The organism is Paenibacillus sp. P13VS (assembly GCF_015143645.1).
GTDB lineage: Bacteria > Bacillota > Bacilli > Paenibacillales > Paenibacillaceae > Paenibacillus > Paenibacillus xylanilyticus_A.
The window spans coordinates 576716-634386 of the sequence record NZ_WYEV01000004.1; the positions used below are offsets into that span (position 1 = coordinate 576716).

At 49.2% G+C, this 57671-nt stretch carries 47 protein-coding genes (2 of these 47 running past the window's edge); 10 read left to right on the forward strand and 37 right to left on the reverse strand.

The window, feature by feature from the left end; genetic code table 11:
• Nucleotides 1–399: the start of an ATP-binding protein gene (locus GUA98_RS12420; RefSeq protein ID WP_227779594.1), read on the reverse strand. 1164 nt of this gene lie to the left of the window's left edge; 399 of the gene's 1563 nt are visible here — the first part of the coding sequence; its start codon is at nt 397–399; its stop codon lies off the left edge, out of view.
• A gap of 265 nt (nt 400–664) precedes the next feature.
• Between GUA98_RS12420 and GUA98_RS12425 the strand changes: the two genes are divergently transcribed.
• Nucleotides 665–1000 carry a hypothetical protein gene (locus tag GUA98_RS12425; protein WP_193723193.1) on the forward strand — a complete coding sequence of 112 codons (336 nt, stop codon included), beginning with the start codon at nt 665–667 and terminating at the stop codon, nt 998–1000.
• A 60-nt stretch (nt 1001–1060) separates the two neighbouring features.
• Here GUA98_RS12425 and mglC read toward each other — a convergent pair whose 3' ends face one another.
• The 7 genes from mglC to GUA98_RS12460 form a co-directional block, all read right to left on the reverse strand.
• Nucleotides 1061–2080, reverse strand: coding sequence for a galactose/methyl galactoside ABC transporter permease MglC (gene mglC, locus GUA98_RS12430; RefSeq protein ID WP_193723194.1), 1020 nt, complete (start codon nt 2078–2080; stop codon nt 1061–1063).
• Between the two features lie 14 nt (nt 2081–2094).
• Nucleotides 2095–3600: a sugar ABC transporter ATP-binding protein gene (locus tag GUA98_RS12435; RefSeq protein ID WP_193723195.1), complete on the reverse strand. Its 1506-nt coding sequence runs from the start codon at nt 3598–3600 to the stop codon at nt 2095–2097.
• A gap of 73 nt (nt 3601–3673) precedes the next feature.
• Nucleotides 3674–4735 carry a galactose ABC transporter substrate-binding protein gene (locus GUA98_RS12440; protein WP_110755948.1) on the reverse strand — a complete coding sequence of 354 codons (1062 nt, stop codon included), beginning with the start codon at nt 4733–4735 and terminating at the stop codon, nt 3674–3676.
• Nucleotides 4736–4869: 134 nt separating this feature from the next.
• Nucleotides 4870–6027 carry a substrate-binding domain-containing protein gene (locus GUA98_RS12445; protein WP_193723196.1) on the reverse strand — a complete coding sequence of 386 codons (1158 nt, stop codon included), beginning with the start codon at nt 6025–6027 and terminating at the stop codon, nt 4870–4872.
• On the reverse strand, nt 6014–7831 hold the full coding sequence (locus GUA98_RS12450; protein WP_193723197.1) for a sensor histidine kinase: 1818 nt from the start codon (nt 7829–7831) through the stop codon (nt 6014–6016). Before GUA98_RS12450 ends, GUA98_RS12445 begins: the two co-directional genes overlap by 14 nt.
• The gene (locus GUA98_RS12455; RefSeq protein ID WP_193723198.1) at nt 7828–9552 is read right to left on the reverse strand and encodes a response regulator; all 1725 of its coding nucleotides are present in this window, start codon (nt 9550–9552) and stop codon (nt 7828–7830) included. Before GUA98_RS12455 ends, GUA98_RS12450 begins: the two co-directional genes overlap by 4 nt.
• 303 nt (nt 9553–9855) lie before the next feature.
• Nucleotides 9856–10773 (reverse strand): tyrosine-type recombinase/integrase, encoded by a 918-nt coding sequence (locus tag GUA98_RS12460; protein ID WP_193723199.1) that lies wholly within the window; start codon nt 10771–10773, stop codon nt 9856–9858.
• Nucleotides 10774–10942: 169 nt separating this feature from the next.
• Here GUA98_RS12460 and GUA98_RS12465 point away from each other — a divergent pair, with 169 nt between their 5' ends.
• Nucleotides 10943–11143 (forward strand): cold-shock protein, encoded by a 201-nt coding sequence (locus tag GUA98_RS12465; protein WP_095288763.1) that lies wholly within the window; start codon nt 10943–10945, stop codon nt 11141–11143.
• Between the two features lie 110 nt (nt 11144–11253).
• A complete protein-coding gene (locus GUA98_RS12470; protein ID WP_193723200.1) occupies nt 11254–11526 on the forward strand; it encodes an HU family DNA-binding protein in 273 nt (90 codons plus the stop codon).
• Between the two features lie 270 nt (nt 11527–11796).
• On the opposite strand, the gene GUA98_RS12475 is transcribed toward GUA98_RS12470, so the two are convergent.
• From GUA98_RS12475 to GUA98_RS12500, 6 genes are all read right to left on the reverse strand, one after another.
• Nucleotides 11797–12597 carry an ABC transporter ATP-binding protein gene (locus tag GUA98_RS12475; RefSeq protein WP_193723201.1) on the reverse strand — a complete coding sequence of 267 codons (801 nt, stop codon included), beginning with the start codon at nt 12595–12597 and terminating at the stop codon, nt 11797–11799.
• A 22-nt stretch (nt 12598–12619) separates the two neighbouring features.
• The gene (locus GUA98_RS12480) at nt 12620–13636 is read right to left on the reverse strand and encodes an ABC transporter ATP-binding protein (RefSeq protein ID WP_193723202.1); all 1017 of its coding nucleotides are present in this window, start codon (nt 13634–13636) and stop codon (nt 12620–12622) included.
• A 4-nt stretch (nt 13637–13640) separates the two neighbouring features.
• The gene (locus tag GUA98_RS12485) at nt 13641–14477 is read right to left on the reverse strand and encodes an ABC transporter permease (RefSeq protein ID WP_095288760.1); all 837 of its coding nucleotides are present in this window, start codon (nt 14475–14477) and stop codon (nt 13641–13643) included.
• A 1-nt stretch (nt 14478) separates the two neighbouring features.
• The gene (locus GUA98_RS12490; protein WP_095288759.1) at nt 14479–15489 is read right to left on the reverse strand and encodes an ABC transporter permease; all 1011 of its coding nucleotides are present in this window, start codon (nt 15487–15489) and stop codon (nt 14479–14481) included.
• A 71-nt stretch (nt 15490–15560) separates the two neighbouring features.
• Nucleotides 15561–17372: an ABC transporter substrate-binding protein gene (locus tag GUA98_RS12495; protein WP_193723203.1), complete on the reverse strand. Its 1812-nt coding sequence runs from the start codon at nt 17370–17372 to the stop codon at nt 15561–15563.
• A gap of 190 nt (nt 17373–17562) precedes the next feature.
• Nucleotides 17563–19251 carry a methyl-accepting chemotaxis protein gene (locus GUA98_RS12500; protein ID WP_153977115.1) on the reverse strand — a complete coding sequence of 563 codons (1689 nt, stop codon included), beginning with the start codon at nt 19249–19251 and terminating at the stop codon, nt 17563–17565.
• A gap of 343 nt (nt 19252–19594) precedes the next feature.
• On the opposite strand from GUA98_RS12500, the gene GUA98_RS12505 reads away from it, so the two are divergent.
• Entirely contained in the window at nt 19595–20089 is a 495-nt protein-coding gene (locus GUA98_RS12505; protein WP_193723204.1) for a MarR family winged helix-turn-helix transcriptional regulator, read from the forward strand.
• Between the two features lie 30 nt (nt 20090–20119).
• Complete coding sequence (locus tag GUA98_RS12510; RefSeq protein WP_153977113.1) at nt 20120–21061, forward strand: NADP-dependent oxidoreductase; 942 nt, start codon at nt 20120–20122, stop codon at nt 21059–21061.
• Nucleotides 21062–21205: 144 nt separating this feature from the next.
• Here the strand turns inward: GUA98_RS12510 and GUA98_RS12515 are convergent, their stop codons facing one another.
• The 5 genes from GUA98_RS12515 to GUA98_RS12535 all read right to left on the reverse strand — a co-directional run bounded on the left by GUA98_RS12515 (nt 21206) and on the right by GUA98_RS12535 (nt 28210).
• A complete protein-coding gene (locus tag GUA98_RS12515) occupies nt 21206–23212 on the reverse strand; it encodes a CotH kinase family protein (protein WP_193723205.1) in 2007 nt (668 codons plus the stop codon).
• A gap of 123 nt (nt 23213–23335) precedes the next feature.
• A complete protein-coding gene (locus GUA98_RS30150) occupies nt 23336–25444 on the reverse strand; it encodes an RICIN domain-containing protein (RefSeq protein ID WP_193723206.1) in 2109 nt (702 codons plus the stop codon).
• Nucleotides 25445–25881: 437 nt separating this feature from the next.
• The gene (locus GUA98_RS12525; protein WP_193723207.1) at nt 25882–26637 is read right to left on the reverse strand and encodes an amino acid ABC transporter ATP-binding protein; all 756 of its coding nucleotides are present in this window, start codon (nt 26635–26637) and stop codon (nt 25882–25884) included.
• A gap of 33 nt (nt 26638–26670) precedes the next feature.
• The gene (locus GUA98_RS12530) at nt 26671–27330 is read right to left on the reverse strand and encodes an amino acid ABC transporter permease (RefSeq protein ID WP_095288749.1); all 660 of its coding nucleotides are present in this window, start codon (nt 27328–27330) and stop codon (nt 26671–26673) included.
• A 109-nt stretch (nt 27331–27439) separates the two neighbouring features.
• On the reverse strand, nt 27440–28210 hold the full coding sequence (locus GUA98_RS12535; RefSeq protein ID WP_193723208.1) for an amino acid ABC transporter substrate-binding protein: 771 nt from the start codon (nt 28208–28210) through the stop codon (nt 27440–27442).
• A 329-nt stretch (nt 28211–28539) separates the two neighbouring features.
• Here GUA98_RS12535 and GUA98_RS12540 point away from each other — a divergent pair, with 329 nt between their 5' ends.
• Nucleotides 28540–29055: a hypothetical protein gene (locus GUA98_RS12540; protein WP_227779595.1), complete on the forward strand. Its 516-nt coding sequence runs from the start codon at nt 28540–28542 to the stop codon at nt 29053–29055.
• An 84-nt stretch (nt 29056–29139) separates the two neighbouring features.
• Here GUA98_RS12540 and GUA98_RS12545 read toward each other — a convergent pair whose 3' ends face one another.
• Nucleotides 29140–30645, reverse strand: a complete 1506-nt coding sequence (locus GUA98_RS12545; protein WP_193723210.1) for an alpha-glucosidase/alpha-galactosidase — start codon at nt 30643–30645, stop codon at nt 29140–29142.
• A 189-nt stretch (nt 30646–30834) separates the two neighbouring features.
• Nucleotides 30835–31845: an AraC family transcriptional regulator gene (locus tag GUA98_RS12550; protein ID WP_193723211.1), complete on the reverse strand. Its 1011-nt coding sequence runs from the start codon at nt 31843–31845 to the stop codon at nt 30835–30837.
• 179 nt (nt 31846–32024) lie between these two features.
• Here GUA98_RS12550 and GUA98_RS12555 point away from each other — a divergent pair, with 179 nt between their 5' ends.
• Entirely contained in the window at nt 32025–32633 is a 609-nt protein-coding gene (locus GUA98_RS12555; protein WP_193723212.1) for a histidine phosphatase family protein, read from the forward strand.
• 209 nt (nt 32634–32842) lie between these two features.
• On the opposite strand, the gene GUA98_RS12560 is transcribed toward GUA98_RS12555, so the two are convergent.
• A complete protein-coding gene (locus GUA98_RS12560) occupies nt 32843–35185 on the reverse strand; it encodes a rhamnogalacturonan lyase (protein ID WP_193723429.1) in 2343 nt (780 codons plus the stop codon).
• A gap of 583 nt (nt 35186–35768) precedes the next feature.
• Between GUA98_RS12560 and GUA98_RS12565 the strand changes: the two genes are divergently transcribed.
• Both GUA98_RS12565 and GUA98_RS12570 read left to right on the forward strand, forming a co-directional pair.
• Complete coding sequence (locus tag GUA98_RS12565; protein WP_193723213.1) at nt 35769–36245, forward strand: RNA polymerase sigma factor; 477 nt, start codon at nt 35769–35771, stop codon at nt 36243–36245.
• A gap of 204 nt (nt 36246–36449) precedes the next feature.
• Entirely contained in the window at nt 36450–39254 is a 2805-nt protein-coding gene (locus GUA98_RS12570; RefSeq protein WP_415753020.1) for a chitinase N-terminal domain-containing protein, read from the forward strand.
• A gap of 100 nt (nt 39255–39354) precedes the next feature.
• On the opposite strand, the gene GUA98_RS12575 is transcribed toward GUA98_RS12570, so the two are convergent.
• From GUA98_RS12575 to GUA98_RS12595, 5 genes are all read right to left on the reverse strand, one after another.
• Nucleotides 39355–39771 (reverse strand): hypothetical protein, encoded by a 417-nt coding sequence (locus GUA98_RS12575; protein WP_193723214.1) that lies wholly within the window; start codon nt 39769–39771, stop codon nt 39355–39357.
• Nucleotides 39772–39941: 170 nt separating this feature from the next.
• On the reverse strand, nt 39942–40748 hold the full coding sequence (gene phnE / locus GUA98_RS12580) for a phosphonate ABC transporter, permease protein PhnE (RefSeq protein WP_095361135.1): 807 nt from the start codon (nt 40746–40748) through the stop codon (nt 39942–39944).
• A complete protein-coding gene (gene phnE / locus GUA98_RS12585; protein ID WP_153977101.1) occupies nt 40745–41599 on the reverse strand; it encodes a phosphonate ABC transporter, permease protein PhnE in 855 nt (284 codons plus the stop codon). Before phnE (GUA98_RS12585) ends, phnE (GUA98_RS12580) begins: the two co-directional genes overlap by 4 nt.
• Nucleotides 41596–42393 carry a phosphonate ABC transporter ATP-binding protein gene (gene phnC, locus GUA98_RS12590; RefSeq protein ID WP_153977100.1) on the reverse strand — a complete coding sequence of 266 codons (798 nt, stop codon included), beginning with the start codon at nt 42391–42393 and terminating at the stop codon, nt 41596–41598. Before phnC ends, phnE (GUA98_RS12585) begins: the two co-directional genes overlap by 4 nt.
• Before the next feature lie 176 nt (nt 42394–42569).
• Complete coding sequence (locus GUA98_RS12595; RefSeq protein WP_153977099.1) at nt 42570–43556, reverse strand: phosphate/phosphite/phosphonate ABC transporter substrate-binding protein; 987 nt, start codon at nt 43554–43556, stop codon at nt 42570–42572.
• A gap of 252 nt (nt 43557–43808) precedes the next feature.
• On the opposite strand from GUA98_RS12595, the gene GUA98_RS12600 reads away from it, so the two are divergent.
• Complete coding sequence (locus tag GUA98_RS12600; RefSeq protein ID WP_193723215.1) at nt 43809–45413, forward strand: bifunctional metallophosphatase/5'-nucleotidase; 1605 nt, start codon at nt 43809–43811, stop codon at nt 45411–45413.
• Between the two features lie 58 nt (nt 45414–45471).
• On the opposite strand, the gene GUA98_RS12605 is transcribed toward GUA98_RS12600, so the two are convergent.
• From GUA98_RS12605 to GUA98_RS12650, 10 genes are all read right to left on the reverse strand, one after another.
• A complete protein-coding gene (locus GUA98_RS12605; RefSeq protein ID WP_193723216.1) occupies nt 45472–45780 on the reverse strand; it encodes a hypothetical protein in 309 nt (102 codons plus the stop codon).
• A gap of 52 nt (nt 45781–45832) precedes the next feature.
• On the reverse strand, nt 45833–46147 hold the full coding sequence (locus GUA98_RS12610; RefSeq protein WP_193723217.1) for a hypothetical protein: 315 nt from the start codon (nt 46145–46147) through the stop codon (nt 45833–45835).
• 265 nt (nt 46148–46412) lie between these two features.
• Nucleotides 46413–48254 (reverse strand): ABC transporter ATP-binding protein, encoded by a 1842-nt coding sequence (locus GUA98_RS12615; RefSeq protein WP_193723218.1) that lies wholly within the window; start codon nt 48252–48254, stop codon nt 46413–46415.
• Nucleotides 48235–50007 (reverse strand): ABC transporter ATP-binding protein, encoded by a 1773-nt coding sequence (locus GUA98_RS12620; protein ID WP_193723219.1) that lies wholly within the window; start codon nt 50005–50007, stop codon nt 48235–48237. The genes GUA98_RS12615 and GUA98_RS12620 overlap by 20 nt, the downstream gene beginning before the upstream one ends.
• Before the next feature lie 261 nt (nt 50008–50268).
• Nucleotides 50269–51924, reverse strand: coding sequence for an extracellular solute-binding protein (locus GUA98_RS12625; RefSeq protein WP_162009895.1), 1656 nt, complete (start codon nt 51922–51924; stop codon nt 50269–50271).
• A 68-nt stretch (nt 51925–51992) separates the two neighbouring features.
• Nucleotides 51993–52862 carry a carbohydrate ABC transporter permease gene (locus GUA98_RS12630; protein WP_153977092.1) on the reverse strand — a complete coding sequence of 290 codons (870 nt, stop codon included), beginning with the start codon at nt 52860–52862 and terminating at the stop codon, nt 51993–51995.
• A 14-nt stretch (nt 52863–52876) separates the two neighbouring features.
• On the reverse strand, nt 52877–53794 hold the full coding sequence (locus tag GUA98_RS12635; protein ID WP_193723432.1) for an ABC transporter permease: 918 nt from the start codon (nt 53792–53794) through the stop codon (nt 52877–52879).
• A gap of 267 nt (nt 53795–54061) precedes the next feature.
• Nucleotides 54062–55126: a response regulator transcription factor gene (locus GUA98_RS12640; RefSeq protein WP_227779596.1), complete on the reverse strand. Its 1065-nt coding sequence runs from the start codon at nt 55124–55126 to the stop codon at nt 54062–54064.
• Between the two features lie 30 nt (nt 55127–55156).
• A complete protein-coding gene (locus GUA98_RS12645; protein WP_227779597.1) occupies nt 55157–56881 on the reverse strand; it encodes a sensor histidine kinase in 1725 nt (574 codons plus the stop codon).
• A 224-nt stretch (nt 56882–57105) separates the two neighbouring features.
• Nucleotides 57106–57671, reverse strand: the 3' portion of a protein-coding gene (locus GUA98_RS12650; protein ID WP_153977088.1) for a CotH kinase family protein. The gene runs 487 nt beyond the window's last position; the window shows 566 of its 1053 coding nt (coding positions 488–1053); the start codon falls outside the window, past its right edge — the gene reads right to left on this strand; it ends in the stop codon at nt 57106–57108.

The window sequence follows — 57671 nt, forward strand, 5'->3', positions numbered from 1 at the left end:
ATACATAAAGATGATAACTATTGCTGTGAGTAGATCGAAAAGGGAAACCGACAACGTGTAGGCATCTATCGTTACATAGGATAGCCGAATCACTGTATATTCCAGCACGAGCAGGAGAGAAATGGGCAGGGTCTGCTCCACACGCTGTTTGTTCTGAATCATTGTCATGATGAGCAGGTAATATAACATGTTACACCAGTTCAATTCACTGAAATAGTGAAATATGCCGAGAAATATCCACTGAACTTTTTGCAATACAGGATATCGTCTTTCTCCATAAATGCTGGCAATAAATAAGGCTCCGGCAAGGATCATCCATGTGAGGCTGGAAGTACGGCCCAGAAAATAAGAGGACAGGATTACAAGCAGGCAACCCACCGGGAAAATAACCCTTTTCATCGTGTACGTTAGCAAACAGCCTCGCCCCCTTTGACAATCTACTCACATCTAACACTTTATTTACATGCATTATATCGATTATGATTAGCTAATGTTGTCGATTAATGGAAGCTCTCCAAATTGGTAAGGATAGGGCTCAAGGATTATATACCATTTATTTAGCATCTTGAATAGCGATCCTGCACATAATCCATCCTTTTTCTGGTATGTTATAATACAATAATGGATTTATTTTCAATAAAATCGGAAGTTGCAGGTGATTCTCATGGTAGAACGTAGAAGACCATTCGGAATTGGCACATTTTCGCTGCTTATTGTGGCTTTGGGATTTGCATTTAATTATGCATGGGGACCTGAGGATTTTCGGTTCAGTTATTATCTATTTCATCAGATGAATTGGCCCATCTATAGCAAAGGAGACGAAGGATTTGTCATCCCAACTATAATAACTGCGATCTTCTGGATCCCTGCCATCATCATTGCAAGAAAACACAACGTACACTATGGTACAAAAACTGCTTCGATCCTGGCCGGAATGATGCTGCTCGTCTGTTTCATCGGCCCTTTGGTTACTGTAATCGAGTGGCTGATCCATTCTTAAACACAAAGCCAGCGCTCTGACGTTCCAGAGCGCTGGCTTTGTTCATTCCTCTCAACATATCTATTTCTTCGCCATATATTTGCGGATATCAAATGCAACAGCGGCAACAATAATTAATCCTTTAATAATCAGCTGCCAATAGGGACTTACACCGATAAAGGTAAGGCCGTAGTTGATAACCCCGAAAATGAGCACACCGGCCATAACGCCGGGCACTGTACCGATGCCTCCGGCTGTTGAAACGCCGCCAACGACACACGCCGCTATGGCATCCAGCTCATACATATTGCCGTAGTTATTCGTCGCTCCGCCTGTGCGCGCTGCCTCCAGCACCCCCCCCAGTCCATACAACGCTCCCGCAATGGCATACAGGGCAATCAAATTACGTGCGACGTGAATTCCCGACACATGCGCGGCCTGGATGTTGCCGCCGATGGCGTACATATTTTTACCGAGGCGGGTTTTGTTGAAAACGACCCAACAGATTAAGGCTACTGCAATCGCAATCAGTACAATATAAGGGATCGAGTAGCCACCACCCAGATCAATATAGCCTGATCCGATCACCGTGAAGTCCGGTCTAAGTCCTCCAATCGGCTGTGACTGGTTGGGCTCTGTATCAAAATAAATCGAGTTAAACCCATATACGGCCACCATCGTTCCCAGTGTGGCGATAAATGGAGGTACATGCAGCTTGGCGACTATAATTCCATTTACCAATCCGACAATCAGACCAGCTACAATTCCGATGAGAATGGGCAACCCCACCCATAAATGCGGCAGATCCGGGAAGAAGCGGTTGGCATATTCGTCAATTTGCAGCATGGACGCGGATACCACAGCCGTCAGACCTACCACCCGGCCAGCAGACAGATCGACCCCACCTGTGACGAGAATGAAGGCCGCCCCGAGTGCAATAATGGCCCGTGTGGAGGATTGCTGCAATATATCCCGTAGGGTAGAGAAAGCAAGGAAGTTCGGGTCCGCGATGGCAATGCCGATGACAAGCAGAATAAGTACGATAAAGATGGCGCGCTGCGTTACATACTGTTTCACCTGATTGATTACTTGCGTGTTCATCTGTTTCCTCCTGTCTAAGCCATCCGCTGCTGAGCGGCCAGCCTCATAATTTCCTGCTCTGTGGCGTCGGCTCCGTCTACAATGCCCGTCAGCCTTCCTTCACTCATCACCATGATCCGGTCCGACATCCCAAGCAGTTCAGGCATCTCCGAGCTGATCATGATAATGCTTTTGCCCTGACGAGCCAGTTCCGTAATAATGGTGTAGATTTCAAACTTGGCACCCACGTCAATTCCCCGCGTCGGTTCATCAAGCAGCAGAATTTCCGGGCTGGTCAATAACCAACGTGCCAGAAGCACTTTCTGCTGATTCCCTCCAGACAGGTTGCGAATCAGCGTGTTAACGGAAGGCGTTTTGGTTCTGAACTTCTGGGTTTGCTCCCTTGCCTCTTCGCGTCCCTTCTTTTCATCCAGCAGCCCAACCCGGTTTCGGTACCTGCCCAGACTCGCAATGATCGTATTTTCATACACGGATAACACGGGAAATATGCCCGTAACCCTACGCTCCTCGGTCAGCAGCGCCATATGATGACGTTTCGCCGCGGCGGGTGAGTTGATCTTCACTTTGCGTCCATGAATCGAAATTGTGCCTGAAGCGAGACCGCGCAGTCCGAACAAGGATTCGATCAGCTCCGTCCGCTGCGCTCCCACGAGTCCGCCAATACCAAGCACTTCGCCTTTTCGGAGCTCAAACGTAATATCCCTGAACGAGTGGGCCTGGCTGGATGTTAACCCTTCTGCCTTCAAAATCACTTCGCCAGGAACGTTGGTCCGTTCCGGAAAGCGTTCGTCCAGATCCCGTCCTACCATGCGGGTGATGATCAGGTCGGTAGTCAGATCAGCGGCATCCCAGGTACCGACAACAAAACCGTCACGCATAATGGTGACTTCGTCCGAAATCGTGAGGATTTCCTCCATTTTGTGCGAGATGTAGATAATCGACACGCCGCGGCTGCGAAGCTCGTTAATGATGGCGAATAGCTGCTCTACTTCCTTACCTGTCAGGGATGAGGTCGGCTCATCCATAACAATGACTTTCGATTGAAAAGAGACCGCTTTGGCGATTTCCATGGATTGTATTTTGGATACGGATAATGTTCCTGCCTGTGCCTTCGGGTCGATATCCAGATTCAGGTCTTTAAACAAGGCCAGGGTATCGGCATACATCTTCTTCTCGTCGACCAGCAGCCCTCTCATCGGGAAACGTCCCAGCCATATATTCTCCATCACGGGACGATGAGGCACCGGATTCAGCTCCTGATGGATCATGGATATGCCATGCTGCAGTGCTGCTTTGGAATTCGGAATATCGACCTCTTTTCCATCGATTCGAATCTTCCCTTCATCGGGTCGGTACATGCCGAACAAACATTTCATCAGTGTCGATTTCCCTGCTCCATTCTCTCCCATCAGGGCGTGGACCGATCCGGGCTTCACCTTCAGGGTGACCTGACTAAGTGCCTGCACACCCGGAAACCCCTTCGAAATTCCGTCCATCTCCAGCAGATAAGGTGATGCCATATTGGTTCCTCCCTTCCATATGCCCAGAAAAAAAGGACGCCACCGGTAAGACGGACGTCCCTCTCTGCTGCTGTTATTGGGCGTCGGCAATGTTGTCTTTCGTAATTTTCTTGTAGGCGATCCAGACATATTTGCCATCCGTAATGTCATACCCCGTATTTTCCTTCGTTGGCGTCTCACCCTTGGCGAGTACCGCAGCCAAAGCCACTGTTGCTGCGCCCTGGTTCTTCGCATCATTCAATACGGTGCCCAGCATCGTGCCGTCCTGAAGTGCCTGAATGGCAGGAGCGGTTGCATCCACACCTACGACAGGCATCGCCTTGCCGTCCTTAAAGTATCCTGCTGCCTTCAATGCCTCGATAGCACCGAGTGCCATGTCGTCATTGTTGGCAAGTACAGCTTCAATCTTGTCGCCGTGGGAAGCGAGGAATGCCTGCATTTTCTCCTGTCCTTTGACCCGATCCCACATCGCCGTGTCTTCCGCCAGTGCCTCTACTTCAATACCGGCATCCTGGATCGCCTGTACGGAGTATTTCGTCCGCAGCTCTGCATCCTGGTGACCCGGCTCGCCTTTCAGCATGACGTATTGCAGTTTGCCGTCCCCGTTTTTGTCCGCTTCGGGATGGGCTTTCCAGTAATCCACAATCAGCTGGCCGGAGATCGTACCCGACTCTTCCGCCTTGGCACCAACGTAATACACCTTATCCCATTTATTCATGTCTTCAGCAACCGGCTCACGGTTGAGGAACACGACAGGAATGCTTGCCGCCTTGGCCTTGTCAATGATGACACCTGCCGCCGTCCGGTCAACCGGATTCACAGCCATCGCGCTGTATTTCTTGGATACAAACAGGTCCACCTTCTCATTCTGGGTCGGCTGTGCGTTCTGGCTATCCACGATATCAAGTGTGGCTTTGCCTTCTGCTGCTGCCGTCATTGCATTCCGCACGCCCGTCATGAACGTATCATCGAATTTGTAGATCGCAACACCAATTTTCGGTGTCTCCGTTCCGCCTGCTGCCTGCTCCTCCGTACCGGTTCCCGTACTTCCACCCGCACTGTCTCCACCGCTGCTGCAGCCCGCAGCCGCAACCATGAATGCCGTAAGCAGCAGTGTCATCCACGTTTTCTTCATATCCTAATGACCTCCCCCAAGTTCATTCGGCTTCACCGATGTCTTTATTATGAAAGGGTTTACACGATTTTCGAATACAATATCTTCATCTGTTTTATCGAAATCTTCCTGTGTTCGGTTCGTGTCTTCGAGCTTCATTGAACAAACGGAAACAGCAGCTTCTGGTTATCCATCCAGAACATATTGTCCGTACTGACCAGCTTCGTTTCCAGCGTCACTCTGGTCTGCACCTGCTGATTATTCAGCCGTGCCACGGCCTGATTCAAACCAAGATACCCTGCGCTGAAGCCATTTTGCACAATAAGGTGCTGGAATACCCCTTCCTGCAGCTGCTCCAGCTGCTGCTGTTCACTCCCGAAGCCTACAATGTTGACCTGCTGCTCCAACTTGCGGCGATGCAGCTCATCCGCCGCTCCCAGAGACGCGGGCTCCTGGAGGGCAATGAAGCCGTCTACCTGCGACTCATCCAGCAGCTGCTTCGCTGCCTGCCAGCAAACTTCACGAGTGCTGCATACGGACTTGGGTTCAACCCGAATACCCGGATACTGGACCAGCGCTTCCATGACCCCCTGCTCCCGGTGGATCAGCCCTGGATTCACAGGATCGGGCCCCAACAAGGCTACACTGCCTCTGCCTCCCAGAAGTTCGGCCATTGCTTCACCTGCCTGCCGCCCAGCCTCCACATTATCCATGGATATGACACTCGTAATCCCTTCTACAGGAAACTCATCGTTGAGAACAATCACAGGAACACTAATATTGCTCTTATTCATCGTTTGGGCCTTCTGAATAATGTCACCAAGTACCTTCTCACTCAGTGGATCAACGAGCAGAGCGGAAGCGCCCTGCTGCAATGCCTGGGTCACTGCTCGGATCTGTGCCTCTTCGCGCTGACTGTAGGACGAAGCGCCCTGCCCGGACAACTCCTGCGGCTCTCTGACTCGGTGGATCGCCGAATCGGGATTGGATGGCGCATACGTTGCTGTCTCGGATGGAAAGGCCTCCACCGTCAGCAGTTCAGCTCCATGCTCCTTGGCTGCTGCTTCTGCCCCAAGCCTTATCGCCTCAGCAAGTTCACCTGTCCCAGCTGGGGTGATCAGAGCGACACGAGGTGGCGGTAGTACCGAATCGGCATTGGAGATGCCACATGCCGTACTCAGGAATAAACAGCAGCCCGCCGCAGCGATCCCCATACATCTGAGTGCACGAAGGATGGACGGACTGAATTTCTTGATGGAGTCTGCACTAATAATCCTGCTGATGATTGCTTTATCTTCCTTACCTTTTATCATAATAATCGCCATCCTCCCGTTCGCATTGAACCGGTATCCGAATCCAGACCGTCGTTCCTTCCTCCAGCTCACTCTCGAATTCAAGACCGCACCCTTCCCCGTAATAGAGCTGAATCCGGTCATGCACATTGCGTACGGCTACCCCTGATCCAGCACCACTCTTCACGATGGGACTGCCCTGAAGCAGTCCTGCCACCTGCTCCTCCGTCATGCCGACACCATTATCCGTGATGCGGAATACCAGCTGGCCGCTCTCCCGATAGACGCGGATCTCAATGCAGCCTTCATCCGTGTGATACTCAATCCCATGCACGATGGCATTCTCAATTAACGGCTGAAGAACCAGCTTCAGTGTCAGACATTCGAGTGTATCCTCATCTGCATCCAGGCTGAACCGGAATTTGCGCTTGAACCGCATCTGCTGAATGGTCAGGTAATGGTGCGCATGCTCCAGCTCTTCGCGGACAGTAATAATGGTTTTCCCTTGGCTGAGACTTATGCGAAATAGGCGTGAAAGCGATGTGATCATGGTGATCACTTCTTCATTGCGACTCATGCCCACCATGCGCACGACAGAGTTCAATGTATTGTAGAGAAAATGAGGATTAATCTGGGCCTGCAATGCTTCAAGTTCGAGACGCCGTTTCTGTTCCTGCTCATGGATGATCTCATTCATCAGGGTACGAATCTTGTACACCATCAGGTTAAACCGACGGGATAGCCGCTCCACTTCAAGCGGTCCCTGAACAGGCAGCTCAACATTGAAGTCCCCTCTCTCCACGGCTTTCATCTTCCGCTCCATCCGCCGAATTGGACGTGTCAGACTGGAAGAGAGCAGCATGGACACGAGAATAACGAGTATTAACACAACCAGCAGTACCCGAACAAGATAGCCATTGACCTCCTGCCGGGTTGTCATGATTTCATCCAGGTAGGCCACACCGACAATTTTCCATCCGATATTGGCTACAGACTTCACGGTATTCAGTCTTTTCTGTCCATCCGCCTCATCTTCATAACTGCCTGTCGCCACCAGGGCCTGTTCGATATTTTCGCTTTTGAGTCCCATGTACATCAGCTGCTGCTGCGGATGATAAACAATGTTGCCTGCGCTCTCGTCGATGATGTAGACATATCCCCGCTGCCCCAGACTGACCCGGCGGCTCAGTTCATCCATCTGTTTGAAATTGATATCCACCAGCAGAATGACCTGTCGATCCTGACCATTTTGCCGTACAGTAATGCCTTTGCTCATCGATACGACCCACTTATAGGGGCCTGAGTACATGTTCTGAATATGAGGCAGTGAAAAGCTAAGGTGGTCCGGCACTCTGAGCGCAGATTGAAACCACCCTTGCTGTGTCACATGGGCGCTTGATTTTAGCTCGGCGGAAGGTCTGTTCTTGAGCAGTTCGCCCTTGGAGTCGAGCAGTGTAATGGAGATAATGTCCTCCCGGCTGCTGAGCAGGGTATCCAGCTGTTTGTCCACCTGTTCTCCTTCCCAGGTTCCGTCCCGCAGCATATGCTCCTCGATGGCTCTGTACAGATGCGACATGCTCCGGACATAGTCCTCCAGGTTGTAGCTGACCTGATCGACGATCTGCCTCGTTGTCAGTTCAGCGCTTCGTTCGGCAGCCTGTGTGAATTTGTCATGCAGAAGCAGGGCCATGATGGTGAGCACAAGTACAATGAAGATGGAAAAGGACCACGTGATAATCGACCGAATACTGCTGACCTTCGAGGATCGAAGACGGAAACGCAGCCGGAGCCATACCAGGCCTATCCATCCGGCTAACGTTCTCATCGTTCTGCACCTTCACGCGTTGTCAGCGCGAACTGCTTGCGATATTCTTTGGGCGAGACGCCGATATGTTTCTTGAAGCAAAAACTGAAATAATTCGGTTCGGCGAAGCCTACCCGCTCCGCGATCTCAAACGACTTCAGCTCCGTGGAGCGAAGCAGTTCCTTGGCCGCCTCCATACGGATCTGCATCAAATATTGCAGGAAGGTAAGCTGCACTTCTTTTTTGAAAATGCCGCAAAAATAACCTGAACTGATATGCAAATATCCGCATACCTTCTGTATGGACAGATCGGGATCGGCGTAATGTTCCTTCGTAAACCGCAGCGCCTGCTCCACAATATCCTTGTATACATGCTGGCGCCCGCTGGCAATCCGGTGCTGTACGAGCACGCAGACCTCCCTCACTTTGTCCTGTGCTTCAGACAGTCCCGGCAATCGGAACATATCCGCATACAATTGGAAACCGGAACCGAAGATATCCTCCATGTCCTCACCCGATGCCTGCGCGGCCTTCCACACCGTCGTCAACACCTCAATCAGGTACAGCTGGATGTCCCCCCGACCATGCTCCACCGTAATTTCCCGGAAAATGATATCCAGTGCATCTTCAAGCTCCGTTCTGGTTCCTGCCTTGAGCGTACGGGTCAGCGTCTGCTGCTTCAGCTCGTCAAAACGCAGCTTGCCTGCAGTCTGCCGCTCCACGTCTGCAATATAGATCAGCGAATCGGTCCCCGGCACCAGTCTGTAGTCGAGCGCCAATAATGCATCCTCATAAGCGTGTTTCACATCCGAGAGGGTATCAACCATGGATCCAGAACCCACGGTGGCCGGGATGCGCAAGTAGTGATTAATGCTGCGGATGACATTTTCAAGGGCCTGCTGCTGACGTTTCTCCCCTTCGCCCTGTCCCCAGCGATCAATAAAAAGCAGAACAATGGCTTCCTGGTGCATAAAAGCATGTCCTGCTCCGTGTTCCTTCCATACCTCTTCGGCAATGTTAAGTGCAGCGAACTGCTTCAGTTCCGCATCCTCGGAGTGACGCAGTGATCCCCCGGAACCGTGGGTATTCTTATTCTCCGATACGTTGTCTGCCTTAACCGATGCCTGAGTATTCGCTCCCACTTGATGGCCATTCTTCTTCCCGTCACCCTCCATGTGCAGCGTCAGAACGGACACCCCATAATGCTCACCGTTGAGGTCCAGACCGCACTGTTTGGCTTTGTCGTGAATATACGCCGGCGATTTCTGCCGATGCAGCAGCGTAGCCATCAGATCAGCCTGCACCAGCGGCAAGCTTGTATAATAATGATCCCGCAGCTGCTGAACGTCTTCGCGTTCTGCCACCTCAGATGCCATCTGCGCTCGCAGACGTGTAAGCAGTTCGGTCAGATGCCCGGCTGAGAACGGCTTCAACAAATATTCATCCACACTCAGTGAGACCGCCTGCCTGGCATAATCGAATTCATCATACCCTGTCAAAATGACAACCTTCACTAGCGGGTTGCGTTCCCGCAGCCTTCGCGCAAGTTCCAGTCCATCCATAAACGGCATGCTGATGTCGGTTACCACGATATCGGGCTCAACTCTCTCGGCCATCTCCAGCGCTTCACGGCCATTCTCTGCCAAACCGACGATTCGCAGATCCAGGGCCTCCCAATCTACCTCTATGACTAATCCTTCGCGTACGTCTTCTTCATCATCCACCAGCAATACCCGGTACACGTCCGAATTCCTCCCCCAGCTCTTTAAAATAATGCAGGATGCCTCATGTATATGTCGTTTCGATCCAAGGTTGCCATCATACTATACAATATTATTTCATTTGTGTAACCGCTTACTTTTGGGAGGAGAAAATAGCATCAGAAACGATTAGATGAAGACGGAAATAGCAGATGGCTTGAAAGTGGTGCGCAGATCATCAATAAGCCCTGACCCGCTCAACAGCGGATCAGGGCTATCATTCGTATGAAGTCCAAATCAACACAATTTTAATTACGATTGCTTTGACTCTTAGTATCTTTTGAATCAATCCAAGTGATGAGTTTCCTTCTCCTGCTCCACGGGACTCGCATTTAACCCTTTTACATATATCATCGTTCGATCTGGATTCGTATGTCCCATCATTTCAGCCAGACGATGCAGTGGAACACGCTCAGCCATGGCATAGCCAAACCGATGACGCAGATCATGTGAACTTAGTCCTTCCAATCCGGCTGCGGTCATTACTTTTTTAATCAAATGGCGAAGCGCCCTTTCGGTCAAACGATCATTAGTCTTCTCCGAAGGGAACAGGTAAGGGCTACCTGGATTCAGACTTTCCATATACTTTCTCAACATCGTAACACACACCGTATTCAGCGGAATTCTTCGTTGTCCGTTTCGTTTATCGGCCCGCACCGTAAGCTGCCCGCTTCGCTTGCCCAGTTCGATATCGACTGGCTCCAGATTGCATACCTCCATCGTCCGCAGCCCCGTATGAAACATCAAGATCAAGATGGTCTGATCTCGCAGGGAATTCCCCTGTTCGACCGCAGAGAGGAAAGCTTCTTCTTCTCTGGCTGTCATTCGGCGAGGGCTCACCTTGTCTTCGGGGATAAACTTTAATGGTTTGGAAGGATCACTGCTAATTTTGGACTCTGCTGCAGCCCATTTGAATAAACGCTTCAGTGTAATCAGTCTGCGGTTAATCGTAGCTGGCTTCAGCTGCAAAACGTTCTGCGAATAGTCACGGTAGCTCATTAATGTGGACAGATCCATGTTATCAATCCGGATATCCTTTTCTCCAAATGCCGTATTTGCTTTGCACCATTCAAGAAAATGTTTCAGATCACTCGCATATTCCCTTAATGTTTTGGGAGTCAATTTAGCCTGAATGGTAAGCATATGTATGAATTCCTGAACAACCATTTCCCCACGCACCGGCACACCAGAAACCTTATCCATTAGAAAAAACCTCCAAATCTTGACTTATATTAGCGGACATGGTATTATCATATTAATCGATACATTAGCGGACATCAAGTCTGCGGTTTAAATACACCTGATTAGCGTTAATTTCTCATTAGCTCTTATCAAAATGGTCGTTTAAAAACTTATTTTTTGGAGGAATCACATGCAAACAGGTACAGTGAAATGGTTCAACGCGGACAAAGGGTTCGGTTTTATCGAAATTGAAGAAGGAAATGACGTTTTCGTTCATTTCAGCGCAATCCAAAGTGACGGTTTCAAAACATTGGATGAAGGACAACGCGTTCAATTCGAAGTAACCCAAGGTAACCGGGGACCACAAGCTGAGAACGTTACAGTCATCTAATTATATTCAAGCTGCCTTTACAGGCAGCTTTTTGTTTTTATACTCTTCCTTTTCTATTTGGATTAGCAGACTGACCCGAACGCCAAAATCATACAAAGCGAGGGATTATGATGGATAAGGAACAATTGATAGCCGAAGTAGCCAAAGCTGGCGGGTTCTCCAAAAAGAATGCAGACAAGGCCGTAACTGTCGTCCTTGATTCGATTCTAGAGGCCTTAAAAGATGGCCAAGACGTTCAGCTTGTCGGATTCGGAAAATTTGAGGTGCAAACGCGTGAAGCACGTATGGGCAAAAGTCGGAGAACCGGCAAGGAAATCCAGCTTCCGGCAGGGAAAGTTCCTGTATTTACAGCCGGATTAATGATGAAAAAAGCTTTAAATTAAAGCATACAACAGTACCGGAAAGAAGGTTTTTATTAAAACGAACAACAATAATTATAATGCTAATGCAACATTTTCTACGGTTGATGACATTCTTAACTATTATTCCGACAAGAAGACCAACCAGGATAACCCAAAGGATCACACCCATTCTACAGCCCCTTCAGGAGCGTCTGAACACACTTCATCATCACCCACTCGCTAACTGACCCTTTCATATTGGACAACAAAAAGCCCTGCTCCGCTTATAAACGTCCAGGGCTTGAGTTATGTTTATTCCAACACCCAGGGAGCATGTATCTTGGGGACATCATTAATCAACTGCCTTGTATAGGGATGCTCTGCTTGGTGAATGACCTCCTCAGCCTTTCCTGCCTCCACCATCCGCCCGTGCTCCATGATGCAGATCGTGTCGCTCACATAATAAGCGAGACCCACGTCATGGGTGATGAACACAATGGTCATCTTGTTCTCATCACGCAGCTTGAGCAGCATATCCAGAATAGTGGAGCGCGAACAGGCATCTACCATGGAGGTGGGCTCATCGGCGATCAGCACTTTTGGGTGCAGCATGAAAATTCTCGCAATCATTAACCGCTGCATCTGTCCACCGGACAGCTCGAACGGATATTTGTTGTACAACTCCTCAAACTTCAGGTTCACGAAGGAACAAGCTTCCTTCATTTTGATGTATGCCTCATCCTGGCTGAGCTTCAAACCTTGCAATTTAATGCAATCCACGAGCAGCTTCTCTACCCGGTGAAAAACATTAAACGAGGAGAACGGATCCTGGAAAATCGCCTGGATATCCTTCCAGTAGGCTTTGCGTTCACGGTATCGTCCGAGCTGTCTCGGTTTCCCGTTATATTCGATGGCGCCACTCGTTTCTTTCAGCAGGCCCATAATCATCTTCGCAAGTGTGGTCTTGCCACTGCCGCTCTCTCCTACAATCGAAATAATCTCGCCTTCGTGAAAATCAAAGCTGACATCGTCTACCGCCGCCTTTTTACGGTTGCCTGTACCGTATATCTTCGTCAGATGACGGCCGCTGATCAGTACCTTGCCCATCGCCATGCGGGTTCACTCCTTCCGGGAGTCATGAATCAAGCTGCTCCTCTTTCCTGATCTGCTCCAGGATTTCCGGTGTCAGCAGGCAGCGATAGATTCGTTCTTCGACTTGAATATTCTCAATCTTGCCCTGACGACATTCGTCTGTAACCAGCGTGCAGCGCTCTGCGAATCTACAGCCTTCAGGCACATGCTTCAGATTGGGCGGAGCGCCAGGTATCGCTGCAAGCTTATGTTCCTTCATCCCTTCTTCCGGCACAATGATGGACCCCATCAGCTTACGGGTGTATGGATGCAGTGGATTGAAGATCATCTGCTCCGCCGTTCCCCGTTCCACAATTTCGCCGGCATACATGACCATAATCTCATCCGTGACGTGATACAGAAGCGGCAGCTCATGGGTGATAAACACCAGGGACTTGATCACTTCGCGTTTCAGCAAATCCTTGAGTAGACGGATGACCGCCTTCTGTGATGTCACATCCAGAGCTGAAGTCGGTTCATCCGCAATGAGCACTTTGGGATTCAAGATGGTTGAGATGGCAATGACGGTTCGCTGCTTCATGCCACCGGACAATTCATTCGGATACATATCCAGCACATCTGGCGACAGATTCAGCGATTGGAAACGCTCGGCTGCCATCCTCCGCACTTCCTGACGCTTCATCTCCGGACGATGTTCCTTCATAATATCCTCGATGAAACGGATAATGCGCAGCGTTGGATTAAGTGCGTTCATAGCAGCTTGCGGAATATAGGCAATTTCCTTTCCGAGAATGCGGGAGCGCAGCTGCTCCTTGTTCAGCTGCATGATGTCCGTGCCATTGATCCGGATCGAACCACTGCCATAATGCAGGGGAGGGAAATAGAAGCCCATCAGGCTGAGTGCCAGTGTTGATTTGCCGCAGCCGGACTCCCCCGCAATGCCTAGCGTCTGCCCTTCTTTCAGTCCAAACTCCACCCCGTCCACCGCATAAACATTCTCTTTGAGCCGGGTACGGTAATAGGTTTTGAGGCCGCTGACCTGAAGTATAGGTTGGTCCATGGTCTTAGCTCCTTATTTTCGGATTAAAGATTTCGTCCATGCCTGTATTCATCAGATAGAGCGAGAACGTAATGACGGCAATGGCCATGGCCGCAGGAATGAATGCCCACCATGCTCCTGCTACCGGAGCTTCAAATACCAGTGCCCAGTTCATCAGAATGCCGAGTGATATCGTGTTATACGGACCGAGCCCCAGCATCGAGATGGAGGCTTCGGACAGAATGCCCGAGGCGGTCTGAAGCACAAAGGCCATGACCACATAAGACGCGATATACGGCAGAATCTCATGGATAATAATACGCGGCGTGCTGTGTCCCGAAATTTTTGCAATATGCACATGATCCCGGCTCCGCAGGGATGTTGTCTGTGCACGGACCGCCCTGGCTGTCCACGGCCAGCTCGTGATGCCAATAATGATGGCCGTTACAAGCGAACTGCGGGAATCGATACTGACCGAGATCAGAATCAAAATGATAAATGAGGGAATCACGATGAAAATATTCGTAACCGCTGTCAGGAAATTGTCCAGCATGCCTCCGATATATCCGGATACCAAGCCCATAATCAGACCTATGACCGTTGCAAAAACGCCCGCTATCAGCCCCACCCGTATGGATGTCTGGATACCATACATCAATTCCAGAAAGATATCACGCCCAAAGTTGTCTGATCCCAGCAGCAATCCATCCCCCGGAGGCTGGAACGCCATCGCTATCATCTCCAGCGGATCACTGCGATTTATGAGCGGATAGATGGTAACAAGCAGCAGCATGCCTACAAAAGTCACCGCACCGATCATAAACTTGGGTGACTTCAGCAAAATAGAGATCGAATGCTTCATGTCATTGTTCCTCCATTTGAGCAGCCTTAATGCGCGGATCAATGAAGCCATAGATTACATCAATCGTGAAATTGGCCAGCAGCACGGCAACGGCAATCAGCAGTGTACATCCTGAAATGAGCGGATAGTCAAGCTGACGTATGGCCGTGAACAGCCACGTACCTATGCCCGGATAACTGAACACAATTTCACAGATCAGTGATCCGCCAACCATGGTGCCAATGGAAAGCGCCAGTCCCGTGATCTGCGGCAGCATGGCGTTGCGGAACACATAACGGGCAATGCGGCCGTCCCGAATACCAAGCAGTTTGCTGTACAGCACATAGTCCGAATTCAGCTCATAGATGGACATCTCCCGCATGCCAATGGCCTGACCGCCAATGGTCACGAGCACAATGGACAGGAACGGCAAGGTATGGTGGCGTATGACCGACATGATAAAGTCGAAGCTTAGCTGGGGCACCATCTGGAAGTCGTATCCACCGGACAGCGGAAACCATTTCAGTGTTAAAGCAAAGACATACAGCATAATAATAGCCAGAGTGAAAAAAGGAATGGAATTGATAAACAGCGCTACAGGAAACAGCACTTTATCAAAAACACCTTTCCGGTATGCCGCGATGGCACCGAGCAAATTGCCGATCAACCAACCCACCAGGATAGCTGGGAGCTGAAGCCCCACCGTCCAAGGGACGGCGGAGGCCAGAATATCCGTTACAGGCTTCGGATATAATCCGAAGGACGTGCCGAGATTGCCTGTGAAGAGATTTTTCAGATAAATGCCAAACTGGGTCCACAGGGGCTGATCAATACCAAATTCAACGGTAAATGTCTCATACACCCGCTTGATGGAATCCGAATCAGTCATGCCTGCGGTCATTTTGGAAGCGATCATGCTCACCGGGTTGCCTTCAATCAGTCTTGGCAAAATAAAATTCAATCCGACGGCGATGATCAGGGTCAGGCCATACCAGAACACTTTTTTCGCTACATATCTGGCGTAGGCATTCATTGGATCCAGCACCCCCCGAATTTTACGGATAAGGCCATATTTGTACTAAGGTGAGAACCTTTTTGCATCTCCTAATTATGAATTTGGTAAAGTGCCTTGATGCCTGCGCCATCCATGGAAATCTGCGGCGGAATGTTGGTGCCGTCCCCTTCGGACGGGAAGCCTCTCCAGACAGACTCATTCACAGTATCAAACACCCACGGTCTGTACATTAGTGGGATGGACGGGATGTCTTTGAGCCAGATCGTATTCAGTTCGGTGTATAGGGATTTCAGTTTCGCCTCATCAGATACCGAAGGAATCTCTTCAATGATTGCGTCTGCACGGTCATTTTGGTAACGGCCCCAGTTCCAGAATGCCATCTCGCCGAGTGGAGCAACGCCTTTCGAATACATGATGGTCATGGCACGGTTCCACGGCTGGCTCGGACTCACACCGCCCGCTGGCGTGTTCATGATAATATCGAATTTGCCAGTCTGCAGGTCATTGGTCCATACCGGGGATTCCGGGAATTTGGTTCGAATCTCAATGCCGATTGCTTTGGCGCTCTGTGCAACAATCTCCAGCGCCGCATTCCAGTCAGACCAGCCGTACGGACACTCAATTTCAAACGGTCCGAGACGGGTACCATTCAGGACACGAATGCCATCCTTGCCTTTCGTAGCCCCAATCGAATCAAGCAGCGCATTGGCCCCTTCCACATCGGTGGTCCATTGCAGAGACTTAATTGCATTCTGATCAATATATTTGGACTCGGCATCCGAGTTCAAGGTCAGTGAAGGCTGCATCGGTGCAGAATAACCGCTCATTGCCAGTTCGGAGATCTTGTCATAGTTGATGCTCATGGCAATGGCCCGGCGGACATCCGCGTTATCCAGTCCGGCCTTGGAGAGATTGAAGAAGATGCTCGGCATGGAACCCGGGAGATAGTAAGGAGCATCTTTCAGATAGGTTTTGACCGGAGCGCCGCCTTCCCACATTTTCCACACCTGCGGGATAAACTGTTGGGAGACGTCCACTTGCCCACTCTTGAAAGCCAGATCCCCTGCTGCATTATCCTTGTAGATCACATGGGTGATATACTTCGGTGCCGGCAGCTTGCCGAACAGCTTCTGTCCCCAGTAGTTGTCGTCGCGAATGATGGTAATTTTCTGATCATTGTAGAAGTGCAGCTTGTAAGCTCCGGTGCCCACCGGATTATCGTTGATTTCTTTGCGGATCGCTGTCAGATCATTATTATTTTTCTTCTCAATCTCTTCCCAGATATGCTTCGGCAGCATCGGGATTAACTCAATGCTATCCAGGACGGTCAGTTTGTTGGGATTATCAGGGTTCAACTTGATTTCCACGGACTGGGCTCCGTCTGCTTTCACTTCCTGAATATAGGTCCAGAAACTGCTCCAGTTAATGTCGTATTTTTTGCCCAGTTCATAGGTGTACACCACATCATCTGCGGTAAAAGCCGTGCCGTCACTCCACTTCGCATCTGCGTTCAGCTCAATCCGCAGTGTCGTATCATCCGTCCATTCATATGACTTGCCGAGCAGCGGCTCAAGTGCTCCATCCAATTGGTTCACCATAAATAAGGTCTCATACACGAGTTCCCTGGAGTTCCCGTAATTCACAGGGAAGGCGGGATTGCCGCTGAGCAGATTGAAGTTGGTGGGAGGTCCCCACTGCAATCCATTGACATACAGCGTCTCGTTGCGCGGAGTCTCCTGATTGGTTTGTGGTGCCGGTTCATTTTGGGTCGTTGCAGCAGGTGGATCTACCGTTCCTTGCGGTTCACTTACCGACGGTGGCTGAACACTTTGGCATCCGGCCAATAGAGCAGCCGACAATAACAGGGCGATGAGCGGTTTTGCAGCACTCTTGACTCGCATCCTGAACCCCTCCGTGAATTCATATTGGTATTTGGAAGCGCTTACTTAACGATATTCTATGATATATATCACATGAAACATTCCTCCTCTTTCCTCAATGTCGAGACATTATTTTGGGCAGTCGTCCCAAAAAAGACGAAAACCAACTTCGGAATTGCGAAGTTGGTTTTTGCTAAGATGACCAAATTGGTTAGATCTTAAACGGGCTGAGCGATGTCTGAAGCTCCGAGGAAACATCGGACAGCACCGCCGCAGACGCCTTAATCTGTTCCACCGACTTGAGCTGTTCATGAACCGAACCGGCAGCCTGCTGTGAATTGGCACTGGCCGTCTGCGCATGGCGTGCAATCTCATGCACGGAAGCAACGATCTGTTCCACGCCGGCAGACATCTCCTCACTTGTCGCTGCCATGTCCTCAATTTCCGTTGCGATCCTTACGTTTGTATCCCGGATCAGGCTGAAGTTTTGTTCCGTTACACGAGTCAAGCGCAGCCCTTCCTGCACTTCATCCTTCACTCGAGACATGGCTGATAGGGACAGCAGCATGTCCTGCTCCATGGCTTTGACCAGTTCCTCAATGCGGCTCGAGGAGTCCCCGGCCTGTTCAGCCAATTTGCGAACCTCGGTAGACACAACGGCAAAGCCTCTGCCATGCTCCCCTGCTCTGGCTGCTTCAATGGATGCATTAAGAGCGAGCAGATTCGTTTGATTCGCAATCTCATGAATGGTGGTAACCATCTGGCTAATCTGTGCAGACTTCACTTCAAGCGTACGTATGACTTCATCCGTTGTAGTAACGGAAGATTCAATCGTCGACATTTGCTGAACCGTCAGCTGCACCGCTTCCCCTCCGGTTTCCGCTTGCTTCCGGGAGTACAGGGCAGATTCCGAGATGCTGGAGGCCTTGTCTGCCATCCGCTGCACTCCAATGGCCACCTCTTCCATGGCCTGCAGGTTCTCTTCGGTACTGATGGTCTGGCTCTCTGCCCCTCTAGCCACCTGTTCCACGGACAAAGCAATTTGTTCGGATTCTTGTGCTGTGCGTTCCGCAATGGTCAAGAGTATTCCGGTCGAATGTTTAGCTTTCTCCCCTGCTTGAAGACCACCCTGAATAATCAGCTGCAGGCTGCTTCTCATCTCGTTGTATCCGGCACCAAGCATGCCAATCTCGTCCTGGACGTGATCGACGACCGGCTCAGTGAAGTCCCCCGTGCCTGCACGCTTGATGGCCATAGACACCCGTTCGATCCTTAATTTCACTTTGCGGACATACAGGATAATGGCTGTAATTGCTACCCCCATCGCGAGCAAAAATACGATCAGAAATGTCTTCAGAAATGAAGAAATAATGACATCAATCAGCGATTGAGATGCCCCTACATAGAGTATTCCGATGATTTCCCCGGTTACATCCTTGATCGGCTGATATGCCGTCTGTACATTCTGTCCAACGACAACGGCCTCACCGTAGAATTTATCTCCCTGCTGCAACACAGCCTGGGCAACCTGTTCCGATACTTTTGTTCCGACAGCACGTTCTCCATCCATCATCACATTGGTTGCCACGCGCTCTTCCCCGCGAAAGATGGTAACGGTATCTCCCGATGCCTCACCGATCTCATCCACAAGTTCGAAGTTGCCCTCCATTGCGGTTTCGCCTTTGTAAAGCTCGCCATCCTTGATGGCCCAGTCGCCGGGGTGTTTGTATGTAATAATTCGATCCGCCATCTCCAAATCCCGCTTCGCCTTTTCCGTTGCAAATGTCGTAATCCCCTGTCTCATTTCCAGAATTACGCTTACCGCCACGGCTGAGGAAAATACGATAAATATGCTGATAACGATCAAACTGATTTTGGTACCGATGCTCATGCCTCGCATGTGTTGAGCCACCCATTTCCCTAAGTAATTGAGGTGATTCCGAACCGAATTTCGAATCGATTTCGATAATCACATATAGAGTTATCGGTAGGCACATTCACATTATTTATAAGTTTTCAGTGATATTTATCACAATTTTCAATGAAAAAAACCAAAACATTTCCGTGTTTTCCGTAATCATGTGCGAATGTCCTTCCGTTTGGAAATTCTGATGCCCCGCAAGTCCAACAAGATATGTCTGAATTTGTATAAGGATAAAAAAACCAAATAATATGTTGCCAGCCACATAAATTGATGATATATTTATGTTGCCGACAACATAAATGAGAAAGTTGAGGATACCATGACATCAAAAGATGCTTCGAATAAAGATCACCCTTTCCTTAGTTCAGCTAACGATGAATTCAGCGCTGAGCATTATCCGGTCAGCTTTGGTATTTTTGCTCTTGCACGCTCGCATAAAGGGCTGGCTGCTCAATTGATTCGGGATACAGGATTGTTTCCTGGTCAAGAAATCATGTTGATGCAGCTGTTCGCACAGGACCATCAATCCCAGAATTCGCTGGGTCGTACACTCCGTCTGGATCATTCAACCGTAGCCAAGTCCGTTCGCCGCCTGGAAAGTGCAGGTCTCGTTACTCGCAGTCGCTCCAAAGAAGATGGACGGGTCACCATTGTCTCCCTGACGGAAGCAGGACGCGCCCTGGAGGATCAAGTGAACTCTGCCTGGAGCCGGGTTGAGCAGATCGCTACCGCAGTCCTCTCAGATGAAGAAAAGAACTTACTGCTGTCTCTATCACAGAAAATTGCTTCACATATTGATTCATCCTTATCCTAAAAAATCCCCTAAACGATTGGAGCGAATAACATGTCTACATTCAAAATGAAAGCGATCCAAGTTCATCAATACGGTGGTCCGGAAACATTGCAATTTGAACAGGAAGTAACTCGGCCCGAACCTGCGGCGGGAGAAGTACTGGTACGTATTCAATATGCCGGAGCCATTCCGCTGGATTGGAAAATTCGTAATGGCTGGCTGCAGGACGTGTTTGTCAAAAGTCTGCCGTATACACCGGGCACAGCCATGGCAGGCATTGTTGAATCCGTAGGTGAGGGTGTCCAGGATTTCCAGCCAGGAGATCGTGTGTTTGGCAATGTGAAGGGAAGCTACGCAGAGTTCGGCATTGCTCCTGCTCAGGATCTGGTACATATGCCAGACGGACTAAGTTTCGAGGAAGCAGCAACCATTAAAGGTGGAGCCGAGGCTGCATGGAAGGCCTTGTTCACGGAAGGAGAGCTGGAATCCGGGCAAACTGTTCTGATCCATGCTGCTGCGGGCGGTGTCGGACAATATGCTGTACAGCTCGCCAAATGGAAAGGTGCCCATGTCATTGCTACGGCTTCTGGAAGCAATGTGGATTTTGTATCCTCCTTGGGTGCTGATCAGGTCATCGATTACAAAACAGCCGCGTTTGAAGAGCTGGTCCGCAACGTGGATCTCGTTGTAGAAACGGTTGGCGGAGATAATGAAGATCGTTCTTGGGGTGTACTGAAACGCGGTGGCAAGCTGGTTTCTTTAACTCAACTCCCCTCCCGCGACAAAGCAGAACAATACGGAGTAACAGCCAAGTTCAATTCAAAATTCCCGACTTCAGAGGATTTGACGATCATTGCCAAGCTTATGGCAGACGGTACCCTTCGTTCAGAAGTTGACTCCATTTTCCCTCTGCGTGACGCGGATCAGGCTCATGCCAAGAGTGAAGCCAGACGTGGCCGAGGACGCATTTTGCTGGATGTCCGCTCCATGTGATCATTGCTTCAGTGAGACTAGTTCTATCTGCCATTCCGTTTTGCAAACCGGTTAATCCCACAATAAAACAAAGAGGGATTCGATGTTATCATCGAACCCCTCTTTTCGTTCTCCATGGACTAAGGTCTATAAAGAAGATACTTTTTAGTTGGATGTAAGACTTACTTGTGCTGCCGTTTGATCCCAATCGACAGTCAGTCCCAATCCTTCAGAGATGAAGCGTACAGGAACCAGTGTACGGCTGTTAAGGATAATGGCTGGTGCATCGATATCAAGCGTCTCGCCATTCACCGTTGCGGTACTGCTTCCAATCTGGAGTACGAGTGTCTGGTCGTTCAGAACGGCAGTTACCGTCTTCGCCGTTTTGTCCCAAGTCACCTCGGCACCCAGCGCTTCAAGAATGGCATTGACAGGCACCATCACCCGGCCGCTCTGCTCCAGCGGATCCTGATCCGGGAACGAAATGGCTTGGCCATCCAAAGTAACGGTAATGGTTTGGTCTGTTGTTCCCGTTTCAGTAGAAGTTTCCGAGCTTGCATCTTCCGTAGTCTCTGGCAGCGGTGTCACTTCACGTCCGAGCTGCTCTTGCAAGTTTGCAAGTCGGTTCAGGGCAAACGTCGTCAGCGATCCTGCTGCCATGGAGCCCATACCTCCGCCACCGCCGAAGTTACCACCTGGACGTGTCTGCGTGTTTCCTGTGCTCCCTGCCGCATCTGTTGATTCTGTTCCGCTGGTGCCATCCGGCTGTGAAGGTGGGGTCGTTCCATCTGGAGGCGTCATGCCTTCAAAGCCTTCCGGAGGTGTCATTCCCTCCATGCCCTCTGGAGGCGTCATGCCTTCGAACCCTTCCGGTGGCGTTCCACCCATACCCCCTGCTGCATCCGCGTTAGCGGAGTAAGCGATATTGGAATCAAACTGTTCGGTTGTGTAGAATTTGGTTGGATCTGCTTCTACATAAGGACGGATGACATCAGCAAGCTCTGTAATACGGTCTTGGATGCCTTCCAGGTAATCCGTCAACTCGTTGACGTAGCTCAAGTATTTTTCCTTATACTCCGGCACGGCAAGCAGGTTGTTAATCATCGGTACATTTTCCATGCTTATGCCAAGTACAGGCTCGTCCACGGATACGTTCGTAGCATTGGTGTTGGTCGTCGTTGATCCGGTTGTTGTTCCACGTCCGCCTCCACCCGAATATCCATTGAAGGACATGTTGAAGTCCCAAGGCACAACTGTGAACTTGCCATCAGCATCGCTGTAGAGCATGTAGTTATGCCCTTTGTCACCGTTATAGCTGTCATAGTTGCCGAAGACCATGTTTCCCGCGATATACTGAAGTGCGGAGTCAACGTCAAGCACACTCTCAATATCGCCTTTTTCTCCTTCAGGCATGTCATTCAGCGTTTTGATAAAGTTTTTGAGTTTGGTTTTATTCTCGTCCGTACCCAAATCTTCTGTGAGTGTGCTGTAGTCGCCGTCCTCTTCATATTGAAGATAACTTCTCTCGTCGGTATCATAGAGAACACCGTCTTCGTAATCTTCACCGTAGTTCCGCTCCAGGTAGCTGTCATCCACCGCTTCAACACCTGTATAGAAACCAACCAATTCGCCGTTAACGTACAGGTTGACGTAGTTCGTCATCGGTACATCCATACCAATGCTGCGCAGCGCTTCATAGTGAAGAACTTCACGCATGTACGATGGATCCGCGTAGTTGTTGTTCAATACCATTTTATCGAGGCCAAGCAGGGTTTGCGTTTTATCGTATTTATCAAACTTCAGTCTGAAGCTGTAACGGTCCGAGTCTTCCATGGATGCCACGGACTTCAGTGTCAGATTGCCTTTGGTGGAAAAACCGACATTATCCAGCTTATTGCCATCCACTTCCACACTGACCTTCTTATAGTCCTTATCCAGCGGACTTTCAAGCATGCTCTCCCAGTCTGCATCATCAATCGTAACGTTGATATCAATGACATTATCTGTCTGGAATAATGATTCGTACGCTTGCGCAATGCCTGTGCTGGTCGTTGTCGCCGCTGTGTCCTCTGCGGCGTACGCCGCGTTAGGGCTAGCGATCAGGCCGAATGACGACGTCACCATCGTCACGGACAATGCCGTTACTGCAACTTTCTGTAGTAGATTATTCAAATGATAAATCCTCCTTCTTGGTTTCTGTTAAGCACCTGAGGCTTATAGGAACCATCGTAGAGGACAAACCTTTAATGAATCTTAAATGTGTCCGATGTTATATCTTCTTATGGGCGGGTGATCCTATTTGGACCCCCAGATCGATTGGTTATTGGACCCGATCAACGAGAAGGTCATAACTTCATTATGACTGGTTGACTCATTTTTCTGTTTGAAGAATATGCCCTTGTAGGTCACCCCGTTGATCACCATCGTGCAGTAATACGTACCGGCAGTATTGGACCACGTACCGGTTACTGCACCGGTTATCGTGCCATTGGAATTCAGCGTCACACTTTGGGTAGGCAGCATGCCCACACCGCTGATGGAAGCATCCAGCCCCATGTTGACGAACTGATACGTTCCCGCCATGTCGCTTGCGCTATAACCCGTGGACGAGATGCTGCTACCCAAAAATTCGTATACGGCCGTCACCGGCCATTTGTCAGCGTTCAGGAATTGCTGATGCGCACGAACCTCATGATACTCGGTTCCATTATTAAATCGGGTGTGATAGATCAAATACCTTGCACCATCCGTATCTAGAAAAGCGGAGTTATGCCCGCCTGATTTGTAACCGAGCGGTATGCCGGAGAATGCATAGTTACCAAACAGCTTGATGCCACGTGTCGACTGATCGACTGAAGCGGAGGCATATACGGCCTGATTACCCGCAGCGTCGGTATAAGTTCCATCAATAGTGGTAGAACGGTACAAGCGGATATGGTAACCACCTTCATTAGCCAGTCCACCGTAGGTTACATACAGGTAGTAATAGCCTGCATCCTTGTCATAAACGATATAGGGAGCTTCTCCTGATTTGCCGTAACCTCCGGCTATGCGCTTGCCGAAATAACGGTCGGTATTGCCGTTATCCGATCCCGGATAGATGGGCTGTCCGGTATCCGGATTAATTTGCAGAATATAAATTCCTCCTGACCAGGACCCGTAGCTCATCCACAGCTTTCCGGAGCTGTCGTAAGTTAAGGTAGGGTCGATGGCATTCGGAAACAGGGTATTGTTAAAGCCGCCATTGCTCAAGAACCAACCGCTCCGCGTGCCGGACAGACTGCCTTTGTCGATCAGCTCAGGAATGTTGGTATGCTGATACCATGTGTTTACGGTTTTGGTTCCAAGTGAGGACGTGGTCGTAATTGGATTGCTCCCATTTGTGAATCCAGAGTAGATAATCGTATCAATGTATTCGTACGGCCCCTTCACGGATTTGGATACACCGAATCCGATAGCTGAGCGAATATAGGTGGAAGAAGTGGAGTAGTACAGCATGTAGGCTCCCTTGGAACCATCCGCCCATGTATATGAAGCATTGTAGATTGGCGATGCCGGCGCCCATACCGCATGACCACCAGAGCTGTCCTGGTCATTATATCCAGCCCATGCATAGGAAACAGCCAAGGCGGATGTCAAGGCAGCTCCCGAGCTGCGGGAGGCATTACCGGTACCGCCTGCCTTGACCAGCTCCCATTTCTGCATCTCTCCACCCCAGTAGTTCCACTGCTGTATATTGGCCCCAGCCGTTGTGCTGCCACCCGCCACATCCAGTGCACTAGTATAGCCGGATGCCTTGGTTAAGAAAGCAACAGAACCATCAGCATTTTGCTGAATCCGGAACAACTGCATCGTACCGCCCCAATAGGTCCACTGCTCAATGAGAGCTCCATCGGCAGCCGAGCCGCTATTGACGTCGACGGCACTTTTATAGGCTGAGTTGGCGGTAAGGAGATAGTAATCCCCGTTGCCGTAATGCATAATTCTGAACTTTTGCGCGTCAGAGCCGTTATAGGACCACTGCCGTATGCTTGTCCCATCTGCAGACGAGCCATCGGCGACATCCAGGTAAAGGCTGCTATTTTTATTTTTGATGTAATAATACCCTTCGAAGGTGGATGGTGCGTACAAGGTACTGTTGGCATACCCCTGCGTTCCCTCGTAAGACCAGTTTCGGAGATCCGTGCTGCTGGCTTGAGCCAGATGAGATCCGTAAATGTAGTACTTGTTCGTGGACGAATCATAATAAATGGAAGGGTCATGTACAGACACCCGGGTTGTATTCGAAGTTGTTGATGAACTTGCTGCTCCCATTGCGTTCCCACTGCCCATGCTGACAGCCAAAAGCACAAATACGAGCATCATCGTGGTCAGCTTATTCCATAGCTTGTATACAGGTTGCATGAATGAATCAATCTCCCTTCATAATAGGTTGCTTATATGGCGAAATAACAATATGTTTCTCTGATCACCAGGTAGTAAAGCGCTTTCATATTTATGATAAAAAATACATTCTCTCTCTTTTGCCATCCAACTTTAAATAGAACGTACTTTTGTTACTTTATGAATGGATATATTAACCTCCTCTCATAATGATATTCCGTATAGCGATTCTGGATTCGAACACTATACTCCACCTCATAATAAATGCATATCCTTGTCGAAGTAAGGGGATTGATGTCGTTATGTAAAATAAATATATATATTAATAAATTTGCAATTATATAACGATTGAATATCCTCTTACTACTGGTGGGAGTGGTTGTTCGACGGGTATATCTCATAAAATGAACTTAAAAAAAGTGTTGCTCCATGTATAATGGAGCAACACTTTTTTTGATTTAAGAATCTATTTCCACCCGCTGAAGAAAGGTGCGAGTGCGATTCAGCTTGGGGTTGCCGAAGATTTGCTCCGGCGGGCCTTCTTCGGCAATTTCGCCATTGTCCATGAAGAAAACCCGGTCCGCAACATCACGGGCGAAGCTCATCTCATGGGTAACGATCATCATCGTCATATTCTCCTGTGCGAGGTCTTTAATGACTCGCAGCACTTCTCCAGTCAACTCGGGATCGAGTGCTGACGTCGGCTCATCAAACAGCAGAATGTCCGGCTGCATCATCAATGCACGAGCAATGGCTACGCGCTGTTTCTGTCCACCGGACAGATTGGCCGGATAGGCATCCGCCTTGTCAGACAGCCCAACTTTCCCGAGCAATTCCAGGCTTCGCTGCCGAATAATAGCATTGCTTTCCTTTTTCAACGTCTTCGGTGCGAGTTCCAGATTGGCTTGTACAGTCAGATGCGGGAACAGATTAAAATGCTGAAACACCATCCCCATCCGATCCGTGATTTTGCGAATTTCCGCAGTCCCTGCATAACGGCCATTATCAACCAGTGTCTGATCCTGAATGCGAATCGTTCCACCGGAGATATCCTCCAGATGAATCAAGCTGCGCAGCATCGTACTCTTGCCCGAGCCTGATGGGCCAATCACGGCAATGACTTCACCCGGTGTCACATTAAAGGTTACCTGCTTCAGTACATCAAGTGTGCCGAATGATTTTCTTAACTGATTTACTTTTATAATATGTGTCATATGCAGACAGTCCTTTGATTAATCAGATTTAATTTATTCAAATGAAAACCGCTTCTCCAGCGCTTTGAACAGCAGTGTGAGCACCAATGTCATGAGCAGATACATGATCGCTGCAACGAAAAATGGGATGAGCTGCAAATCCCGGTTGACCGCGGCTTGGGCGTAATACAGCAATTCAGGAACCGCAACCGCATAGAGCAGAGCCGTATCCTTAATCAAAGTAATGGACTCATTCGCTGTTGCAGGCAGTACAACCCGAATCATCTGTGGAATGATGACTTTGGTCATCGTCTGCCACTTGGTTAAGCCAAGAACCTGTGCAGCTTCATGCTGCCCTTTGTCGATGGAGAGCAACCCCCCTCTGAAAATTTCGGCAAAGTACGCCGCATAGTTCAGAATAAATGCAATCGCCGCAGCAACGAAACGATCAAACACCAGGTAATCGCCAATGACAGGAAGCAGCGGAAGACCGAAACAGAAGAATAATACCTGCAGAAGCAGTGGTGTTCCCCGCATGACATAGACGTACGTATGTGCGATCCATGCCAGTGGTTTAATTTGGCTTCTCATCGCCAGGGTGACCACGAATCCAAGCGGTATGGACAGCACGATGGCGAGCAAGAACATAAAGATCGTTGTCTGGGCTCCCTCAAGCATAGGTTTCAAAATAGTAGATATATAATCCCAACTCATGATTTTTTGTCTCCTCTAATCTGTTAACCCCGCACTCCAATGGAGTCGATGCTCCAAGAGGAATACGGGGTCATATTGGTTTCTGATCGTATGTCAGGCGCTAACCTGTCTATTTCAATACCTTGTCTTCACCCAACCACTTGGTTGAGATCTGGGCAGCCGTTCCGTCTGCATTCAGTTCATCCAGTGCTTTTTGCAGCTGATTGAGCAGTTCCTCGTTACCTTTTTTGATACCAATACCATATTGCTCCGGTGCAAGGGATTCATCGAGCAATTTGAACGTACCCTCTTCCTTCGACATGTAGTATCTTGCCACCACTTCATCAATGATAACGGCATCCAGACGTTTCGTCTTCAGATCCGTCAGTGCAAGAACATTATCCTTGAATTCGGAAGCTTTCACTTTGTCCTTCAGTGGACTGGCTGCGAGTGCATCTGCCGCTGAAGACAGCGCCTGCAATCCCACATTTTTGCCATCCAGCTCATCCAGCTTCGTAATTGGGGAATCGGCCAGTGTAATCGCAACCTGACTGTTTTCCAAATACGGCTTCGTGAACAGCACTTTCTCCTTGCGTTCGTCCGTAATCGTGTACCCGTTCCAGATCATGTCAATCCGGCCGCTGTTCAGCTCCGATTCTTTGGAAGACCAGTCGATCGGCTGAAAGGTCACTTCTTTACCCATTTTCTCCGCTGCAGCTCTGGCATAATCAATGTCGAAGCCTACAATTTCATTTTGTTCATCCCGGAATCCCATTGGTGCGAATTTGTCATCGATCCCCACAACAATAGAGTTGTCGTCCTTGCTTCCCGAGCTCGAACAACCTGCCACAACGATCATGCATATGCTGATGAATAATAGGAATATCGCTTTTTTTCTCATCTCTAGAACCCCTCCATGTCTATAACCAAAACCCAAACGCTTTAGTTCGTTACCACGTTATCAGAGCCTTATAATAACATAGCATGGGAGAAGAGTCGAGTGTCTTGCCTATTTCCTACGTTTTCATGCAGCTCAATTGTCAACAATTTGTGAAAATGTTTCTTGTACTTTGGCTGGTTTCTCCAGTTTCGAGCGTACCATAGAATCCCATTGAACAGGGTCCTGAAGTGCCTTCAACTCCGTGCCCGCCCATTGCTGAGCAACATTCCTCTGCTGTTTTTCGTATGGAATATATTGGGGAGGTGTTTGAGATTAATTTCATACATTCAGTGAGAGTTTGGACTACCCTTATACTGCTTGGATCTGTGTTCCTATTGTCCGGATGCAATACCAACCAATACAACATGAACAACGTGGAAAATCCTCCTTCAGGAACGAGCCAGCGCAATAACTTGCCAACGGAACTTCCTACACCCATTATCCAATCCGTCAGCGGCACCCCCATCCCTGCTGTACAGGGAAGTTATTGCTGGGAGGGCTTGTGTGTCGACTACGCAGGAGACCTGGAGCTGCTGGAAGGAATAACTCCTGTTACTTTACTTGTGGGAGAGGATGTATCCATTCATATGGGGACTGACATTGCCCCGGATGAATTTACTCTAGTCGAATATGTGGATGGAAAGGCGCATCGTGTCTCATTGACAGCGGGATCATTCCAGCTGGCACAGAAAACGGGCATTCACTATTATGGAGCATTTGCCCGCTGGTCCTCTCCTAAAGACTCCAATGTCTCCCTAGGAGATACTTCATTTGCTTTTGCCGTTCATCTCGTGGAGAAAAAATAAAAAAACAAGCCCCTTCCAACACATTGGAGGGGGCTTTGTCATGGTTAACGTTCAGGTTATTTTCTGACCAGATGAATCTTACGATTATTGCTGCACTTTCTCGCGGTCTTTCCCCTTATCGGACTCACCCGCATTTTTGTTCGCTGCATCACGATCCTGCTGCATCTCTTCAATCGTTTTCACCTTGAGACGTGCTGCACCTTCATATTCCTTCGTAGGAATAAGATTACCGGCAGCAAGTCTGGCTTCTGCGGATGCAATGGCTTCACCATATTGAGGCAGCCACTTCGCCTGAGCAACCAGCATTTCGTCAACCATCTGCCAAATTTCTTTTGGATTACATACGGCACCGACAAGCGGATCCATCATGAATGCTTGACGAAGCAGCTTGTCGTCTCCGTGTACAGCCGCTTCAACCGCAAGCCGCTGCACCGAAATACTCACATTACATACCGCAGCCGGACCCAGTGGCAGGTCACCGACATGCGGCATCGAGATCCCGTTGCGATCCACATATCCTGGTGCTTCAATGATTGCATCATTCGGCAGGTTGGAGATCACGCCGTTATTCACTGTATTAAAGTGTCCGCGATATACGCGTCCCGTTTCCAGACTTTCTATAATGTATGAACCATGTTCTCCGCCACGTTTTTCCGGAACAAATTGCATCGGTTCATCCTTCATCCAATTGGGAAAATCGGTCTCGAACCAATTTCTGCCCTCTGTACAAACGCGTAAATACCCGCCCGTCTCTCCGTTAATCCAGTTGCCCAGATCAATCCAGTCCTGAATCTCTTCTGCACGTTTGCGGTACCATGGCACATATTCGCTCAGGTGCCCATTCGATTCCGTGCTGTAGTAGCCGAAGCGGCGCAGCATATCGATCCGGACCTTCTCGGTACGGCTGTACTCGGGGTGTTTTTCAAAAGCTTCAAGCAAATCACCTGTAAGATCCTTGCCTTCATGAGATGCCTTGATGTACCAGGTCTGATGGTTGATACCCGCGCACACAATATCCACTTCATTCATCTTCAATCCAAATGCTTCTGCAATCTGATGATGTCCATGCTGCACACCGTGGCACAATCCGATGGTGCGAACTCCGCCGTATTTATTACAAGCCCACGTTAGCATAGCCATCGGGTTGGAATAATTCAGAAGCAGTACGTCCGGTGCACTCTGTTCCCGAATATCTTTGCAGATGTCCAGCATTTCGGCAATTCCGCGCTGCCCATACATAATGCCTCCCGCACACAACGTATCGCCGACACATTGATCCACCCCATATTTGAGTGGAATGTCCACATCGGTTGCAAATGCCTCCAGCCCTCCAACACGTATTGTACACAGTACATACTTCGCGTCCTTAAGCGCCTCTTTTCGATCCGTGGTAGGCTGAATCTGAATATGGAGTCCATTCTCGCGAATATCCCGCTGGCATAGCTCTGTCACCATGTCCAGATTGTGCTGATTAATATCGCAGAACGCAATCTCTATGTTGTTAAACTCCGGTACCGTCAACAAATCCCGCAGCAAACCTCTTGTAAAACCGATACTCCCTGCCCCGATAAATGCTACTTTAAACGACATTCGCATGTCCTCCCGTAATCCGAAATGTTTCGTTTCGGTTAATGACCTCACTTCATGAGATCATTGTATCAACGGTCATTGAGGAAGCGTTATCAAAATCATGACCAGTTCCAGATGAGGTTGTCAAAAATCCTAACTTATATTATCCAATGAAACACCTTTATCTTGGCTAAAAATAACATGCTCCGCTCATTCCTCTGTTGGGTACTGGCTGACATGTCTCTCCATCATGGACCGATATTCAACTGGAGTCCGGCTTGTATATTTTTTGAATAACATGTGGAAATACTGACGACTGCCCACGCCTACATACTCCGAAATTTCCGAGATCGGAATGTTGGTCTGCTGCAGCAGCATCTTGGCCTTCTCCATTCGAAGCATGGTAAGATAATCCGTTGGGGTCCGCCGGGTGTGCTGACGAAAAATGCGATGCAGATAGCCGGGATGCAGATTGACCGCTGCCGCGATATCCTTCATCTGAATGCTGCGATCCATGTTGTGATGCATGAACTCAATGGTTCGTTTAACATATAGCTCTGACTGATCCGGTGCACTCCGGCTCATCTCCCCACGCAGCCGTGCAACCCGGACCAGCAGCTGGATAAACAGTGTACGCACCAGCGTACCCTGTTCCGGTGACTTGAGATTCCTGGCTTCGCGATGGTGGGATCGTTCATCAGAAGGAATGATTCGCATCGGGATCGCAGCCCCGCCGTGATTCATGAGGCCGCGTTGATCCAGCTCCAGTACAAGGCTTTTCATAATGTGGTATACCTCTTCCGGATCAGGCAGTACCATGTAAGGCGAGGCGTGCGTTAAGAAGGTACCGACTTCCTCCTCTTCCTGAGCGAGCTGCCGAATAGAGGGTTGTCCAGGCGCCGAGCCGGCAAAGCCAAACTCCACATTTAACATCCGGCATGGAACACCATCCTCGACCAGTAAACGGTGCGGAACACCTGCATCCAGCAGAATGAACTGCCCCTTTTTCAACACAGCCTGCTCCGAATTCCCATCTGGCATCTGCACATCCACCCTGCATATCCCCGAAATGATATACATGATTTCAGTCGAATCATGATGGTGATAGGCCATGCTGTAATTGTCCCATTGCTTATAATAGTACGCGTAGAATCGCGGTCCGCAATCCTCCGTTCGCAGCTCCTCCTGAAACAGGCTTCCCGTAAAACGTTTCGTGCTCATGTCCATACCTCCGTTGATGCTGCGATCCTCACTTTTCTCCATTGTAGCAATTCTGCAAGGTGGTGTTAAACTCTATTGCTTCAAATAGATTGCTTATTTTAATTAGATAATTATATAATTAGCTAAATATCTAATTTCATGTGCATCCTATTATCCATCCTATAAGGAGGCCGTATATGATGAGTACCATCTTCCATCTCGTGAGACACGGTTTAAAAGAAAGGCGTATCGGTGATGTCTCCCTTACTCCTGAAGGGATCATACAAGCGGAGTTAACAGCAAGGCATTTGGCCAAGGCCGCTTTCCCCATCACCAAAATGGTTACCAGTCCCCTTCAAAGAGCAAAAGAAACTGCCGGAAGGATTGCCTTGTATACCCGTTGTCCTGCAGCCGAGGATTCCCGCTTGCGAGAGCGTGCCAATTGGGGCGATTGTCCTGACCAGACCTTGGAGCAATTTATCGCGATGTGGGACCAATGCACGTCTGAACCGGATTACATCCCGCCTGTGGGTGACTCGGCCAAAAAAGCGGGTCAACGACTGGCCTCCCTACTGGCCGAATTGCACAATGAAGAGCCGGCAAACCGTAACATCATCGTGGTTACCCATGGCGGACTTATTACCGATTTCCTGGTTCAGGCGTTCACCGAGCGAGAGCTGAACGTCTGGCATCCTGATTTTAAATCCGTACAAAACCGTCTTATTCCCGAATGTTCCATAACCAAGCTAATCTTAGATAAAGGGAACTGCAGAATTGAAGCATTCGCGTCCATAGAACATTTGACATGAGATAAGGGTATAGCTCTGATAGCTCTGATAGCTCTGATATAGTGCCCCTCAACTGGATATAGTGTCCCTCAATTGGATGAGTTATCGATCCACTTCTTCTTACGTTCCTACGTGAAAAAGCTCTGGAACCCCTCATGTGCCGAGACACACCGGGATATTCCAGAGCTAGGTTTTATATTAGAAACCTGTTTTCATTAATCTGAGCCTAATCACTTTCCACCCTTGCCTGATTGGGGAGTGGAGAACTTGGGCAGCGTTACCTTCGACCAGTCGATATCCGATGCCATGTAGAAGGACGGATAGGAAGGCTGGTTATAACCGCTGTTCTGTCCGGCAATACCTACGCGGTACATAGCGTCATGCATCAGCGTGTACAGCTTCCGGTCCGTCTTCTCCGTACTCAGATAGATGCGGATCGCCGAGCTGTCCTCGGTTCTCACCAACATCTCTTCCCGCCAATCTCCGAAAATATCGGCCACCAGAGATGGCGTACCTTTGGTGTGATTGTTGGTTAATGTGCCTGTGGCGGTCAGCAGCGTGCCGCGATTCCAATCCTTGATGGTTGGAGTCACATCAATCGCGCCGTCTACAATCTGAGTCGTCATATCTGCTGCCCAGCGAATATTCATATTCGTGCCAGGCGCCTTATCACTTATTTTCTCACCACTGGCTGTCCACAATCCTACGGCCCATGTCTCCAAGCCTCGGCGAGTAGGATCTACATCCCCAACCATCCCGCGCCCGGTATCTTTCCCTGTATAGCCGCCATAGATCACTTCTCCGGTCTTGGCATCCCGCAAGGAATATCCATATGGAGCCCACGGACCGCCTTCATGTACCATGAAGATTTCAAGTCCCGGACGATCCGGATCAATATCTGCCACATGCAGTGCATCCCCATGACCCAGGCGGGCAATCGTTCCCGGTGCAGCACTTTCGGCAGGCATCAGATCGGTTGAGCTGTACAGCACACTGCCGTCATGGTCAATCGTGGCCGAACCGTAAATAATCTCCTGCTTACCATCTCCATCGACATCCGCCACACTGAAATAATGAGCGCCTTGGGTTGTAATGGAGCCGTACTCCGGATCTGTGCCATCTACACCATGTGGTCCGTCGTTGAACGGATTTTTCATCGGTGTCCAGCCACTGTCCACTTTCCATTCGCGTTTGAGCTTTTTGCCGTCCCAGTTATAAGCCACCATCGTCGAGCGTGTATAGTACCCACGTGCAAAGACAGCAGATGGTTTCTTGCCATCAAGGTACGCCACGCCTGCCAGGAAACGATCCACCCGGTTACCCGGCTCGATCCGTGCCATGGCATAATCTCCCCACATCAGACCGTCATCATGACGTTCCGGCTCGTAAGGAATGGTCTCGAGCTCTTTGCCAGATTCTCCTTCAAACACAGTCACATACTCAGGTCCATCTACGATAAAACCTTCGAATTTGCGCAGCTCGTTCTTGTCACTGCGGCTTGGCGCATAGACATCGATGAAGTAATCAGCCAGGCTCTCGGCATCTTGCTGGGACAATGGATAGGCATACTTCTTCTCTATGCCAAAAGCCTCCTCCAGCGTAGCAGGCCAGTTCCCCTTCACAACCTCCTCGTGTTTGTGCCAGTTTTTGAACATGTCGACCACATGATCATAGTAACCGTCAGCACTTAAACGATAGTCGTCTTCGTTGATGTACCCTGCTTTGCGGTCTTCTTTTGGCAGCGTTATATATTTCTCGGACGTCACTTTTCCCTTTTTGTTATATTTGATAATCTTGGTTCCCGGAGCGGTCTTGAACATCAATTCTGCCTTGCCATCCCCGTCAAAATCATAAACCAGCATCTGTGTATAGTGAGCACCCGCACGGATGTTGACCCCGAGATCAATCCGGTACAACAACTGGCCGTCCAAGGTGTAGCAATCGACGTACGTTTTACCGGTGTAGCCTTTTTGAGATACATCCTTGGCGTTGGAAGGGTCCCATTTGACGAAAAATTCATATTGGCCGTCTCCGTCCACATCACCTACGCTCATGTCATTCGCGGAGTACGTGTAGGCTTCACCAGCAGGTGTAACCCCATCAGCCGGTTTTTGCAGTGGAATATCCATATAGCCATTCGCCCATGGCTTGACAGAGCTGCTGCGCTTGCTTTCCTTTCCCTTGCTGTTTACAGCCGCCACTTCATAGCGGGAAGATGACTTTCCTGTGGAATCGATATAGTTCGTACTGTCCGTCACGGTAGCAATCTTCCTGCCGTCGCGGTATACGTTGAAGTTCGTGCCTGTCAGCCCATTGTCGCTGTATCCCGTTGCCTCATCCCCAAGTAACCTCCAGCTTAGAAAAACACCTTCGGACGTAGATGCTGCCACCAGCCCCCGATCCAAATATTCGAGCTGAATCTCTTTCAACGAACCGCCCCCCTTGTGTGATTGAAGGCTAGCCTCTGCTGCACTGCTGCCATTCGAAGCCGCTGCTCCGCTTGTCCCTGCGGTTCCCGCAATAAGCAAGGCTACACTGAGCGCCGAGGATAACACCTTGGCCGCAAGCGGCATACGCACCTTCCGTCGATTGGTCTGTACACGGGGAAACTCTTCCTTATGTACCCTTACTGTTGTTTTGGAATTCATCAACCTTCACTCTCCTTGAGACAGAATAGGTGATGCTTATCTTATTTTTGAACAGAACAGGTCGCCACAACATCATGATTGCGCTTACAAAAGTAGAGTCGATCAACCACTGAATCGACTTCCGGAGCACTGTCCTCCTTCCATTCCTCATTTCCATTCTAAGCATGCATTCCCGTCCGACGGGTACTATTATAGACATCCTTTCCGCTGTGACATAGGCAAATATCCGTTCAAAACGATCAATATTCAGTGTTTTATTGTGACTCATTTCAAAAAAAGTCCAGAATCGACTTCGTCTCCTCCACTACCTTTCACATATCCATCGAAGTCTCATTTTAAATCTGGTGGTCTCAACCTTGATGCAGGTTGTAAAAGTCGCTACGCTCCGATTGTTACAAGTTAGATACAAGTTTGGTGCGCTTTGGAGACATCCTCTCGCTATACTGACAATCGAATCGCACCAACCGGAACGGATATGCAGACGGTAATTAAAGGAGACTCACACCACATGAACCACACAACAATTAACAACGCTTATGTTAACTATAAATCAGAAATCACACGGTATTTATCCCATATCGTCAGGCTGCCTCAAGATGCGGAAGATCTGACGCAGGAATGCTTCATTCGACTTATGAACGTTCATGCAGACATCCCTGAAGATCGACTGCTCTACTATCTCAAAAAGATTGCTTACAACCTCGCTCTGGACACCTTCCGCAAACGAACGCGAACCATGAAGCGGGATAGCAGGCTCGACGTGCCAACGTACCACTGTGACCGATCCGAACTGGAGATCACCGAGAGTGTCAACGATCTCTTCTCCGTCATCCGTAATCCCGAACATCGCAAAATCCTGGAGCTGCGCGTCATTCATGGATACAGCATCAGGGAAACCGCTCAGCTCGTCAATCGCAGTGAAGGCATGATCAAATCTTCGGTATTCCATGCCGTAAAACGCATACGTGCCAAAGTCATCTCCTAAGAGATGGCTTTGGCAGATTAGGTAAGAGCAAAAATAAACAGAGCATGTAAGCTTTTATCGTATATTCTCCTTTTGATGTATGACTAATGGCTCAATTTTACAAAACTCGAGGTATTTTTTACAAATTGTTATGACTATGTGAGATTTTGGTGTGATAAAATATGGACGAACTTATGAATCGACTAATATTTGGGAGGGATTTGGTTGGGTAAATTGACAAGCATGCGCGGAGTATGGTTAAAATCACTCCTTGCATTGTCCATGGCTTTACCGCTTCAGGTCGGATTATGGCATGGGAATGCTGCTGTTCACGCAGAGGGTCCAACGGATCCAGCACCGTTCATCCAGGCGAAAGTGGTAAACGAAAATGCCGGCAAAAAGGTATTGTTCGATAACTCGCATGGTCAGACAGCCGGAGCTGCAGACTGGGTTATTGATGGCGGATTCTCGGACTTCGGTAATGCACTGGCAAATGACGGGTACTACGTGAAGGAACTTCGAAAAACAACCCCATTTACCTATGATGATCTCAAGGAGTATAACGTTTTTGTTATTGCAGAACCCCAAATTCCTTTTAAAACATCAGAACAGGCTGCGCTGAAGCAATACGTTGAATCAGGCGGCAGCATCTTCTTCATCGGAGATCACTATAACGCCGACCGCAACAAAAACCGCTGGGATGGCTCCGAAGTCATTAACGGCTACCGTCGTGGAGCGTACGAAGATCCAGCTAAAGGCATGAGCACAGATGAACGCAATTCCGCAGCCATGCAAAATGTAACCAGCTCAGACTGGTTGTCCGATAACTTTGGTGTACGGTTCCGCTATAACGCACTTGGCGATATCGATGCAAATATCATTGTCCCGGCTGATCAAGCCTTCGGGATCACGGAAGGGGTATCGGCTGTAGCCATGCATGCCGGTTCAACTCTTGCCATTACCGATCCGGAAAAAGCAAAAGGGATCGTCTACCTGCCAAAAACCAACGCAAAATGGAATAATGCAGTCGATCAAGGCGTCTACAACGGCGGCGGAATCGAAGAAGGTCCTTACGTAGCCGTATCCAAACTGGGTGCGGGTAAAGCTGCCTTCATCGGAGACTCCTCCCCGGTAGAAGATGCGTCTCCTAAATATTTGCGTGAAGAGACAGGTGCACGCAAAACAACCTATGATGGATTCAAAGAAGCTGACGATGCTGCGTTGCTTGTCAACACAGTGAACTGGCTTGCTACGCAAGAAAACTATACCGATTTTACCCAGGTAAACGGTTTGGAACTGGATAATCCAACTGCATTGCTCGCATTCGAGGAACCAGCAGCTTCCACCGAGCCACAGGCTGAACCTTGGGCTGCACCCGCTGCAGGCTACAAATGGTATGACAGCTCCACCTTCAAACCAGGCTCCTATGGCGGACCTGCTTCCAGTGCCAATGCGTCCTACAGCTTCGTGAAACAGGATACACTGCCTAACGCAGAGGACTTCCAGATTCGCGTAGTCGTGGAAAACATGCCTGCCAACACGACTGTATCCGGGTACAGTGCAGGAATTTATCTGACGGGTGGAACGCAAGTAGCGATGATTCAGAATGAAAGCGGCACTTGGCCAACTTCCTATGGCTACAGCTCCACATTCAGCGTCACTTCCGACAGCAAAGGCCGGGCGATCAAGGATCTGAACGTTCGCATCAAGCCAGGAACTTCCGGTGCCGCGAACTTACGTCTTCGCCTGAACGGCAGCAACCTGATCACGAATGCTGTCACGATCAGCAATGTTCCAGCCGAGCAGCTTCCGGAAGAGGAAGGACCGATTCCTGCAGCCATTACCATTGCTGAAGCACGTGCCAAAACAGCCGGAACAACGGTAACCGTTGAAGGCGTTGTAACTACCGAACCAGGCGCTTTTGGCGGACAATCCTTCTACTTGCAGGATGAAACTGGGGGACTGTATGTCTTCCAAAGTACAAGCGGTTTCCATGCAGGAGACAAGGTTAAGGTTACTGCAGCTACGGCGCTGTATAACTCCGAGTTCGAACTGACTGACATTGTTGCCATCGAGAAAACAGGAACAGCGGATATCCCGGCTCCTGTTGAAGCAACGACAGTAACGGATAACAATCAAGGACAATTGATCCAACTGAAAGACGTAACGGTTGAAAACATCGTCAGCGCAACACCTGTTGGATCGTTTGAATTTGACGCAGTTGCAGCAGACGGGACAAGCACTCATGTACGTGTGGATACACGCACGGGGGTAACTGAATCAAGCTTCCCTTATGCAGCAGGTGACAAAATCAACGTTACCGGTGTGGCTGCCATCTTCAAGGATGTATATCAATTGAAACCAAGAAACCTGAATGATTTTGCTGCTGCCGAGGAAGAAGGCGGCGGTGAAGAGCCTTCGATTCCTTCGGCAGGTGCACCGGGTAAACCCGTGCTTTCCTCCAACAATGGCCATACCAATGGTCTTCTTGAAGGATCCTATACCGTTACCATGAACCTCTGGTGGGGTGAAAACGCAACAAGCTACAAATTGTACGAAGACGGCGTGTTGATCGATTCGCAAACGCTGACCAGTGCTTCTCCGCAAGCACAATCCGCTAAAACGACGATTACAGGCAAAGCCAACGGTACCTATACGTATGTGGCTGAGTTGACGAACTCCAGCGGTTCCACTCGCAGTGAAGTACTGACGGTTCAAGTTGCCAATGCAGCCCCAGGCAAAGCAGTCCTCTCCCAGGACAACTGGGATGGAGATGGCAGCTACAAAGTAACGATGAACCTCTGGTGGGGTACAAACGCAACCGAGTATCGCCTCTATGAGAATGACGTATTGATTGATACTCAAGCCTTGAAAGCTGCAACTCCAGCTGCTCAAAGCGCGGCAACAGACCTGTCCGGTCGTGCCAACGGAACGTACACGTACCGTGCTGAGCTGGTGAATGCAGCCGGTGTGACAAGCACCGAAACGATTACGGTTCAAGTTACCAAAGCACTGCCTTTGGCTAGCTAAGAGATGACAAAAAGCCGAAACCAACCGTTGCCTCAATGCCGGGCAACATGGTTTCGGTTTTTTTATTTTATTTATAAATGTTGTGCTGACTTTTACTAAGCTAATCTGTATTCATCGCTTCATAAATATGAGAATCATACTTCCCTAAATTACCATCCAGTGCATAGTGAATAACGATTACATTATTTTTTTGGTATTTATCGATCTTTGTTAAAGAGGTTATTGTGAAGCTTGCTTGTTCAAGTGCCTGCTTCGCCTGATTGGCCGAATTGAAGAAATATACAAATACAGTATCATGATCCTCTCCGTTCTGAGAAATGCTCATCTGAAATGGAACTTTGCCCTGCATGTCTATACTCGTTGAAGGCTCCATCGGCTCAACTTTTAATCCCTGTTCTTCAAGTGAAGTTATAAAATGTTCCAGAAAATCATCCTCAACAATAAGCCTTTCATGCCCTCTACAGCCTATACATATGGCCAGCAAGACAACAATGCCTACGAAGATGGCCGATCTCATAGTTTCACCACTTTTTAAATATAGAAACGAGAATGAACTCAAAATGTTGCAAACCTTAAGGGATCATTGGAATCAAAGATTTAGTTTTTAAAAAAAAGACTACCCGTGCATTTATATTTCAACACGTGATAGCCTCTTATAGACCAAAAAACTAAGAATTCTACGATTAGTTACACCAGCTTCTTCCGAATATACCCCGAGATCAAGTCAATGATCGTGATCATCACGATGATCCCCAGCAGGATAATCCCTACTCGCGGCCAGTTCCGCGTGCTCAGTGCGAAGATCAGCGGTGTACCAATTCCCCCTGCCCCAATAACACCCAGAATGGTTGCAGAACGTACGTTAATCTCGAAGCGATACAATGTGTAGTTGAGGAATCCAGGCAATACTTGCGGCAGCACGGCAAACCACAGCTGCTGCATACGAGTCGCTCCGGAAGCGAGCAGCGCTTCAGAAGGGCCATAATCGATATTTTCCACTTCATCCGCAAACAGTTTACCCAGCATCCCGATAGAATGCAGTCCAAGGGCAAGTACACCCGCGAAGGAACCCGGTCCTACGGCCTTAATAAACAGCAAAGCCATAATGATCTCAGGAAAGGTACGGATGAAGCTCAGCACCATTTTCCCTGCACCCGATATGCCGCGGAAGCGGCTCATGTTTCTGGCAGACCAGAAAGCAAACGGAATACACAGCACGGCTGAAATAACGGTTCCCAGGATCGAAATCGCCAGCGTGTCCAGCAATCCTCGCAGCAAATCTTCACCTTCCGGCAAATAGACAAAGTCCCAGTCAGGCGAGAAAATCCCGGCAATAATCGCCTTCATAATCTGTCCGGCTGTTTCCTTGAGGCCCGTAAACGGTACACCTGCCAGTGCCCAGGCATATACCAGGATGAGCAGCAACACAATGACCCAGCGAAGCGGGTTTTTTCGAGGTTTGCGCCGGATGACGCTCGTTTCATTTTTCATCATAACAATTTCTCCCGCAGCTTAGTACTTACATAATCAATGATTAGAACAATAACAAGGGTAAAGAGAATGATTACGCTCGTTTTGTCATATTCCAGGAATCCAAGTGTCGCTTCATAGTACAGTCCAATACCGCCTGCACCTACCAATCCAAGAATGGCAGCCGCACGCACATTGATCTCAAAGGCATACAGAACATAGGACGTAAACTGGGCAGCCAATTGTGGTACCACACCATAGACGATCAGTTGAATCCGGTTCATGCCAACAGCCGTCATCGCTTCCAGCGGTCCCTGATCAATCGTTTCCAGCGTTTCATAGGTCAGCTTGGCAATCAGTCCGACGGAGAATACGGCAAGTGCCAGAATACCCGGGATTGGGCCGAGACCGAATACAGCAACAAACAGTGCAGCGAGCAGCAGATCGGGTACGGTACGAATCAGGTTCAGTACAAACCGGGCCGGATAGTAGATCCAGCGGCTTGGCATCAGGTTGCCTGCACAGATAATCGAAACTGGAATGGCAATAATTGCACCAATGGTGGTGCCAATCAGAGCCATACGAATGGTCTCCAGCATGCCCTGAACAATGTTATCGAAATAGGTCCATCTCGGTGGAAACATGTCCTTCAGCAGATCCCACATGTTAGGGAATCCTTCGAGCAGCTCGCTGAAGCTCGCATCGGTCTGTTTGGCACTGGCCCACAACAACAGCAAGATGATAACTAGCGTGAGCAGATGTTTGGTGCGGCCGGGTGGCTTGGGACGATTGACGACCTGTCCAGGTCCGGAACCGGGCTTCTTCCCCGCTCCCGTTAGTGGTGTATGAAGTGAAGCGCCAGACTGCCCCTTCATACCAGTACTTCTCCCTGCTCGGTTACAACCTGTTTGTCCAACAACTCGTCTGCGAGAATCGGTCTGCCATAGATCTCCGCAAAACGCTCATCTGTCGCCTCTTCCACAGGACCGTCAAACACCACTTCACCTGCACGCAAACCGACAATACGTGTCGCATACTCCCTTGCCAGATCAATAAAGTGAAGGTTAACGATGGTCGTAATGCCGAGCTCCTGATTAATGCGTTTTAAATCATCCATGACTTGTTTGGTGGTGAGTGGATCCAGGGAAGCAACCGGTTCGTCTGCCAAAATGATTTTCGCTTCCTGTGCAAGTACGCGGGCAATAGCCACCCGCTGCTGCTGTCCGCCGGACAGCTGATCTGCACGGGAATATGCCTTCTCTGCAATGTTCACGCGTTCGAGCGCTTCGAATGCCAGTTCCGTATCTTCTTTGGGAAAACGGCCCAAAATGGTACGCATCGTGGAATGATAACCGACGCGGCCCGCCAGAACGTTACGCAGGACACTTGAGCGTTTAACCAGGTTAAAGCTCTGGAAGATCATGCCGATATCCCGGCGAATCATGCGCAATCTCTTGCCCTGTGCCTTCGTGATGGAACTGCCGTTGATCACGATTTCGCCTTCACTGATATCATGGAGACGATTGATGGAACGCAGCAGCGTGGATTTACCTGCACCGGACAAGCCTACTACCGCAATGAATTCACCCTGCTTAAAGGTAAGATTGATATTATTCAGGCCTTTGGTGCCATTGGCGTACGTTTTGGTTACGTTGCGAAGCTCAATCATGACATTAATCCTTCTTTCATTAATAGAGTTCTATTTCGTTGCAGGCAGTAACGGGACAAGCCAGTGCAGCGTATATCACGCTGAACTGGCCTGTCCGCACTGCGAATACATCTGTTACATTCATTGGAAACGAATGACACCATCTACATATTTCAAATGTCTACTTGTAACAAAGACTACTCGGTTTTTACTTTTTCGCCGTATTGACGAACGATTTCAAACTTGCTGTCATCAGACTCTACATAACCTTCATGCGTATAGATTTCCTTGATGATTTCATGACCTTCCGGATCTGTACCGATGTCGATGAACGCCTGTTTGATTTTACTTGTCCAGTCCGCATTCATGTCTGTACGTACAGCAATCGTGTCGTTAGGAATTGGCTCTGTGAACGCCAGTACACGTGTATCTTCGAATACCGTTGGGTAGTCTTTGGAAACCGTGTTACGTGCATCTTGGAAAATAGCAGCTGCATCAACGTCACCGTTCAGTACAGCGATAACACCTTGGTCATGACCCTTTACCGTTACAGGAGTTACGTCTTTCAGTGGATCAATGCCTCTGTCCAGCAGCAGACCTGCCGGCCATACATAACCTGCGGAAGAAGTTACGTTTTGGTAGGCAATCTTTTTGCCTTTCAGTTCTTCAATGGATTGGATTGGCGAATCTTTTTTCACGATAAACATGGATTTATAGGAATCAGCCAGTTCTTCCGTTGGAGCACCTGTCTCATCATTAACGCCAAAACGTTGTGCCTGCAGAATAACTTGTGCTGCACCTTTTTCTTTTGCCAGTACATAAGCCGTTGGTGGCAGGAAGCCCACGTCTACTTTATTGGAAGCCATCGCTTCGATAATTGTGTTGTAGTCAGTGGATACGCTGACTTTTACCGGAATGCCCAGTTTGTCGCCCAGCAATTTCTCAAGCGGTTTTGCTTTCGCTTCAAGGGTGTCTGCATTCTGGGATGGAACGAACTGCACAGTCAACTCGGTTGGTACATACCCTTCGGCTTCTTTGTTTGTTTCTGCCGTATCGGTAGATGCACCGGAAGCATTGGAACTCGAATTCGTCTCGTTAGCCGAACCCGTTGTACTGCTAGACCCACAAGCACTTAGAAACAGAACCAAAATCAACAATGGTAAAAATAAAGCGGACTTCTTCAAGCGAACACCCTCCAAAGAGTTTCTATTTTTCAATACTTGTCTACTATAATTGGCAAATATTTGCGCGATGTGAAACGAAATTTGGAGTTTTGTAAAGTTTCCTGTCAGGCTGTCAGACGAAGTTTCATCTGTTAGAATAGGCTCATTATGGTTGAAGATATAGGTACAGAGGCTGATCTTCACTCGTTAATCATTGGCAAACCAGCCTGTGATTCCATATATTCATATTTATATATTAGAGGAGATTGTAAAATGACATCCATAACCCGCACGTCTAATTTCGACATCCTGTTCACCAGTGATCTTCACGGGGCCATCCGTCCCATTCATTACAATACCAATGCGTACCGTCCAGCAGGTCTTGCCCTACTCGCTTCGCTGATCCGCAAGGAGCGTGAACGATCACCCGAACTCATGCTGGTGGATAACGGCGATTTGCTGCAAGGCTCTCCTTTGGCCTCATATGCCGCCTCCATGAATTCGGATAGCCATATTCATCCCTTCATCAATGTTTTGAATGAACTGGGCTATGACGCTGCTGTGATGGGCAATCATGAATTTAACTATGGTCAGGAGTTGCTGCGCGGAGCCGTTGATGCCTCCCAATTTCCATGGTTGTCCGCCAATATTGTAAGCTGCGAACAGCCGGATGTACCGGCGTATGGCCCTCCTTACCTCATCAAGATCTTAGCTTCTGGTGTTAAAGTAGCTCTGCTTGGTGCAACCACTCACTATATTCCGAACTGGGAGCATCCAAAAAATATCGAAGGTTTACAGTTCCTTGACGCATTGGAGACCATTCGAAAATGGGTTGATTACATTCGCGAGCACGAGCGGCCAGACGTGATGGTGGTCAGTTATCATGGCGGATTTGAGTGTGATCTGGAGAGCGGTGAGCCTGCCGAACGGTTAACCGGAGAAAACCAGGCCTATGCCATCTGCCGTGACATCGAAGGCATTGATGTACTCCTCACGGGGCATCAGCATCGCCAGCTTACCGCCGATATTCATGGCGTGACTGTCATACAACCAGGCTTCAGCGGAAATGGTGCAGGACATGTATCCGTTCAGTTAGCACAGCATACAGACGGAACGTGGAAGATTACGGGGAAAGAAGCTCGTTTGCTGCTTCTGGATGAGAACAGCCATGTACAGCCCGATGCTGTTGTCATGGATCTAACGGAAGACTTGGAAGCTGCAGCTCAAGCATGGCTCGATCAGCCGATTGGCGAAGTAGCCGGGGACTTGTCCATCAACGATGTCACCGCCCTGCGGCTCTCATCTCATCCTTTTATTGCCTTTGTACACCAAGTACAGATGGAAGCAACTGGAGCCGAGCTGTCCAATACGGCATTGCTCAGTGAAGAAGCCCGCGGCTTCGGACCCCACATTACGGTACGGGATGTGTTATCCAATTTTATATATCCCAACACATTGACTGTATTGGAGCTAAGCGGTCAGGACATTCGGGATGCGCTGGAACAAACAGCACGCTATTTTGAATTGAACGCTTCCGGTGAAGTGGTGGTCAATCCGGCCTATATGACTCCGAAACCGCAGCATTACAACTATGATATGTGGGCAGGCCTCGAATACGAGCTGGACATATCGAAGCCTGTGGGGAGCCGAGTGGTCCGACTGGAACGTGAAGGTAAACCGCTTGATATGGAGGGGGCGTACTCTGTCGTGATGAACAGCTACCGTGCGGCAGGTGGCGGAGATTACGCCATGTATCCTGGCAAAAAGGTACTGCATGAAGGCGCCACAGATATGGCCGCACTGGTGGAGGACTATATTCGCAGACATCAACCACTGAAAGTGGAGCAGTCGAATAATTGGCGTGTAATCGGCGGATAGTCAAAAAAAGGCATAACCTTCGCGTGTGAAGGTTATGCCTTTTCAATTAGCTTTTAACCTATACCATGGTGGAAGCAAGTGCAGCCAGCAGCAGGACCGCCACCCAAACCAGTATCAAATTCGCCATCATTAATGCAGCTTTGAACTTATAGTTCTTATAGAATGCCCAGCAAGTGAACGATGCAAGGACAGGAACCGGATACGTAGCCAGCACCCCTGCGGCAATGTACTCCAGTATGTAATCATTTGTATTGCTGCTGGCGAACATATAGAAGCTGATAATTAACATATAAGGATAGGCTACGAGAGTAATCAAATTGATTGCGTTGATGGATAAAAGCCAGTATGCTACGGTACGATTTTTCACAATTAACGACCTCCCGGAAACACAATCTCATTTCATTGATTCTAGCTATGACCTAAAACGAAACAATACTGGAGGCAATGCCGACTAATATGATTGCCGCAACCCAGAACAACAATAAATTACCGATAACCAGGGCCCATTTAAATTTACGAACATGATAAAAAATCCAACAGCTGAGTGACAAGAGAACAGCAACAGGATATGAGGCCATAATATAGACCGTTATATAGTTGGATATATAGTCGTATGAAGTCGGCGCATCAAACATAAACACACAAAGCATGAGCACCACCGGGTATCCAAGCAAAGTGATTAGATAGAGCGCATTGAAAAAGAAGAGCGAGTAAGCGACTTTTGCATTTTTCATACCACAAGAACCTCCTGAAACACATCTCGTTCCAGTATATCCTTAAGATGACATATCGTCACGGTTATATTTTCCAGAAAATTCAATACGATCTTCTGTCTATATTTCCTGTCTTCTCCCTTAGCCTGGCTCGGCGTCACGCTTTTCCACACCTTCGACAAATCGGCAAAGAGCAGGGAATCAAGAGCTTCATGCCCTCATCCCTGCTCTTTTGCTGTAATAATAAAATCTAATATAAATGGATCCCCTGCCCTGACTCAGACTGCTATTGCGCTTTCTTGCGCAGCTGACTGTAATACAGTTCACTGTAAAAGCCGCCCTGCTCCAACAGCACATCATGCGAGCCTTGTTCCAGCAGCTGCCCATCCTTCAGCACCAGAATTCGATCTGCCTGCCGAATGGTGTTCAGCCTGTGGGCAATGACGAAGCTGGTACGTCCCTGCATCAGCCGCTGTAGACCTTCCTGGATTTTGATCTCCGTAACCGTATCAATGCTGCTGGTCGCCTCATCCAATACCAGGATGGACGGATCAGCCAAAATTGCCCGGGCAATGGCAAGCAGCTGTTTCTGTCCCTGACTTATGCCGCTCCCGTCTGCCTGAAGCACTTTGTCATACCCATCCTTCATGCGCATAATGAATGAGTGAGCATTGGCCAGTCTCGAAGCTTCTTCCACTTCTTCATCTGTAGCATCCAGACGACCAAATCGGATATTTTCCCGTATGGTCCCTTGGAACAGAAATGAATCCTGAAGAACAAAAGCCATGTGGGAACGCAGGTTTTCACGCCGAATGGTCGTAATGTCCCGTCCATCCACGGTCAACATTCCCGCTGTCGGATCATAGAAGCGGGACAATAGCTGAATCAAGGTTGTTTTCCCAGCTCCCGTCGGCCCTACCAGGGCAATCATCTCACCCGGCTTCGCCTCAAAGCTGATCTCATGCAAGATGCTGCGTCCCTCATCATATCCGAAGGAGACCCGATCGAAACGCACGGCTCCTTTCACCTTGTTCAGAGAAACCGCAGCTCCTTCATCCTTCGCTTCTTCATCTTCATCCAACACTTCAAACACCCGCTCCGCTCCTGCAATCGCGGACAATAGCGTGTTCCACTGGTTTGCAAGGTCATTCAGCGGACGAGTGAACTGACGAGCATACTCCACGAAGATGATAATGACCCCAACGGTAACCGTACCCTGGATGGCCAAAATCCCCCCGATCCCTGCCACGATAGCAAAGCTCAGGTTGTTCAATCCATTCATCAGCTTGGGGATAAAACCGGAAATGGTCTGCGCCCAAAAACCGGATACACGGATTCGGGTATTCCGCTCTTCGAATCCACGAACCACCCGATCCTCCTGGGAGAAGGCTTTGATGATTCGTTGTCCGGACAAGGTCTCCTCGATATACCCGTTAAGTTCACCCAGATTACGCTGTCTTTCCTTGAAGAGCGGTCCGGTTCGTCGTGTAATCCAGCGCATGCCAATCGCCATCAGCGGTACAACGATAAATGTCAGCAAGGTCAGCAATGGACTTAACCAGAGCATCACACCGAACGTACCAAGCAGCGTCAGCACACTGGAGAAAATCTGAATGGCCGAGCTGTTCAGCGTACCGCTGACATTCTCGATGTCATTCGTAACCCGGCTCATGATCTCACCCTGCTGACGTTTGCCGAAGAATGGAATCGGCAGCTTGTGCAGATGGGAGAACAGATCGTAACGCATCCGGAAAATGGTCTCCTGTGCGATTTCAATCATCCATATATTTTGCAGCCAGGATGTGAGTGAGAACAGCACGTACACTGCTGCGAGTCCCAACAAAAACGTCATCCAGCTGGAGCTTGTCGCTTCTCCATCCATATAATTATCCACGGCCACGCCGACCATGTACGGACCAAGCAGCGCCAGTGCGGAACTGGCAAATACCATTAGCAGTACCATCGTCAGTTTCACTTTGCGGCGAGCCAAGTAAGTCCAGATCCGGCCCAATGTACCGGACCAGTTCTTCGCCCGTGCCTTCGGCTTGCGACCTCCACCTGCTTTTAGCGTTTCGGGATCCAGTGGCGGCGGTGGCTGACGGAAAGGTTCAATGAACGCTTTGAACATGCGGTGTACCCTCCCCGTATTGAGATCCGTAGATTCGGCGATACAGCTCGGACGAATCCATCAGGTCTTCATGTTTTCCCTGCCCAATCAGACGTCCATCGTCCAGCAGCAGAATCAGATCCGCTGAGGTCGTTGAGCTGATCTTCTGGGTGATTATAAAGGTTGTACAAGATAGCTCTTCCAGCGCATCCAGCAGCCTCGCTTCCGTCGCCACATCGAGTGCACTGGTGCTGTCATCCAAAATCAGAATGCTCGGACGTCTGATCAATGCGCGTGCAATGGACAGGCGCTGCTTCTGGCCACCGGACAAGTTAACCCCGCGCTGACCCAGCTGCGTATCATATCCATTCGGGAGCTTCTCAATCGTGTCATGAATCTGGGCGCGCTTCGCGGCTTCCTTGATCTCTTCCAGCGTTGCGTCCTCCCGTCCCCAGGCAATGTTATCCCGCACGGAACCCGTAAAGAGGACAACTTCCTGCGGCACGTAACCGATTGCACCCCGCAATGTAGGTATGGGCAGTTGGTCTGCATCCCTGCCATCAATGAATACTTTGCCCTGATCCTCGGTATACAACCTTGGAATCAGCTGTACGAGTGAGGATTTACCTGATCCTGTCGCACCCATAATGGCGATGCGCTCGCCTCGTTTGGCAGAGAACGTAATATCCTCCAAGACCGTAATATCACTATTCGGATAACTGAATCCTACATTCCGGAATTCAACTGCACCTTGAACAGCGTTAGCTCGCTTAACGTGCTTCCCTGCTGCCTGGTCCTGAACTTCAGCTAACTTCTGCGCAGCCTCAGATGGATCCTCTGTATCAAAAACTTCGTTGATTCGCTGCGCTGAAGCACTGGCTCTGGAGAAGGTCACCAGAATCCAGGACAAGGCAGACATGGCTCCGATGGTGCGAAGCAGATAATTGATGACCGCGACCACTTCACCGACGCTTGCACTGCCGGTCAAGATGTCACGCCGTCCAAACCAGAGCACGGCGATGATGCAGCCATTCATCATGAGCAGCATGAATGGCATCGTGGTTTCTGTCAGGCGCAGCGCAGAGATCGTGCCCTTCATCAGCTTGCCGCTGAATCCGGCAAAGCGCTCAATCTCATGGCCCATCCGGACGAAGACACGGATCAGCCGAATGCCTGTCAGATTTTCCTGGATGACACCGTTGACGGCATCCAGTCTGCGCTGCACATTGCGGAACAGCAGCGCGGCCTTTTTGATCATCCAAATCACAAATACGAGCAGTACAGGTACCATCACCACAAGCAAAAGGCCCAGCCTTGGGTTCACCACGACAGCCATAATCATGCTTCCAATAACCACTAATGGCACACGTGTCATGAACCTCAGACTCATAAAGACCGTATCCTGTACCTGGGTCACATCTCCGGTTAATCGGGTAATCAGAGAGGACGTGGCGAATCGGTTAAATACGGCGTAAGAGAACGCTTGCACTTTGTCATACAGCTTTTCCCGCAGATCATATCCGAACCCGAGACTCGCATGTGATGCAAAAAATGAACTGGCGATTCCGGCAGCAAATGCCACGACAGCACTGCCTACAAGCACGCCGCCCCACAACCAAACCACAGACAGATCTCCTTGCTGTATCCCGTTGTCAATGATTTTGGAGATCAGGTAAGGCTGAGCAAGTTCCACCGCGAGTTCAATCAGCATCATGACCAGTGCAGCGATCGCGGCAACCCGATACTTCTTCAAGTAGTACAACAGCTTGATCATTACCATTCCTCCGGCACCGGAGCGCTAGATTACCGTGACTCATTTTTGTGTCTACGCAGCCAGCTCCGTTAGTCTCTTTCTTAAACTCTATGTAAAATTTCACGTACCCAATACGATTATTATATCTCATTTTACAGGTTGGAATCGCTAATATCTTCTTTCCTTCTCATTATTAACCTGAAATGGACAAGAGGATATCCATTAAGGAAAAAAACCTGGGCGATAGGCCCAGGCTGAATCATTAACTATATAAGAATCTGTTCACTCCGACTTCTTAAAATCAGCCTGCTGCTGTTCATAGATTTCATAGAAATCGTCCCATACCAGCACATTATCCTTTTCCTTGCTCCACCAGTCTTTGTACCACGCTTCGATCTCTGGCCCTCCGCCTTGCTCCCACTTCTGCTGGGCTTCCGCCGCAGCCTGTTCCACCGTATACTTGCTGCCCCCGATGATGGAGCGTGTGAAAATATCGTTGATGGCTGTCGTTACATTGGTCAGCTTCACCTGAAGCTCCTTCGGCAGCTGCGGCATATGTTCCGAGTGGGTCACGCCCTCTCCGACCGGAAGATTCGTCATGTATACTTCCCTTGCTTCCTTGAACAGTCGCAGCCCTTCCTTCTGGGATGGGATTTCCTCGCTGAACAGCATTTCGGTATACCCGCATTTGCCTTCCTCCAGGCGGCTGTACATCATGGCGTAGTCCCCTGCCCAGCTAATCTCCTGCTTGTATTTCTCCTGATCGGAGATACGCGGACAACCTTGCTCGTTCAGGGTGTAATGCGTACCTTCAAATCCATTTTTGAAGGTTCGACCGGACTCTGTTTTGGTTAAAAAATCAATATACTTCATGACCGCTTCGGGATTTTTGGCACGTGCATTCACGACCGCCGTCATCTGCACCGGGTTGTTCCATACCATCGTGTACTGTCCAACCGAAGTGGTTGGCAGCGCGATGACTTTTAGTTTAGCTTCCGGAACATTCTGCATCAGCGTATCCAGTTCTTTCGCCGCAAAACCCGTATAATCCGATGTCATGGCAGCATACATGCCGATTTTGCCATTCAGGAAATCCTGCTTCGCCTTGGCACCGTCCTTATCGGTCAGAAAGTCCTTATCTACCACGCCTGCTTCAAACAAGGCACGTTTAAATACAGTCGCTTCCTTCATGTGGTTTGGACCCACAACAACTTCACCATTCTCTACATTGACCCAGTTGGCATTGAACATATAGCGGAACAGGCCTGCTGTATCCCCAAATTGAAACCCGCCGATGCCATATGTATCATTCGCGCCATTTCCATCCGGATCATTTTCCGTGAAGGCTTTGGCGACAGCAAGCATCTCTTCCTCGTTCGTCGGCACCTCCAGGTTCAGCTTCTCCAACCAGTCTTCCCGGATGAAAAAGCTGGTCAGTGGAAATACCTCGTTCATGCGTCCGACCTCGTACAACTTGCCATCGCTTTTGATGCCGGCCTTCTTCAGCTGAGGATATTTCTCCATGAGTGCTTTGTATTCCACGCTGGAGTTCTCGATCAAGTCATCCAGCGGCATAAGCTGTTTCTGATTAAACAGGGTATTGCGGATGGGCGTACCGAATTCGAAAATGACATCCGGCGCGCTGCCTGAAGCAAATAATACGTTTAACTTGGACTGGGATTCCCAGCGGGGGACTGCTGTATATTTGACATTTGCCGGTCCGTTCTCGTTAATCCACTTGGACCACATATTATCTTCAATCGTGCCCATACCGCTCGGAACCGCACCTCGATCATAGATCGTTGATGTGATGTTCCCTCTGCTGCCTTCGCCTTCTGCCTGCTCACTGCCAGCCCCACCTGTACAGCCTGCCAGCAAACCGCCGATCAAGCCCAGAACGAGACTCGACTTCATCCATGCCTTCATCGTTAACGCCATAGATAAGACCCTCTTTCTCTCCTGTAATATGACACCCATGCAATATGACCACATCCCGCTCGCCTGTCTTACCCTTTGATCGAACCAAGCATAACCCCTTTGACAAAGTACTTCTGCAAAAACGGATATACCACCAAAATGGGAATGACCATCACAATCACGGCTGCTGCCCGAATACCTTCCGGTGTCAGATTCGAAATCATCGTTGGATCGGTAAAGTCCTGTACGTTCAGATTGGACATAATCATATTCTGGACCAGTACAGTCATGTTGTATTTGGATGTATCGTTGATGTAGATCATCACGCTCATGAACGAATTCCAGTACCCCACGCCGTAAAAGAGAGCAATGGTCGCCAGCAAAGGTTTGGATAGCGGCAGTACAATGCGAAACAACAGTCCCAGCTCACCACAACCGTCCATGCGAGCCGCCTCGTCTACTTCCCCGGGCAGATTTTCAAAATAGGAGCGCATGATCAGCATGTTATACGTGCTCACCAGGCCAGGCAGCCAGAGTGCACCGTAACTATTCACCAGCCCCAGGTTTTGCACCACCAGGTAAGTCGGAATGAGTCCACCGTTAAAAATCATCGTGAACACCATCGCCATCGTAAAAAATCGCCGGTGATAAAAGTGCCTCCGTGACAGCGGATATGCCGCCATAATGGTCACGGCCATGCTGAGCCCTGTACCGATTAACGTAATCTCCACACTGTTCCAGAACGCGTTCAGAATCGGCGTCCCTGTAATCAGGCTGTGATAGGAGAACCAGGTGAAATCGACTGGCCATAACCCCACGTTACCGGACACGACGGCTCTTGCATCACTGAAAGACAAAGCAATGATATTCAGAAGAGGCAGGATGCAGCTGACGGCAACCAATGATAACAACACATAATTGATCAGATAAAAGACTTTTTCTCCTCTGGTTTTTCTCATGCTGTTCTCCCTCCCTACCACAAACCTTCGTTGAATCGGCGTGCAATGTAGTTCGCACAAAAGATGAGAATAAAGGCCACCAGGGATTCGAACAATCCCATCGCCGTCGTCAGGCTGAACTGTGCCCCCTGAAGACCCGTGCGATAAATATACGTACTGATGACATCAGCAACCTCGTTGACATTGGAATTTTGGAGCATATAGACCTGGTCGAAGCCGACCTCCATCACCCGGCCCATCGACAGAATGAGCAGAAGAATAATCGTCGAACGTATTCCCGGAAGGGTCACATGCCAGATCTGACGCATTTTGCTCGCCCCATCCATCTGTGCAGCCTCGTATTGGCTCGGATCGATGGTCGTTAGTGCGGCCAGAAATATGATGGCGTTGAAGCCCATGTCCTTCCATATCCCTGACCCGACGAACACAGCAATCCAGGAGCCCTTGTTGTACATAAACGGGTAAGGTTCACCTGTCCAAGCTTCTACCCAGCGGTTTACGATCCCGTTTTCCAATGAGAAAACCGTCATGATCATCATCGCAATAATGACCCAGGAGAAGAAGTGCGGCATGTAGACCACGGTCTGCACCGTCCGCTTGAAGGCCATGTTTCTCACTTCATTGAGCATAATGGCCAGGATAATGGGAATGGGGAATCCTACGACGATGCTTAACAGACTGAGGAACAAGGTGTTACGGATGATCTCCACCGTGCGCGGATCGCTGAACAGCGTCTGGAAATGTTGAAAGCCTACCCATGGACTATGCCAGAGCCCGTCATAGAAGTTATAGTCCTTGAAGGCCATGACGAGTCCTCCGATGGGAGCATAACGAAAGGTCAGGTAAAACAGGATCACCGGCATAAACATCAGGATTAACGGAATATTGGTCTTGAACCGTCTCAGCCGCTGCTGCCTGATTCGATGCTTCATTTCATGATCCGGTGGTTGTACTCCGGATGGCGTTCCAGCGGCCAGCTCGCCTTTCATATTCATCACTCCTCTCTGCTGCTGATGTGTTATAGCTGTATTTTAGATAAAAATGTAAGCGTAAACATTTGTTATTTAACGATCCTTTTTAAAAATTCTACGCAAAAATAACCCCACATGGTGGGGTTGTCCTTGGAAAACGAGGCTGTATGCATACCATACAGATTCCTTATGATCTGATCTTGGCAGTTAAACACATAAGAACAGGTGCTACTCGTGGTGATCTCCAGCCCCCTGCTTACGATATTCGCGAGGAGACAATCCTGTTGCCTGTTTAAATACGGTTGTGAAATAGCTTGAGTTATCGAACCCAGTCTGTTCTGCTATTTCCGCCATGCTCTGCCGGGTGCTCTGCAGCAGCAGTTTCGCTTTCTCGATCCGGCGTTTGCTGACATACTGGCTGAAGCCTTGTCCGGTCTCCTTTTTGAACAAATGGCTCAGGTAGTTTGGCGTCACATGCGCATGAACAGCAGCGGCCTGCAGCGTACAGCTTCCGGCGTAATTCATCTCAATATACCGAATGACACGTGTGATCACATGATCCTGCTGTTCCCGGGTCAGGCGCATCATCATATCCATCCACTCTTCACTCTTCGAGCGAGCCCATGAAACGACTTCGGGCACGGTATGAATCCACAGCAGCGGATCTGGACCGAATGTGTCCAATCCCCCGGACTCCTGTGGCTGAAGCTGCTGTGCGAGCATGTCCGTCAAGACTTTCATAAGCAAGTGAATCTCGGATTTGCATTGGGGCAGTGGCATTCGGGCGGCTTCCTCCAGCAGGTCTTCCACCCAATTGTTCATCTCCTCAAATTGCTGATGAAGCAGCATTGAAGCCAGTTCTTCGCGCCATCTCTCGGTACGGTCCACCTGGTGGTATTGCTCCCTGATTCGGATGTCCGACTGCTTCCGGCGATATCGTTCATGTGCCTTGCGCAGCACCTTGCATGCTTCATCGAGGGAGAACGGCTTGAGCAGAAATTCAATGGCTCCATAGCGGATGGCACGCTGTGCATATTCAAATTCACGATACCCTGTCAAAATGATAATCATGATATCCCGCCCGCTCTCATGTATGCGTTCAGCCAAGTCCAGACCATCCATCACAGGCATGTTAATATCCGTAATTATCAGATCAGGCGTACAGCTGTGCACTGCCTGAATCGCTTCTTCTCCATCTGCAGCTTCTCCCACAACCTCCCATCCAAGAGGGTTGTTCCGAACCAGATGAATTAGCCCCTGACGGAATAACGCTTCATCATCGACTACAAGCATTCGTCCATTCACAGCACCTGCTCCTCTCTATCATCCGCTTTCCCGCGCATGGTGTCCTGCTCCGATCTGATATGGTAAACGAAGGCGTACAAGCGTCCCTTCACCCACAGCAGACTCGATCTGTACACCATAAGGCTCCCCATGAATCAGTTCGATTCTTCGGAGTACACTTCGGATACCAATATGCTGACGTTCCTCTTCCGCATGTGAAACTGGCTTCATTATTCGTTCAATGACCGCTGCATCCATGCCGCAGCCGTTATCTACGATTTCAATAATGAGCATGTCCGCTTCCTTCTCCGTCTCATGTCCTGGCAGCTGCAAACCACGAATTTGCAAACGGCGATTATCCCTCTTGTCTGAGAAGGCATGGACAAACACATTCTCGACGATAGGCTGAAGCAGCAATCGGATCACCTGACAGCGAAGCAGCTCCGCAGGAATTGAAATTTCTACGGATAATGCTTCCTGATATCTGGCCTGTTGAATTTGCAGATAATGATCGATTTGCGTCATCTCATCCTGGAGAGTCGTTAATCGCTGCACGGGTTCCAATGTGTACTGCAGCATTTCAGACAGGGCCGTAACGAGACGAGCGGATTTGTCATCGCCCAGCATATAGAATTTCCAGAAAAACATGCTTAGTGTGTTATATAGAAAATGAGGGTTCAACTGCGCCTGAATGGCTTTGAGCTCGGCTTCCTTTTCACTGAGTTCCCGCTCGTACACCTCATGAATGAGCGTATCAATCCGTGAAGCCATTGCATTGAACCGTTCACCGATGAAGCCCAGCTCATCCCGCGTCTCAATTCGGACCCTAGTATCGAACCGGCCATCGCGCACTCTTTTCATCGCATTGACCAGACTGGCAAGTGGACGCAGCAATCTGCCGCTAATGATCGTGATGATGAACCATGAGCATAGTATGCTGGCTGCGGCAGAGAACACGGCAACTTGCAGGATGAGTTTCCCTTTGTTCTGAATCTGTGCGAGCGATACTTTGCTTACCAGTGTGAAGCCTGCCTTGTCCGAGGTTTGTTTGGTATACAAATGAGTCGATCCCTGCTCGTCCCTGATTTCGGTTGCCCCCAGATTTAGCTGTGTAAGCGGTGGTGGGTCTATATTCGGATTATGAAACGCATATAGCAGCTGCCCTTCCGCATCAAACAGATCAACAGCAACTTCCTCGTTCAATCGCAGGTCCTTGAGATACGACTCAAACAGCGAGGTGTTAAACAGGATCAACATCACTCCGTACGTTTCCAGATCAACCGAGCGCATTAATCGTCCAGCCATAATCCAATTGGACTGCTCTTCCTGCAGAAAAGCATCCGGCCCCAGACGATTCCACACATATTCACCGCCCGTCCCTTCCAGCTTATGAACCATCTCGGCCAAGTAGGAAGGATTCATCTGTTGAAACGAGCCGGCAAAGGCGCCCAGATTAAATATATTTCCCTTCAGATCATAAATGCGAATTCCCATGATCTCCGGTGCATCCAGCCTTACCTGGTACAACTGATCATCCAGTTCATCCTCAAGCTTCATCTGGTCGTAGGACGAGATGCCTGCAGCCTGTGCCTTAATGGCATTTTTCACGGAAGGATTGAGTGTGATGTAATCCGTGACCTTGTACATGTCGTTGACCCGCGAATCGAGCCGTGCCAGAACCTGTTCTGCTGTAAGACTATACTGACGACTGACTTCTTCGTTGAATAGGGCAATATGGATACGATATGTGATCAGCCCTGTCATTCCCGAGATGAATACCGTCGCAGCCGACAAAAACAAAACTAGTTTCGTTCTGAATTTAAAGCGTTTACAAAAATTGTCCCACCCTATCCTGTACACGCACCTCACCCTTATCCCGTTCCCGTCTTATGCTTAAAAACATATCACACCCCTGTTCAAAAAAACAGAAAAACCCTGACCCTGCCTGCAGTGGTCAAAGTTTATCATTTCACCATATATCGAGGCACCTACAATCGGTGTAACTCCTTCTGCAGATATTCCCGGCGCTCTGCCACATAGGTACGAATCTTCTCGGGTTCACCATAAAAAACATTCATCGGCCATTTCATGTAGGGATCCTGCTCCACAGCTTCACGGATCTGACCGTGTAATCGGTAAACTACCGGTATAATCCGTTTCTCGGTGAAAACGTTCTTCAGATACAGCTTCATCATTCTCTTGTACTGCTGACGGAAAAGGCGGAAAGCAAGCAGCCGTCCAGTCAGTTTGTTATATCCCTGAATCCGTACCAGGTTCGGATCTACTCTTGCACCATAACAGTTTCTTCCCCAAGTCCCCTCATAATCCCAGGGCAGGATCCCATACCTCCGGGTCTTGACCTTCTCATACCATGTGTAATTCTGATGGAATCCATCGAAATTGCCTGTAAGTACAGCCCCACTCAGCCATCGCAAATAGTTATCCGTATCCATTCTTGCCTGCAAAAAGCGAAGCAGATCCTGCCTCGACTTCGTATTCAGCTGTTGGATAAAGGTACGGAGCCTCGTGCGATCCTCGTCCTTGCCGCGGATCA

Coding starts and splice junctions, on each gene's coding strand:
- GUA98_RS12485 (WP_095288760.1), bottom strand. CDS start 14,477: ATGAAGCATTCGATCTCTATTTTGCTGAAGTCACCCAAGTTTATGATC.
- GUA98_RS12435 (WP_193723195.1), bottom strand. CDS start 3,600: ATGGCATCACCTTATCTGCTGGAGATGGACGGAATTTCGAAGGGGTTT.
- GUA98_RS12490 (WP_095288759.1), bottom strand. CDS start 15,489: ATGAATGCCTACGCCAGATATGTAGCGAAAAAAGTGTTCTGGTATGGC.
- GUA98_RS12500 (WP_153977115.1), bottom strand. CDS start 19,251: ATGCGAGGCATGAGCATCGGTACCAAAATCAGTTTGATCGTTATCAGC.
- phnC (WP_153977100.1), bottom strand. CDS start 42,393: ATGATTGAGCTTCGCAACGTAACCAAAACGTACGCCAATGGCACCAAA.
- GUA98_RS12555 (WP_193723212.1), top strand. CDS start 32,025: ATGAGTACCATCTTCCATCTCGTGAGACACGGTTTAAAAGAAAGGCGT.
- GUA98_RS12460 (WP_193723199.1), bottom strand. CDS start 10,773: ATGGATAAGGTTTCTGGTGTGCCGGTGCGTGGGGAAATGGTTGTTCAG.
- mglC (WP_193723194.1), bottom strand. CDS start 2,080: ATGAACACGCAAGTAATCAATCAGGTGAAACAGTATGTAACGCAGCGC.
- GUA98_RS12475 (WP_193723201.1), bottom strand. CDS start 12,597: ATGGCGATGGGCAAGGTACTGATCAGCGGCCGTCATCTGACGAAGATA.
- GUA98_RS12470 (WP_193723200.1), top strand. CDS start 11,254: ATGGATAAGGAACAATTGATAGCCGAAGTAGCCAAAGCTGGCGGGTTC.
- GUA98_RS12445 (WP_193723196.1), bottom strand. CDS start 6,027: ATGATAAAAGGTAAGGAAGATAAAGCAATCATCAGCAGGATTATTAGT.
- phnE (WP_153977101.1), bottom strand. CDS start 41,599: ATGAAGGGGCAGTCTGGCGCTTCACTTCATACACCACTAACGGGAGCG.
- GUA98_RS12565 (WP_193723213.1), top strand. CDS start 35,769: ATGAACCACACAACAATTAACAACGCTTATGTTAACTATAAATCAGAA.
- GUA98_RS12505 (WP_193723204.1), top strand. CDS start 19,595: ATGACATCAAAAGATGCTTCGAATAAAGATCACCCTTTCCTTAGTTCA.
- GUA98_RS12545 (WP_193723210.1), bottom strand. CDS start 30,645: ATGTCGTTTAAAGTAGCATTTATCGGGGCAGGGAGTATCGGTTTTACA.
- GUA98_RS12450 (WP_193723197.1), bottom strand. CDS start 7,831: ATGAGAACGTTAGCCGGATGGATAGGCCTGGTATGGCTCCGGCTGCGT.
- GUA98_RS12600 (WP_193723215.1), top strand. CDS start 43,809: ATGACATCCATAACCCGCACGTCTAATTTCGACATCCTGTTCACCAGT.
- GUA98_RS12610 (WP_193723217.1), bottom strand. CDS start 46,147: ATGAAAAATGCAAAAGTCGCTTACTCGCTCTTCTTTTTCAATGCGCTC.
- GUA98_RS12495 (WP_193723203.1), bottom strand. CDS start 17,372: ATGCGAGTCAAGAGTGCTGCAAAACCGCTCATCGCCCTGTTATTGTCG.
- GUA98_RS12510 (WP_153977113.1), top strand. CDS start 20,120: ATGTCTACATTCAAAATGAAAGCGATCCAAGTTCATCAATACGGTGGT.
- GUA98_RS12635 (WP_193723432.1), bottom strand. CDS start 53,794: ATGAAGCATCGAATCAGGCAGCAGCGGCTGAGACGGTTCAAGACCAAT.
- GUA98_RS12645 (WP_227779597.1), bottom strand. CDS start 56,881: ATGACAGGGCTGATCACATATCGTATCCATATTGCCCTATTCAACGAA.
- GUA98_RS12440 (WP_110755948.1), bottom strand. CDS start 4,735: ATGAAGAAAACGTGGATGACACTGCTGCTTACGGCATTCATGGTTGCG.
- GUA98_RS12465 (WP_095288763.1), top strand. CDS start 10,943: ATGCAAACAGGTACAGTGAAATGGTTCAACGCGGACAAAGGGTTCGGT.
- GUA98_RS12560 (WP_193723429.1), bottom strand. CDS start 35,185: ATGCCGCTTGCGGCCAAGGTGTTATCCTCGGCGCTCAGTGTAGCCTTG.
- GUA98_RS12525 (WP_193723207.1), bottom strand. CDS start 26,637: ATGACACATATTATAAAAGTAAATCAGTTAAGAAAATCATTCGGCACA.
- GUA98_RS12625 (WP_162009895.1), bottom strand. CDS start 51,924: ATGGCGTTAACGATGAAGGCATGGATGAAGTCGAGTCTCGTTCTGGGC.
- GUA98_RS12535 (WP_193723208.1), bottom strand. CDS start 28,210: ATGAGAAAAAAAGCGATATTCCTATTATTCATCAGCATATGCATGATC.
- GUA98_RS12615 (WP_193723218.1), bottom strand. CDS start 48,254: ATGTTCAAAGCGTTCATTGAACCTTTCCGTCAGCCACCGCCGCCACTG.
- phnE (WP_095361135.1), bottom strand. CDS start 40,748: ATGATGAAAAATGAAACGAGCGTCATCCGGCGCAAACCTCGAAAAAAC.
- GUA98_RS12620 (WP_193723219.1), bottom strand. CDS start 50,007: ATGATCAAGCTGTTGTACTACTTGAAGAAGTATCGGGTTGCCGCGATC.
- GUA98_RS12480 (WP_193723202.1), bottom strand. CDS start 13,636: ATGGACCAACCTATACTTCAGGTCAGCGGCCTCAAAACCTATTACCGT.
- GUA98_RS30150 (WP_193723206.1), bottom strand. CDS start 25,444: ATGCAACCTGTATACAAGCTATGGAATAAGCTGACCACGATGATGCTC.
- GUA98_RS12640 (WP_227779596.1), bottom strand. CDS start 55,126: ATGCTTGTAGTCGATGATGAAGCGTTATTCCGTCAGGGGCTAATTCAT.
- GUA98_RS12575 (WP_193723214.1), bottom strand. CDS start 39,771: ATGAGATCGGCCATCTTCGTAGGCATTGTTGTCTTGCTGGCCATATGT.
- GUA98_RS12530 (WP_095288749.1), bottom strand. CDS start 27,330: ATGAGTTGGGATTATATATCTACTATTTTGAAACCTATGCTTGAGGGA.
- GUA98_RS12550 (WP_193723211.1), bottom strand. CDS start 31,845: ATGAGCACGAAACGTTTTACGGGAAGCCTGTTTCAGGAGGAGCTGCGA.
- GUA98_RS12630 (WP_153977092.1), bottom strand. CDS start 52,862: ATGAGAAAAACCAGAGGAGAAAAAGTCTTTTATCTGATCAATTATGTG.
- GUA98_RS12425 (WP_193723193.1), top strand. CDS start 665: ATGGTAGAACGTAGAAGACCATTCGGAATTGGCACATTTTCGCTGCTT.